Raw genomic sequence first — 56,800 nt, 5'->3', positions numbered from 1 at the left:
ACCGAAAAACCTTCCTGCCATCCTTGGAGACATCGATCATCTGGAAAGGATGTTTACCCACCTCCTGGACAATGCAATAAAGTTCACACCTACCGGAGGGAAGATCACAGTTTCCGCCTCCACCTACGATGATACCGTAGAAATAAAGATTAAAGATACAGGCATAGGTATCCCTGAGGAGCTTTTACCTAACATCTTCAGCAGTTTCTATCAGGTCGATGGATCGACCCGAAGAAAATATGGAGGCACTGGTGTCGGATTGCATATTTGTAAGAAGATCATTGAAGCACACATGGGAGATATCTTTGTGGAAAGTGAGGTCGGAGTTGGCACAACATTCACAGTTATGCTGTCTGTTTGATCCCGTATCTTTTAATCCCATAATACTCTTTTGTTCTGTTCGAACACTATAAATAATCAGACTGGATGAATTGTGATGAGAAAAGAACGATCTGTAAAGATGGTTTTAGCACTCCTATGTATAATCATACTTGCGATCGTGCTAAGCTACGCACTGCTACCCTACATTAATGCTTTTCTGGGAGCTTTCATCCTTTATGTAATATTCAAACCGGTATATTGCCTGCTTACAGAACGATTTAAACTGCGAAAGGATGCATCTGCACTTTCCGTGATGATGATGTCAATAATACTGGTGCTCATACCACTTTACTTCCTGTTCGTTTCTATCGTAGGAGAGCTCGAAATCGTTATCAGCAGCATTGCCACCAACATTAGCTATGTTGACATCACAGAGAACATAAACTACCTGAATGAAATTGCACCTGACCTGAACATCCAGGAAAAAGTGGTCAACATCGCATCCACTGTAGGTTCATATACGAGCAGGTACCTCTTATCAGCACTGCAGAACATCAGCGGGCAGATCATCTCCCTCACCATCATGTTCTTTTTGCTATACTACCTGTTCACATCCACTAACACAGGGTTTGATAACAAGCTCAGGGAATTTGTCCCGTTCAACAACAGGAACACTGAAATACTTATAAGAGAGCTCAAGAACGTCATACAATCCACCCTCATTGCCACACTGTTGATAGCACTCCTTCAGGGAGTTCTCATTGGCCTGACCTTCTATGCGGTAGGAATACAAGGAGCAACACTCTGGGGAGCTGTCACTGCGATCCTGTCTTTTTTGCCTGTGGTCGGTGCCCCCCTTGTATGGATCCCTGCAGCTATCATACAATTTGCATTGAAGAACTATGTTGCAGGTGTTGCAATACTTGTAATGGGCATTATTATCAGCAATATAGATAATGTCCTCAGGCCTTTAATTCAGAAAAAAGTAGGAGCAATGCACCCCTTCGTATCCCTGCTCGGAATATTTGTGGGTATCTACCTCTTCGGGATCATAGGTATTGTAGTAGGACCATTATTGATCTCAACATTCCTTTTGGTATTGAAGATGTTCAATGAGGAATATCTTCAGGAATGATATCTAATAGATGATATCTTTGAAGGATAGCTATATCAATACAAAAACGACATCATGTGCGCATACCGAAAGCACGCTTTATCTTTTTCCCGGTACCCACGATCATCTGTTTCACAACATAGGAAACAGGAGTTCTTCGTCCTCCGGAAGTTACTTTCCCATCACGTATAGCCTGAAGTACGGATTCCAATGTCCTTTCCGAGGCATCTACCTCAGTGTAGGAACAACCAACCATCTTCGCTTCGTGTGAATCACTTCCACCGACCTGCGGGAGACAAAGCTCTTTAGCCACCTTTTTTGCCTTGTTATTGGAACCACCGGTCACACACCTGGAATTCAGGACCTCCACAGCATCAATATCAAGCCCTTCAACGTACCCGATACCATGAGATGTTATCTTGAAAGGATGAGGGATTATCACAACACCTTCAAGCTCCCTTGCACGTTCTATGGTCTTCTCAGGGGTCATTCCTGATTCGATGTCCCCATCGGGAGCAAGCACCAGGATATGTCCTTTAGAAGAGGTGACCTCAATACCAGGGATCACAATCATATCAGAGCCTAACTCCTTTGCTCTTCTGGCACAGGCAAGGCCGCCCTCTCGGGTATCATGATCACATATTGCAACACCGTCAAGACCATTTTTTTTTGCAAATTTAAGAATAGAATCTATTTCAGCATTGCTATCCTTTGAAAAACAGGAGTGGACATGAAGATCAATACGCATATAGAGAATGCTGTGCTTTCCAGTTATAAAGTTTTTGAAGAATGCCCTGCATAATTGGTCAAAAAATAAAAATGGAGGATAAAAAGCGAACGGGGTGAATCAAGTCGATTACATAGGGGATTTGTGGTGTAGTACTTAGGGGATGTATGAAGAAACCCGTTCGCAATTGTACAAACGACCCGAACATATATAAACCTTTCGTATAAATGCGAACGATTATTAAGCTTCTTTTAATATTATTAAGAAGAGATGACGAAAGGTTTCACCTTTTGAATGATCTCGTCCCTCGCTTCGATTTCCATGAGAATGGAATCCCCGTACTCGATAGTGTGCACAATACCTTCATCATAAAGCCATGAGACCGTGGACATCCCCTCCTCGGACATCGGAATGGAGATCTTGGAATGTTCCCATTTTGGCAGGTTTTCATATAGAAGCTGCTTAAGTTCATCAGTACCTTTGTCCGATATTGCAGATATCATAACCGGATGTGGAGCAAGATAGCTAATAACATCTAGTTTCTCCTGCAGATCTTCTTCCGGAAGCAGGTCTGTCTTGTTAAGAGCAGTAACTATCACAGCACCCTCTGTTCTCTTCCAGAAGATATCATGACTGACTACCAGTTTCTGCCTGATGACATCCACAGGATCACTCATATCCACCACAAGAAGGATGATATCAGCCAGGAAGATCTCATCAAGCGTTGACCTGAAAGCATCCACCATCCAGTGCGGGAGATCTTCGATAAATCCCACAGTATCTGTCAGAAGCATTCTTCTTTTATTGATCGTGAGAGAACGTGTTGTAGGAGATAATGTCGTAAAGAGCATGTCCTCGACTATTGTTCCTTCCTTCACAAGTGACTGGAAAAGGGTGCTTTTTCCTGCATTCGTATAACCTGCCAGAGCTACAAGAGAAAACCCCCTCTCATGCCTGAAACTGCGAAGGGACTCACTTCCCTTGCATGAATGCAGAAGTTCGGCCCTGATCCTCACGATCCTTTTCTTAATATCCTGTTCATAAGAATCCTCATAGCCTCCCAGACCCATAAACCCCGGTCGTTCCTCTTTCTTCAGCAGGGAAACGATAGACCTTGCTTTAGGAAGCTCATATTGTAATTTTGCAAGCTCTACCTGCAGTTTTGCACGCCTTGTGGTAGCTCTTGCAGCAAAGATCTCAAGGATAAGCTGGAACCGGTCCATTACCTCACATTTGCAGGTCTCGGAGATATTATAGATCTGTGTCGTTGAAAGCTGGTTGTTGAAGATAACTTTCTCAGCGTCCAGAGCCTCTACAAGTTCTGCGAGTTCATCTGCCTTGCCACGACCTATCTGGTACTTCCTGTCAGGATACCTTGATTGCACCAATGCGCCAACAACCACATAATCAGCGGCATGCGCCAGCTCCTTGAGCTCTGCCAGCTTCCGCTCATTTGAGGCATCATCAGCATTCGGATCATTTCGTTGGACAACAATGGTTTTTTTCATAGTACACCCTTGAATTGGATTATGCAGATACATTATCCGATGTTTATCGATAAAGAGATAGACCAATCGATTAATGAACGATCGATCGATCGATCGATCAAGCAATACCTAATTCCTTCATAAGGAGATTTCTGGAACTTAGGGACACATGGTGTGCAAATTCTATTGCCAGTCTTTCGCTTAGAGATTCCTGATACTTGAACTCCCGTGAGAACATTCTCTTTGAGAGCCATTCCGGCTGATTGTACAGATCGCCGTGCTCCACCACAATGATACCAGGGAATTTGATCTCCGCAACCGTTGTTTCGATAATGCTAACAACATCTGCAATATCTGGTGCTGAAGTTGTCAGGAACGGTTTGATAGCGATCTGGGAAACTGATTCGATATGACTTGCAGAGACATCAACTGCAACAGCAGCACAGACCATGTAGTACTCCTTATTTATCCTGTGACGACCTGAGATGTCAACGGCTATTATTGGAAACATTCTATTACTCGCATAGGCATTGTTCATTAATTCAAGTATCGGTCCCGGTCATTGTTCATACAGAGATTCCAGTTCAGCTATTTGTAAAGTCATTCGTTCAAGTATTCGAGAACATCATTTCATAAGGTTCCGGATATAATCTGCATCCTTGAGTATTTTGAAGCTTACAAAGCCACCTACAATGAGGTTCATATAAAGTGTGAAAACACGCCATGCAATAACAACCATACCGACCATGTAAGCCGGAACGAACACCGAGAACAGGAAAGTTGCACCAAGCTCAGCCACACCACTTGAACCCGGAGTGACCGGGATGACCAAAAGGATCATTAGCAGGACCTGTGCAGCAAATGAGATAATGATAGACGGTGGCTGGTTCAATCCCATGAGGATCACCGGGACCATGGCAAATTCAACCAACCAGAAAAGGATAGTGTAAACACTACCAAATAGCAGTCCTTTACGGCCCTTTGTCACAAAGAAGGCCATGCTATCATGGAAATCCTCAATGATCAGATCGATCTTTTCCAGAACCCTGTCAAGGCGGGGATCATTTCCTTTACCCATAGATCCTGCAATCCGATGAAGTATGAAGTAAAGCGCTTTCTTTGTATGGCGAGGATGCCAGACTGCATAGATCACCATTACAAACACAAGTACCAGAAACAACTCGCCAGCCATTATCACGATGTCCAGTCCGGATGAAGATATGATCCTGCGGAACATGTGAAGGGCAAGCGGGGCTGACATCATGATCAGGATGCCGTCAAGTAATCGCTCTCCAAGAACTACTGCAGTAGCCTTTCCCACAGGTACATTGTCCTGATTGAGCAGATGTACTCTCAAAGGCTCTCCACCAATTGATGATGGAGTGACGGATGCAAGGAAAGTGCTTGAAGTAACGATCTCTATCGATCTGGATAAGCCCACTCTGAAACCAAGTGAATTGCACATTGTCTTTGTCCGCAATCCCCAGACCACGTAGGAACTCAAGTGAAGAAATACGGCAGCCAGAAGGAACTCCGGCCTGATATCATGGATAAGCTCCAGTGTTTGAGGATCTATTGTATAGAACATAACAAGAACAATGGAAATGGCACTTATGAGAAACGAAACTGACAGCCATTTTCTTAACTTGTTCACATAGATCATTCCTATAGCTAACGGGGTTTTTCAGTTGAAACAATATTACTGAATATATCTGTAGTCCCATATAACAGATTTGTTTCGATATATCGACTTGTCAGACTATATACATAATGCATAAATATGATGCATTCTAATTCATCCTAAGTAAAAATGATGAGAGGGGTAAAAATGTAGAAAGATGCATTTATTAGAGGAAAAGGAAAGGGATCATACAACGGACAGCACCCGACATCCAATTTCCTTCCTTATGCATTTGCTGCAACCCTTGTATTTGGTCTGATGCTGCTGCAGCTAGACATTGAACATCTGCTGAAAATTAACCCGGCATTGAATTATGCAAGATTCATGGTCATGATAGAAGGAGGTTCCGTAACTCACCTACAGGATTTTGCCACACCGTGGCTTACATACATTTCAGCCTTTGTCTACCTTATCGGATTCTCCGGCCTCCTGATCGGTACATTCCTTGTATTCGCATATAAAAAGGATGAAAAAAGCCTGCAGGAGTTCTCTATAGCATTTACACTCATCTATCTGGTAGCATACCCGTTCTACATATTGTTCCCTGTGGATGTAACCAGTAAGACGTTACCCAATATGGCACCACTGCTTTACACACTTGATCCGTCCATAGTACATTTCGTACGCATCTGTGACCCGACACTTGACAATTGCTTCCCAAGCCTTCACGCAGCACTTTCCCTTATGGCAATGTTATTCATAATATCCAAGGCAGAACACATAGGGTTTAAGGCAATTGCAGTTACAATTACCATTGCCATCCAGTTCACGATATTGTATCTGGGAATACACTGGATCACAGATATGATCGGAGGTATAATGCTGGCGTTTACAAGTTACTATATTGCAACAAGATACCGCGAGAATATTAGTAGGATTTTCCGAAAGGATGACCTGTAAAGACGAACAGGGAACAAAAAAAGAGAAAGAGAGTAAGAGAAGGATATCACAATGAAAATAATGCTCTTTGTTTGCGGGGAAGGCCTTGGGCATACCAGCCGCTGCATCCCACTTGCACAACAAATGCAGGCAGCAGGCCATGACGTAATGATCGGTGCCTATGGGTATTCCAGGGAACTTATTGAAAAGAAGGGACTGCAAACCATAGAGATCCCGCCGGAGATCCAGCTTGTGGGTGATGCCGGAAGCCTTGATCTTAAGAGATCAGTCGTTGCTACCATCAAAAGTGGTCAATTGCTCGGGATCAGAAAAGTCAGCAGGCAACTGAACGAATTCAACCCCCAGGTAGTAGTATCAGACAGTTATTACACTGCAACCCTTGCTGCGATGTTCAAAAAGATCCCTGTACACCTTATGATAAACCAGTCCAACATGGAGGAATTCTTCTACAATAAAGGATTTTTCATGAAGCTCATTGGAAGAATCACAAAGAGATTTTATAATACTATATTCAGGAAGGTTGACGGGATAATCATACCGGATTATCCCATGCCGGATACCATCTGTCGCCTGAACCTTGATCTTGAGGATGAAACGGAAGAAGCTGTGTTCTACAGCGGACCTCTTGTCGGAAAAAAGTATGAAGAAGTGATCGAAGCTGACCTTAACAGACCACATGTGCTTTCCACAGTTGGTGGTTTCGGATATCGTAAACCCATATTTCAAAAGGTTATAGAAACAGCAAGACTTGATCCTACAATTAGTTATACGCTCCTTTCCGGACCAAGCGTTGATCCCGATGACTTCACTGACCTGCCGGAGAACGTGACCATACTCAGATTCATTGAGGACCAGTTCCCATACATAAAAAGTTCCGACCTTGTCATTGCACCCGGGGGCCACAGTACGATGATGGAAGCACTTTCATTTGGCATCCCGATGCTATCTTTCCCGGACATTGGACACAACGAACAGGAGAACAACGCTACTGCACTGGAAGAAGACGGATGTGGAAGGAGGCTGGACTATTCCTTATCCCCCGAACAACTCCTTGAATACATACATGAGATCACAAATGACGGGAAGCTGCTTGAAAAAAGTAAGGAACTACACGACCTCTCCAACGAACTTGACTGACCATCTGCTATCACAAGGATGATGGAATCCAGACATATGAAGTGATCTTACGCTACAAAAGATATTTCACTTCTGGTACCATAATGAATACCATAATAGTAACAGAGTTTACTCAATACTATTTCCAATGGGTGTATTAAATGATAATTCCTGAACCGATCGAAAATGAAGTGAAGATGCTTGGGGGAACTGAAGGCATTGCACTGAGAATCGCAGATGATGACAAGCTTGCCAGACAAAGTGGCATACATCATGCATTATCATCCTCTATCCGCCTGAAGATACTCAACCTTGTGCTGGTACAGCCCCTATGTGTCTGCCTGATCAAGGAGATCACAAATATACCCGATTCAAAACTTTCCTACCATCTTTCGATCCTTGTGGACAATGGACTTATTCATAGGGAGAAAAGTGGCAACTGGATAATCTATCATCCAACAGAAGAAGGCAGGAAGTACAAAGTGGAACCATGAGCCTTTAGTGCTCCTCTTATTTTTTAGATCAACAAATAGAATAGATCAAAATTTTAACAAGATCAAGGTCAGCAATTGATGTTGTGTGTATGTTCATTTTGAGTATTTACAACTGTAAAGAGAAAACTGAGAACTTCCCGCTACTTGCATGGCTGTATCGATAAAATATAAGTATTTATTCCACTGTATCTTTATATAGACGAGTTCCAGCGTATGTGGCGGGCAATGGGCTCTAAGGGCTTTGAACTGAAGACAAATCTTACGGCCTTTCCATACCAGGAAACATCATAAGGATGCTGCTCATCAAAAGCTATGATCGGGCGCATAGGGCGTATCAGGCAATGGTGGCAAAAGGATATACCGGCAATCCAAAAACATTGACGAGGTTCAACCTCCAGGCAGAGGAATATCTATTAAGCCTAGCTTTGATACTGGTTGCAATCCTATTGTACATTGATCAACGGGTGTTCCTATGAAAGAAGCGATATCTGTCAACAGTTTGAGCTATTCGTATCCGGATGGGACAAAAGCCCTAAAGGATATCGATATCGTCATCCATGAAGGTGAGAAGATCGTGATCGTCGGACCCAATGGTGCCGGAAAGACCACCCTTTTCCTTCACCTCAACGGCACTCTCAAGAGCAAAGATAACACGGTCAGGATCTTTGGAAAGAATCTAGGCGATATGAAAGTCGAAGAGAGGATCAAAGAGGTGGGAATCGTGTTCCAGGACCCTGACGACCAGCTGTTCATGCCCACAATCTTCGATGATGTGGCATTCGGTCCCATCAACATGGGACTGGATGAAGAGGAAGTGGAGAAACGGGTGAAAAAAGCTCTGTCCCGTGTCGGACTTGAGGGATTTGAGGACAGGGTTCCGCACAACCTGAGCTATGGGCAGAAGAAAAGAGCAGCACTAGCGGCCGTATTGTCCATGGAACCACGGATACTGATCCTGGACGAACCAACAGCCAACCTTGATCCAAAGAGCAGGGCAGACCTGATACAGGTGATCAATGACCTGAACAAGGACGGGATCACCACGGTGATCGCCATGCACGATGTGAACGCCCTCCCGACCCTCTCCGACCGCGTCTATGTGCTGAACAGAAAGATCGTCGCTGAGGGAACGCCGCGGGAGATATTCTCCAATTCAGAACTTCTGGAAATGAGTCATCTAGAAGCACCAGACGTGTTCAAGATGTTCAAGGTACTGACATATTTCGGGTACGACTGCGATAGCCTGCCCATGTCGATCGATGAGGCTGTAGAGTTTCTCACCAGGACGATAGAAAGCGGCAGTGGACACATCCACCTCCATATCCACGAGCATACGCATGAGGAGGTCCGGAAGTTCCTGCACAGCCACGATCACCATTAAAACTTTATATCCTGCCCAATAACATATTAGCATGTGGAGGTGTGTAGCATCACGGACCATTCATCAGAATCAATAATCGAAGAGATATTAAAGATCTATTCATCCATCAAGGATCTTGAAGATGAAGAGATACTTCAGGATACTTCGGATCATCTTAAAAACGTTTATCAGAGATTGGATGACCTGATCACACTACCCATTGATTATGAAGCTGCAGAAGCCATCCTCAATGGTCATGGGTTCGATCAGGCACTTGATACCATTATCAGGTTCATATATCTTTATACCATAAGACTTGAGACCGAATATGCAAATTCCATACTCACAAGTAATGAACCATGGGAAATGCTGAAAATTTATTCATTTTATCCGAATTATTGTCAGCTGGTACGAACTGAATATCAAGGAGCCGGACTTAAAGCCAATGATACGGTCGTGTTCCTTGGAAGTGGACCCTTGCCTATGACCCTGATACTCATGTGCCATCAGCACGGATTGAAGGGGATTGGTATCGAACAGGATGAGCAGAGGGCTGAACTTTCAAGAAAGGTGGTGGATAAACTGGGACTTTCCAATGCCATCAAGATAATCCATGGCAACCATTTCCAATTGCCTTTAAGTGAGGGGGCAGACCTTATCATGATAGCTGCTCAGGCCCAACCTAAAAAAGAGATCATCGAGCAGCTGGCAAAGGCACTGCCAGCAGGGACTAAGATATCCTGCAGGATCTATGAAAAGGGACTCAGGAGATTACTGGACAGGAGCATCCTTGTTGGCCTTCCTGCGAAATTAGCCCATGAGTTTAAGGAATGTTGCAGGATCCACCCTCTACCCCCGGTTTACAATACCGTTGTGTTCGCAGTCAGATCATCAGCGGCTGCACCTGAGAGACCGTAACTTCATAAATTATGCAGAGATCATCTACCTTCTTTTTCTCCCATAATAAGGAATATGGAACTGGTATAGATGAACTTTCTTGAAAGTGGTAACTGACTCTTTTGATACTTGTGGACCTCCCTCAGAGGGTCTATGGTCGTGCTCGTGAACCCTGCTCTGTCAAAGAGAGCAGAGACGTTGTGGGGATTTATGTCCTCGTACAGTGGGAGATACCTGCGGATAGGTCCGTAACATCGTTGGAATAGATGACAATAATATCCTTTTTCAACGAGCAGGGTCATAATCTTGGAAAACCCGCGTTTGATACGTATATCCAATCGGGAGTCAAACCAGTTCCCATCGATGGCAAGTATCCTGCCATTTATCTTTAATACCCGTTTCCATTCCTGCACGGTCCTGTCGGGATGTGGGAGTGTCCAGAGAAGGTATTTGCTCACAACGATGTCGAAATGATCATCCTCAAACGGCAGATCCTCTGCATCCCCATGGCAAAAATTGATATCCAGCCCCAGTGACTTTGCATTCTGACCTGCCTTCTCCAGCATGGATCTTGAGATATCTATGGCTGTCACCTCATGCCCCATCTCTGCAAGCAGCAATGCGAGAAACCCAGCCCCTGTCCCGATGTCCAGAATCTTCAATCCTGTCCTATCACCTGTATGGTTGCGGAGGATCGTTCTCCAGAGGGAGCGTTCCTCTTCATCAAACCCATTCACCCCGTTCTTGTACGAACTGCTCCTGTGGTCCCAGTAGTCAGCAATGATCTCCTTTGTATTCATTGAACTTCCTATTGCCCACTAGTTATATTAATATTGCCATTCTTCATACTAAATGTGAATAATTAAGTTATCATTAACATCAAATGAGTAAAACCAGTTTTCCTGCCATTAAGAAAATCATTGCATTCCCACATTTCCCGGTCTTCAAACCATATGATCTTTTAAAAGCTGCTTTGATCTTATTTTCCAATCCCCCTTCCGCACCATTACTGATGTTTGCTGTAATTGATTCAAAAATTCCATGTGAATATTTCTTGATCATCTTTGCTAACATGGCAATTTCTTTGATATTGCAGTTAAACAGCCTGTCAAAATGTGCAATTTTCTGCATTTTTGATTCGAATTTGTATTGGTTCGTTTCGTTATAACTCGGTATAATTAAAAGGTGCACAACGCCAGCACACAATGTTTTTGTCATTTTGAGTGTTTCGGATACTTTACACTGTTGAGTCGCTTGATTCGAATCGAATCGTTTCTCTTGTTTAATGATAGCTAACGTCAGCCTGTGCTGTTTTTGATTGTTTATGTGGCCGGATTTGATTCGAATTTGGTTCGAATCTTACAATCAGATTGAGTTTTAATTGGGCTGGTGTCTGATGGAGTTTTAGCGTTTTTTCAGTCCAATATTTTTGACTTTTTTATGCATTTAACAGTCTAAAAATATGACCCTAGGCAAAACAGGCCAGACACTTTTTTGATAAAATCGACTTTTACTAATTTCATTTTGTTAACGGCGTTAACGTACGCAGATATTCTTAACACGTTTTGCACAATATGATATATTCTTTAACAATGTACTTATAAAATCAGATATAATATTTTAATAGAGGTTCATATTCGGCTGTGGGGGCGGCAAGGTAGCACTGTGCCTTTATTGTACCTGATATTTATTGGCATGTTCTGCCTTATTGATAGTGATTTTCACAGATGTAGATGATCCTGAAGATTATTATAATAAGGTGGTGGAAGCAATGAGAATTAAACTAAGTATACTGATTTGTTTTGGAATAGCTTTAGTATTGATGACTGCAGGCACTGCTGCAGCAGCTACCTACACAGTGAACGACAGTACAGGTCCAATAGCAGATTTTACTTCGATACAGGCTGCAATAAATAATGCATCTGTAACTGATGGGGATACAATTCTTGTGTATCCAGGCACGTACAATGAGAACGTGGACGTGAATAAACAACTAAACATCACGTCAACAGGTGGCGCTGCCGTCACGAATGTCATTGCCACAACATCCGGCGACCATGTCTTCGACGTAACTGCTGATTGGGTGACCATCAGCGGATTCAGTGTAAGTGGTGCTACGGATGCGGGTATGGCGGGCATCTATCTGAATGGTTCCAACAATAGCATGGTGATCAACAACACGTTGTCGAACAATGCACACGGCATCCTTCTGATTGGTTCCAACTACAATAACCTGACCAACAACACAGCGCCAGGTAATGACGCCGGCATCGAGATGAGTGATTCCGACAACAACACCCTGACCAACAACACGCTGTCAGGCAATGTCTATGCCGGTATCTATATGTTTGAGTCCAGCAACAATACCCTGATCGGTAATGAGGCGACGTACAACGTTGGCAATGCCATCTGGCTGAGTTCCTCCGACTACAACGACCTGACCGACAACACGGCATCGTTCAGTACTGGCAATTTTGTCAATGGAATCTTTATGCAAAATTCCAACCACAACACCTTGACCGATAACACGGCATCGAACAACCCCAACGACGGTATCGATGTGGATGTCTCCAGCAACAACAACACCCTGAGCAACAACACGGTGGAGTTCAATGGACGTGGTATCATCCTGACTACTTCAAGTCACAATGAGCTGATCGGTAACACGGTATCGAACAACGGCGATTCCGGTATCATGCTGGATTCCTCCAGCAACAACGCCCTGACTAACAATGACGTGTTGAACAACGGTTACAACACAGGTTGGCCTGATAGGGATGGTATTTATCTGCGTAATTCCGACAACAACATGCTGACCGGCAACATGGTTTCGAACAATGGAGACGAGGGTATCGAGATGGATGATTCCAGCTACAACACGTTGGCCAATAACACGTGTTCGTATAGCAGCAGTGACGGTATCGATATGGAAGACTCCAGCAACAACAATAACCTGATCAACAACACGGTGGAGTACAACAGCGGTGGCGGCATCGAGCTTAGTGAATCCGACTACAACACGCTGACCAACAATATAGTGTCGAACAACTTTGCTGATGACGCTATCCATCTGGATAATTCCGACCACAACACGCTGACCAACAATACGGTGTCGAACAACGTTGAGGACGGCATCGATATAGAGCATTCCATCAATAACAGCGTGGTCGGTAACACGATGTCAGACAATACCGGATCAGGCATCGATCTGGATGATTCAGACTCCAACACGCTGACCGGCAACATGGTGTTAAGCAATGGTTATGTCGGCATTGAGATGGATTACTCCGACTACAATCTCATCTACAACAACTACTTCGACAACACGGATAATACTGAATTTACAAATATAAATTCAGGAAATATCTGGAATATCACAAAGACCGCAGGCACGAATATCGTGGGTGGTAGCTATCTTGGAGGTAACTACTGGTCAGATTATGCTGGTGTTGATGGCGATGGTGATGGTCTCGGTGACACTCAGTTCGATCTTGATGTCGGAAATAACATAGACCATCTACCACTGATCGATACCGTACCTCCTGCAAACATTACTAATCTCACGGTTGCAGGAAATACAAGCAGTTCCATCACCCTTTCATGGGACGCTTCACCTGACATGGATCATGTGGAACTGTGGAGGGATAATGTATACGTTATCGATGTGTTCGGTGTTACCCATGTAGATTCTGGATTGACTTCCGCAACATCCTATAATTACAGTCTGCGTCCGGTTGACGCTGCTGGAAATATAGGCAACTGGTCAAATTTAACGGCATCGACCCAAGTCTACGAAAGTAGACGTGGCGGTTCTTCCGGAGGTGTTGGCAATGCAACAATCATACCGATTCCGGAAGAAGCTGAAGAGCCTGAAGAAAATGTTACTTCCGGTTCAGATGCAATCGGTAATGCAACTATAGTAACTCCTGATGAGATAACTCCTGAAGAGGAAGTTGTTGAAGAAACTGATGGAACGGAAGATGACTCCGGGACAACTCCGGTAATCGGTATACTGCTGCTATTCTTCGCACTTTTGATAGTGTTCTTCATCTTATGGAAGAGAAGGAAGGAGAAGGAAGAAGAAGGATTGAGAAGGAAGGATTGATAACAAATCCTTCTAACTCTTTTTTTTGTTTTATTTCTGATCTTGGGTTACGCTCGTTTTGAAGCGATTGCAATACAATTGCTTATTATGAAAGTATGCATACTTCCTTGTGTGATGCTTAGTACCGGTGGGCTGTAGCTTTCCAACCGATGCAATCCTGCTTAATTTGTGCCCGGCCCCATACAAAATAAGCAGTAGTTTAACTCAAACTAATTTCTGTCATCTAGGCGAGAAATTAACGGCTGGTATAGTCTGGTTTAATTTCTGCCCGAGGCTACACATTTACCACTGAGGTTAAGTACAAAAAAGACAGAGAATTATATACCTAATTCTTGCAAATATCGATATCTGCTTAGGACTTTCTGAAGAAATTGAGTGGGCCTAACCGGATTTGAACCGGTGATCGCCCGGTTATGAGCCGGGCGCTCTAACCTGACTAAGCTATAGGCCCTCAAAAAAGAATAAGTAGAAAACGCCGCCAACAGGGCTCGAACCTGCGACATTCTGGTTAACAGCCAGACACTCTACCAGCTGAGTTATAGCGGCACTTGATTGCGCTTCAACGCACGATTTCTCCTAATGCAGTTATGGAATTTAAACCTTTTGTTCGAAAACGCAAAAAAGCCCGCAACAAGCAGGAAATTTAGCAATTTTGAGCCATGGTACCGCCTCAAAATACCCTTCAAAGACCGCCGTATTCGCCATAGATGTTGATAGATTCCCCACAATTGCGACACTTGTGCTCCGGAGTTATATTATACTCGCCCACATCGAAGAGTCCACGCTTTATCAGCAGTTCACCACAGGAAGGGCAATATGTACTCTCATACTGGTGACCGAATACGTTTCCAATGTAAACGTACTTCAAGCCTTCATCCAATGCAATACCATGAGCCATCTCAAGCGTTTCCACCGGTGTCGGTGGCAGGTGCTTCATTTTATAATGTGGCTGGAAGCGAGTAAAGTGTACAGGAGTATCGGCACCCAGATTTTCATATACCCAGATGGAGAGTTGCCGCAACTCATCCTCGGAATCGTTCAGTGTCGGGATGATGAGATTTATGACCTCCACATGCATTCCGAGTTCCTTTGCCAGTTTTGCAGATTCCAGCACAGGTGCAAGCTTTGCACCGACGGTCTCCTTGTAGAACTCTTCCGTGAATGCCTTGATGTCCACCCTGAAAGCATCAAGATAAGGAGATATGTGCCGCAATGCTTCCGGAGTGATGTAACCATTGGTCACATATACCGTTCCCAGTCCAGCTTCCTTTGCCAGCTTTGCAGAATCATAAGTGTACTCATACCAGATGGTCGGCTCGTTGTAGGTCCAGGCAATGGAGCCAGAACCTGTCGCAATGGCCCTGTCCACTGCTTCCTGAGGAGTTATTTCCACGGATACAGCCTCATCCAGCTTGACTTGGGAAATGGTCCAGTTCTGGCAGTGCTTGCACCTGAAATTACATCCGATGGTACCCAGGGAATAAGCCTTTGAACCCGGTTTAAAGTGGAACAATGGTTTCTTCTCTATCGGATCAACTGCCTCACTGGAAACTGTGTTGTAGATCAGGGAATAAAGCGTACCATCACGGTTCTCCCTTACCCCGCAGATTCCTCTCTTACCCGAAGCTATCTTGCACCTGTGATTGCAAAGGTTGCATCGTACTTTCCCCTCATCCAATTTTTCATAGAACATTGCCTCTTTAAGCATTAGAATTCCCCAGAACAACATTATCATAGATGCTTAAAAACCCTTCTTTGAATAGAATGGAACGAGATGAGATGAAATTGAGTGGAATTAAGAAGAGTGGAATAAAATGTAATAGATTAGACTAGTGTGAATGGAGTTGAATGGAATCGACAGGACTAGAGTAGAATAAGGATTAAAACAAAAAATATAGCAAAAAAGAAGAAACATTCCCCTCCACCATGGAAGGGAAAGGAAAGGAAAAGAAAAGAAAAGATCAATAGTTCCTGGTCACCATGTAGTCTGCTATAGCAAGCAGAAGGTCCTTTGCTTCAGAGTCCTCAAGAATATCGAGCATCTTTTTACCATTTTCAAGGTAAGATGCGGAAAGTTCCTGTGCATACCCAATAGAACCGGATCTTTCAAGTATGGCAACTGCCTCATCTATCTGCTCTGGTGTGACAGCCTCACCTTTTCCGAATATATCAAGCTCAACACCATTGTTGAGAGCATGAATAGCTATCAGTGTCCTCTTGCCTTCTATAAGGTCACTTCCACGGACCTTGCCGAGGATCTCTTCAGGGGTCACCATGTCGATGACATCATCCTGTATCTGGAAACTGATACCTACAAGGCGACCAAACTCATAAAGTGCATCTGCAACCTCATCGGAAGCTCCGCCAAGCAGGGCACCGACCTTTGCTACTGCACCATAGAGCACAGAGGTCTTCTTCTCCACCATCTCAAGATACTCTTCTTCTGAAACAGAATCACGGGTCTCGAAATCAATGTCCATCCACTGCCCTTCACATATTTCAGTACATGTTTTTGAAAGAAGAGCAACACACTTCAATATGCGTTCAGGATCCTTTTCCATAGATGAAAGGATCTCAAAAGCCTTGGAATAGAGAGTATCCCCTGCAAGGATAGCACCTTCACTACCCCACTTTACATGGACAGCAGGCATTCCACGCCTGACATCATCATTGTCCATTATATCGTCATGGACAAGGGTGAAATTGTGAACCAGTTCCACAGCTACTGCTGCCGGAACAACTGACATGGGATCGCCACCCACAGCTTCAGTTGCAAGCATAAGGACTGCAGGACGGAGACGTTTCCCACCTGCATCCGGCAAGTATCTTGATGCTCTGTAAAGCTCTTCAGGATGCGTGATAGGGAGCAGTTCACCTATTCCCTTATCAACATGCACACTTCGTTTTTTAATTTCATCCATAAGATCCATACTAACCACGACCATATTATAATTCAAATAATCATTCTTCAATATATAGTTCTTCACCATTCCTCAACAGGTGTACGGTATCGCCCAGGACGTATCCGGCATCTTCTGCCATCTCAATATAAGCACTGTGCATCTCGATAGTACCATGCGCAGGGATGACGTGTTCCGGATTGATCAACCTCAGAAGCTCCCAGTGATCCTCACGATAGGCATGTCCGGAAACGTGCACATTATCATAGATACGGCCACCCTTCATTCGAAGCTTGGTCTCCAGTGCATAACGGTTTGCCTGGGTCATTGGACTTGGGATCACATTTGCAGAGAAGATTATACGATCTCCAGACTCAACCTCATAAGGAGTATTACCATTTGCAACTCGTGAAAGAATAGCACCAGGTTCACCCTGATGACCGGTTACAATAGGCAGGTATTTTTCCTTACCTTCTTTCATGATCTTCTTGAACGCCTTATCGATATCCTTCCTCTTACCGTAGATCTCTACATTATCAGGGAAATCAATGTATCCCATATTCTTTGCAGTTACTACATACTTGTCCATGGAACGACCCATCAATACAGGAATACGACCCATCTCTTCAGCGAACTGGATGATCGAGTTAATACGGGCTATGTGGGAAGCAAATGTCGTTACGATCATCCCAACATCGGATTCCTCCGTACCAAGAAGTACATCACGAACCATGTCATGAGCGATCCTCTCAGAAGGTGTTTTTCCTGCACGGTTTGCGTTGGTACTCTCTACCATCATACAGATAACGCCTTCCTGTCCGAGTTCCCTGAGCCTGTCAAAGTCCGGCTGCTCACCCAGCGTAGGTGTACGGTCAAGCTTGAAATCACAAGCATAAAGTATAGCACCAGCTGGTGTGTGGACTGCTACAAACACAGCGTCGATTATACTGTGCTGGACACGTATCAGCTCAATAGATACATCATCATTGACCTGGTAGATACCACCTGCTTCAACAGGGATGATCCTGTTCTTTACACCGAACTTGCGCTCAGAGTCTATCTGCTGCTTAACAAGAGCAACGGTGTACGGAGTACCGATGATCGGTGCAGTGTACCTGTGTGCAAGCTTTGAGATAGCACCAATGTGATCAAGGTGCCCATGTGTACAAATGATAGCAGCAACGTTGCCGTTGACCTGCTTCATGATAGTATCATCAGGTATAGCACCCATTTCGATCAGTTCAAGAGAATGCATCTTATCAATTTCCACATCCTCATGGATCTGGACCCTATCCAATCTAAGACCCATATCTACGATAATGATGTCTTCGTCAACCCTTATAGCAGTCATGTTGCGGCCCATTTCATTATATCCGCCAACTGCTATTATTCCAATATCTGTCATATTTTCCTCCAATAAATTTAGGTTACTTTCAATACAAATTATTCCTTTGGTCCCTTGACCAAAAAATGAATGTGAATTGTTGTTGTCGTTTTGATCCTGATCGCTCTTTTACAGATACGACCTTACTTAAAGTTCAATTATGTCAAAACCACGCTGTGTTATGTATTCCTTTGTCCAGCCTGTGACCACGGTATTTGAATCAGTGCGAAGTTCACTGACAGTTCCACATCCGCAAAGGAACATTGCAACTCTCAGTTCATTGAGCATGCCTGACAAACTTTCTACCACCGCATCTTTCCCAATTAGTGCAGGCCCAACAAAAGGAAGCGCTGCACTTGCAGCATATGCTCCCAGAGAGAGGGATTTTGCAATATCAAGGCCTGTCCTGACACCACCTGTAGCTATCACAGGAAGTGAACTTCTGCATTCAAGCACACTGGAAACCGTAGGAATACCAAAATCCCAATATAGGTTTCCCAGATGTTCGGATACTGTATCACCGCTTTCATTTGCCCGATAGACTTCCACGCCGGACCAGCTGGTTCCGCCAACTCCTCCAACGTCTATTGCACTGACACCTGCTCTTTTAAGCATTTGTGCATCTTCTTTGGAGATTCCTGCACCTGTTTCCTTTGCAATGATCGGGACCTTCAATGAGCATACTTCTTCTATAGCTTCAAGCACACCGGTAGCATCCCTGTCACCTTCAGGCTGTATGGCCTCCTGTAGGAAATTAAGATGAACTGCCATTGCGTCCGCATCCAGCATTTCCACAAGCCTTTCAATGGCTTCCATATCGTATTCCCTGAGCTGGGCTGCCCCGATATTTCCATAGATAAATGCATCTGGTGCCACATCGCGGACGACACTGAATGAATCTTCCTGCTCAGGGTCCTCTATGGCAGCCCTCTGGCTACCCACGCCAATACCAACACCCATTTCTTCAGCAGCTTCTGCAAGTGCTGCATTTACCGGCTTGGTATCCGGGTGGCCACCGGTTATGGATGCTATCAAAAAAGGTGCCTTCAGTTCCCGTCCAAGGAATTTGGTGGATAGATCGATCTCGTCCATATTGATCTGAGGCAGTGCTTTGTGTACAAGCATCACATCATCGAATCCTGATGTGACATCCCTTGATTCTACCGGACGCTGCGCACAAAGCTCGAGATGTTCTATCTTTCTCTTGGATGTACTCAAATTTATCAAACCTGTAAATGTATATTATGAATCTTTAATTGCAGTCCCGATATTTTCACCATTCAGAAAACTCGAAACATTCCCTGCAACTGTTGCATTGAATATATATGAAGTTATACTTGATGCTTTTCCAAGCTCCAGCATCTCAAGCACTTTCCCAAGCATGCCACCGGTCACATCCGTACCTGCCGAGCCACCGATATACCTCTTCACATATTCAAAATTTCCCGAAGTGATCACAGGAATAGTGTTGCCTTTATCGTCAAGGACACCATTTGCAGCACTGCCAACACCGATGCGGGAAGCACCAAGTGCCGTTGCAAGATAAGGTATTACCTGATCACCTGATACAATAGATACGCCTTTTTCAGTATCCATTACTACATCACCATGTAATACCGGCACAAGACCCTTTTCAAGCATCAAACGAATACTTCCCAGATACATCTCTGAGATCCTGCCATCCTTTGCAACAGTGCAACCCATTGGATGCACTGCGATCGCATTGACACCTTCTTCATCCAGGATGTCCACGACGATCCGGTTCAATGATTTTACAGCCTTGTGGGTGACAACAGCACCCACTGCATGGAACCTTTCGGTAAGTGCATACCTCTTCGCCTGAGGATGACCAAATGAACCAGCCCCATGCACAATGATAAGTTTTCCTTCAAATCCTGAGATCTCACGCGCAATGCGGACTATCTCCTCTTCCCAGGCAAGACCATCCTCCGAATTCTTGTCGGTGATGACGCTCCCGCCAATTTTCAATATTGTGATATCGTTTGTTGAACTCACAGGGATTCCACCCTTACACCAATATCCGTTGCTTTTGTCACAACAACTTCCCCGCCTGCAATAGCAATGGCAGCAGCTACACCATCTACACATTCATGCGGAGCGATCGCCACCATACAGCCACCGCCTCCGGCACCGGTTATCTTTGCACCATATGCACCACTGTTACGGGCAGCATATGTAAATGAGCTTAATTCAGAACAGCCCACACCAATAGCATCCAGAAGACCCTGATTTATATTCATGAGCTTGCCTATGGAAACATAATCCTTTGCATTCACAAGATCCTCGCCTGTAACTGACATCTTCCCGATGGATGACAGAACAGGACCGATAACGTCAGGGAAGCTCTCGTTAAGTTCTGCAACGTTTGCTACAAGCTCCTTTGTGGAAGAGAAGATATTGGTGTTACCGATAACGATGCCACAGTCAATAAGATCAAGTCCCTTGCGTTGGGGGATCATGACAACACCACCCATGGTGCAGACATATGTATCTGTCTGACTTGCAGCACCCTGTATCCTCTGCTCGACCTCATGTCCCATTCGCGCAATATCATCAAGCTCAAGATCAGTACCAAGCAAAGCATCCAATGCCTTTATTGTTGCTATAGTAACAGCAGCAGACGATCCAAGTCCGGAACCAACGGGTATATCAGACTCGATGCTGATGCTTACACCTTCAAGAGAGGATATATCCTGGAAACGCTCTACAACCGCTGAAACATAAGGGTGGGTTTTAAAGTTAATGACTGTAGTCCCGAGGCTGGAACTAATAGTAATGGAATCTGCAGGGGCAACACTTACACGTGTGCGTATATCCACTGCACAACAGATAGCGGGTTCACCGTAAACTACGGCATGTTCACCGAAAAGATAGACTTTCCCCGGTGCGGAACATGTGATCATCTTCAAAGCCCCTTTGTACAGAATATCATTCCACAATGATGCCAGCATATCCTACAACCATAGGGTCGCCTGAAACCTCTCCGCTTGTGGCGTATTTGACCAATTTGGTGCTCTTTGCACCATATTCCTTTGCAGCACTCAACATTGCTGAGATCGGACCATATCCACAGGCTGTGATGTTCTCCTCAGATCTTCTGCGATAAAGTTCAGGTACATCCATATCCAGAATAGCTTCTATCAGGTAATGGTCTACACGCTCAGCATGCTCTGCCGGAACATAATGTGACATATCACTTGATGCAATGAAAACTACCTTCTTTCCGGACTCTTTGGCTGCACGTGCAACTTCCTGACCTACTTCCACAGCAGTTTCCTCATCCTGCAAACCCATGCATATAGGCAGGATCTTGAAATCATTCCCGAACCTGTGCTGAAGGAAAGGTATCTGTACTTCTATAGAATGCTCGTACCTGTGAGCGATCTCATCCATATCGATAATGGTACCTGCAAGAAGTTTGCCAATATCTTTGTCGGTTTCGATCTCCCCAAGTGGGGTCTTCCATATATCCTGTGACATTGCCACAGGGGACCCATACCCTGTATGGTTCGGTCCAAAAAAGATGTACGTATCAGCTTTAGGCAAGTTTGCATAAACATTTGCTGCAACTGACCCTGAATACACATATCCTGCATGAGGGACCACTGCTCCGATCACATCACGAGGAGTGATCTCAATGCCATTAAAACATCTGGAAACCTCTTTTTTAAGGGTCTTCGGACTTAGCGGATAGAACTGGCCTGCAACGGTTGGTTGTCTCATACTATTGTCACCTCTTACGCCCCCCAATGGAACATCTACTGTATGAGTAATGGTGCAACGAAAAATGAGAACAGGTCGTTTAAAGACCTGTTTCAAAATCGGTTAGCTCGTAGTTGAAAGGAATGCCCCTTTCATTTGCAACTTCCCTTGCAACCAGCCAGTACACAAGAGAAAGTGCTTTCCTACCCTTGTTGTTGGTTGGGATAACAAGATCGACATTGGATGTCATGTTGTTGGTATCACAAAATGCTACTACAGGAATGCCCACGCTGACAGCTTCCTTAATTACCTGTGCATCTCCTGCAGGGTCTGTAACAATAACTGCATCTGGCTCATAGAAGCCTTCCTGTGCAGGGTTTGTGAGAGTACCGGGGATGAACCTTCCAACTCTTGAAACTGCGCCTATTGCCTTGGAGAACATGGTTGCAGGATACTGACCGTACTGACGTGCGGATACAACAAGTATTCTGGATGGGTCATATTTTGAAAGGAAATGTGCAATTGATCTGATCCTCTCATCGGTTGACTGGATGTCAAGCACGTAAAGGCCATCTGTCCTTACACGGTAGACGAACTTCATCATGTTCTGGGTCTTCTGCTGTGTACCAATGTGTACACCTGCTGCCAGATACTCATCGATAGGCACTAATGATGTTGATTCGTTTGCTTCCTGTGCTGCTGCGCTTTCTTCAGCATTAACTTCAATATTTTCTGTAGATTCCATAAATTCACCTCAATTATTCTTAATTTCTCTTCACTGTAACTGGTATAACACCTTTCTCAAATTCCAATGTGGCTATGTGCAGCGAATCAGTGCTATCATCTTCGATCAGTATTGGAGCTTCCATTGCTATCTGAAGTGATCTTGCACCGATGATCCTTGCACGCTCATATCTAGTAAACTTCTCTTTGCTCAACTGATCACCTTATAAAAAGTCCGTCATTAGAAAGAACGATTTGGATATATCGATAAGTGATATTATATATTAACAAATAACCATGAACCAAAAGTAGTTTTATTCATTTGTTAGTTTGGTCTGTTAAATATGAAATAGCATTCGGAATCCCTCCGAATATGGTCATATACAACCTCTGCTGCCTATAGGTCATCCCTGTAAAGGGAATCATGGGACCGCTGAGATTTGAACTCAGGTACCGGCGTGGTTCGCACAGACTTGAAAGAAGAGCCGTGTCCCGAACGCCGAAGGATGGTCCAGGCTACCCTACGGCCCCTTTCACTGATACGGAGCCATTATATCCACAAGGTTGACGTGTGCAAGGAACATACGCCTGCAGCAGTATCTTGTGAAGTTAAGATCATCAAGTACCGCAGCAGGATCTTCTCCATCCTTTACACGCCTGGTATACTCTTCCCAGCTTCCTGCAATTACTTTTCCACATGTGAAACAGCGAACTGGAATCATTGTAACTACCTACCTTACCTGTAAGATTTCTGATATTTAGCGCGAGCGCCAGGTCCACCGAACTTCTTGGTCTCCTTCTGTCTGGAGTCGTTGACCAGAAGGTTCCTGTCGTATGCCATAAAAGCATCCCTTAGGTCGGTGTCGTTGGTCCACTCAACAATACCTCTTGCGATAGCAGTTCTGATCGCATTTGCCTGACCAATGATGCCGCCGCCACTTACCTTAACATCAATGTCAAGGCCGGAAACTGCATCTCCTGCCAGCATAAGAGGTTCGATTATCTTAAGTTTTGCAAACTCGGGTTCATAGATCTCAACAGGTTTCTTGTTGACCCTTGCCTTCCCTGTACCTGCAGAAACTGTTGCACGTGCAATTGCAGTCTTATTTTTACCTGATGAATTGATAACTTTAGTAGACATGAATAAATCTCCCTTAGAACTTAGCACCTAATTTGCGGCTTACATCACCAATGGTCACATACTTGTTAGAACTTAAACGCGTCATGTTTGCTCCATCGACAGTTGTAAGTTCTTCCCCCTCGACCTCTGCAGGAATTCCTACGTAGACCTTAAGGTTAGCCATTGCTTCCTTGCCCCTTGCGCGCTTGTATGGAAGCATTCCCCGGACAGTCCTCTTGAGGATCCTGTCTGGTCTTTTTGGGAAGTAAGGACCGAATTCACGTGTGCCCATGTTCCTGATCTCATCATACTCTTCAAAAGTGGTTACCTTTGAACCGGAGATTACAGCATTCTCGGCATTTACAATTGCGATCTTCTCACCTGCAAGCAGTCTCTTTGCAACGTTACTTGCAAGTCTGCCCATAATTAAACTATTTGCATCGATTACCGTCATTTGAAACACCTCACTTCAGGATCTTGATACCAGAACCTGCTGGATTTTCTTCCAGAACCTGTTCAATGGTCATGCATTTTCCACCTGCACTTGTGATCTTATCAACAGCAGTTGTGCTGAAACCTAATGCTGCAACAGTTACAGCATGTCCCAGTACACCGGCACCCAGTACTTTACCAGGAATCATTACCAGTTCATTCTCTGCTGCATACCTGTTGATCTTGCTCATATTTACCTCAGCATAGTTCCTGTTAGGTTTCTCGAGCCTCTTTGCCATATCTTTCCAGATCGGTGCGTCGTTGTCACGTGCTGAGTCTTTCAGCACTGCGATTAACGATGGAATTCTTGGATTGGTTTTCCGTGAGATTTTAGCTTGTGTTTTTTTTCCCATAATGTCCCTCCGCAAGATTTTCTTACTCACGCATTTCTGCGTTCGAACATCTTTGAAGATGCATCAGTTAATAATTAACTGGAGTTGCACATAATTATATTAATAGTACATAAAGATTATGCGAAATACGAATGTTAGTGTTGATCAGAAATACCTGATACTCTTTGATAGACCTCATCGAAAAGGTCCCCGGCATCACATCCCAGGTCATGAGCCACCAGCAAAGCTGCTACTTCCGCATCAATAAGACCTGCCAGAGAATCCTGTTTAATATTTATGCGTGAAGCAACCTCTTTTTTGCTCATACCGCTATTTGTAATGAGAAGGTCCATTATCTTCTCAATATTGCCTTTTTCCCGAAAGATATCTTCAGATGGTTTGAACCCTGCAGGAATATCCACTGCATCAGCATCCATGTTCAGGACAAGTTCACCATTTTCAAATTTAAGGATGGAAGACATGATGGCCTGATCCCTGACCTTTGATGCCTGTGCCGGAGACATCCATTTAAGGTCAAAGGACAAAGCAAATTCAAAATCCTTTATAGAAAGAGAAGATGTGGCATTCTTTTTGAAAGGTGAAGCCACCACCAGGCTAAGTTCATCCATCATGCACCACGTCGAAGTTCATCTATGATCGTGTCTGCCACCCGGCCACATTCAGTGCGCTCCTGACCATCTATGTGGTTGACCCTCAAGGTAAGTACCTCAGACTCAAGGATAGCACGCACAAGATACACATCACCCCTTATAGGTACCCGATTATACTTCCCATCAAGATAACTATAGGCGAGAGTCATCCTGAAATCAATGATACCTTCAGGTTCGATCGTATCGATCACAGAATCTACGGTCTCGTAGTTAAGAGGAGCAAAATCCATACTGTTCATCGCGACCTCAACACCGATCTCCCTTTTTGCCTGAATACGATGCCCTTTCTTGGTCGTGGATTCTGTCACGAACATTCCGAATTTGCCATCCATTCCTGCCATGACCTTTACAAAAAAAGGCAGGTCGGAATAGTAACGGTGCTTCTGCTCGAACTGGACCTCCCTATGAGGGAATCGGTGGTATACGCGCTTTCTCATCATATGTGATCAATACTCCCATTTGATCCGAAAATAATAACATGGGCGTATTAACCCATGCATTGGTGACATATAAATTAAAGTGTCACAAGTGTTGCATCAAGTATGCCGTCAATTCCACGGATCTCATCAAGGATCCTTTCTGAAACCTCAGCATCCACATTAAGTGCCATTATAGTCTGTCCACCAACCTCCACACGTCCGACCTGCATACCGGAAATATTGATGTTGTTATCACCAAGAACCATACAGCATGGTCCGATAACATTTGGCCGGTTGATGTGGTTAGAAACGATCATGAAACCTTTCGGAACCAGATCTACATGCTGACCGTTGATCGTTATGATCTTTGGTTCACTTCCCACCACAGCACCTGTAACAGACCTGGAATTGGAATCCTGGAAAAGCTCGATACGAATAGTAGAAGCATACTCATCAGATGTCTCAGACTTGCTTTCCACAACTTCAACATCCCTTGACTTTGCAAGAGCCGGTGCATTCACATAGTTCACAGCAGAACCCAATGCAACCTCAAGAACACCCTTAATAGCCGCAACTGTCACAGCCCTTGTGTCCTTTTCAGAGATCTCGCCTTTGTAGGAGATCTCGATCTTGTCATAATTTGTACCCAGGAGCTGTGCTGCTGCACTTCCCAGGGTTTCAGCAAGGCCTATATATGGAGCCAGTACAGCCATGACCTCAGGTTTGACAGCAGGAATATTAATAGTATTACGAGCAGAGCCGCCGTTTAGGACAGAAATTACCTCTTCAGCAACAGAAACTGCAACATTTACCTGAGCTTCCTCAGTAGAAGCACCCAGATGAGGCGTCACGACCACATTGTCAAGACCAATGAAAGGACAGTCAAATGGTGGTTCGCTGGTGAAAACATCAATAGCAGCGCCTGTGATCTTACCTGCTTTAAGTGCATCGGCAAGAGCCTCTTCGTTTATGATACCGCCACGAGCACAATTGATCACCCTTGCAGAGCTCTTCATCAGGTCGAACTGAGCTGCATCAAGGATATTACGTGTCTCTTTTGTAAGCGGTGTGTGAACAGTAATGAAGTCTGCCCTCTTTGCAATATCATCAACAGTCGTAAGCTCGACACCCATAGCCTTTGCACGTTCCTCTGTAATGAAAGGATCATATGCAAGAATATCCATCTCCATACCCTGTGCACGTTTTGCAACCTCAGCACCAATGCGGCCAAGACCAATAACTCCAAGTGTCTTGCCATTGACCTCGACACCCATGAAGTTCTTACGCTCCCATTTCTTTGCTTTAAGAGAAGCGTTTGCCTGAGGAATGTTCCTTGCCATGGACATCATCATAGCAATAGTGTGCTCTGCTGCTGAAAGCATGTTACCTTCAGGTGCATTAACAACAATGATCCCTTTTTCAGTTGCAGCATCAATATCAATATTATCTACACCAACGCCGGCCCTTCCGACGATCTTAAGATTGTCTGCAGCTTCGATGACCCTTCTTGTTACCTGAGTACCGCTGCGGATCACAAGAGCATCGAAATCAACGATCTTCTCTACAAGCTCATCCTCTGAAAGACCTGTTGAAACATCGACGTCAAAATGCTCCTGAAGTTTTGAAACTCCTTCCTCTGATAATGAATCACTTACCAATACTTTCATTTTTTGTATCTCCGGATATGATCAATGATCTGTGATATTAATATGGGCACTAACTACTGTTTATGCCTGTCCAATAATGATAAACTGTGCCCTTCATCTATCATAAAACACATCCTTCTAAATATAGCTAACTATCCTATAGATCAATTAAGCAGGGATCATTGCGATAACATAATCCCTATTCAAAAAGATGAGACTAAATAAAGTTTGAAAGGACCACAAGGCCCTTTATTTGATGTACAGACCACAGCGGCATGAACCGCGCATCTCTACATCACGACTGCGAGCAGCACATGGACAGATGATCTTCTTGTCCTTTTCCGCATCCCCCGACCTCTTCTGACAGAAACAATACAATTCACCAAATTCACGTTTGTTGTTACAAATACCCTTTACAGCAGTGGTGATGATATCATAATCCGGATTCAGTTTATATCCGGTTGCTTCTGCATTTTTCTTTGATTTTTGATAGAATTCTTCCTCAAGTTCGCCTTCAAATTTCATTTTCAATCACTTCCTTATATTCAATTAGCTTTATTCAATGCAAGTTCTGCAAGTCTTATACCAAGATTCCTGCAAGTCTTAAGATCATCTTCATAAGGCCTGTACTTAACCTGCAGGCCGGGTTCCGTGATGTCAAAACCAGATGTCTTTAGCATTTCCTCCACGCCCTTTACCGCACCGCCGCCCCAGCCATATGAGCCAAATGCAACAGCACTTTTATCTTTAGGACGAAGCCCCTTTAGATATGTCAGGAACCCCGATACTGTAAAGAACATAGTACCATGCATAGTAGGAGATCCAAGAGCAATTACAGGAGAGAACATCAACTCCTTTACCATCATGCTCCAGTCATTCTTACGCAAATGGAAAAGCTTAGCTTCAACGCCGCCCTCACGGACGCCCTCGAGAATTTCCTTTGCCATGATCTCAGTACTATTCCACATAGTATCATAAATGACCAGTACTTTTGGAATTACTTCCCTTTTTGCCCACCTCAGATAAGCTTCTACGATACGGGAAGGATCCTCCCTCCAGATCACACCGTGCGATGGTGCGATCATATCAAATTCAAGACCAAGATCTGCGATCTTCTCAGCATACTTTAGGACCTTTGACCCAAATGGCATCAGGATATTAGCATAGTAAATAGCAGCATCCTCAATAGCACCGCCCTCCACTTCATCCTCGAACCTTACGGAGGTAGCAAGATGCTGTCCGAAAGCATCGTTGGAGAATAGTATCTTATCCTCTTTCAGGTAGGTCTGCATACTATCCGGCCAATGCAGCATTGGAGTTTCAATGAACATCAAGGTACGTGAACCGATATCAAGTTCATATCCGGTATCCACAACCTCAAAATCCCAGTTTCTGCAGCCACCAGCCTCATAATGTTCATTCAAACCGGTCTTACCATGCTTTGTGCAGAAAACCTTAGCATCCTTTGCCAGCTCCATGATCGCAGGCAGACCACTTGAATGGTCCATCTCCACATGGTTTGAGATCACATAATCGATCTTAGACGGATTGACGATCCTGCGTATCCTCTCGATCATCTCAGGAGCAAATTCCGCTTTCACAGTATCTATAAGTGTTATCTTTTCGTCGACGATAAGATAAGCGTTATATGTACCACCTTTAGGAGTTGCATAGCCATGGAAGTCGCGCAGGTTCCAGTCAACAACCCCTACCCAGTAAATGCCTTTTGCAATCTCAAGATTTTCATCTTTTTGACCCATGAAATATACCTCAAAGGATCAGGTCTGCATCCTGAAACCTGTAACTGATGCAAGCAATCCGTCGATCAGGTCGTAGTGACCCCTTTCGACTGCAGCAAGATTTTCAAAGAATTCGCGTTGTCCGGAATCAGAAGATACACTTGAAAGCATCAGGTAAAGGTCTTCGGTCTTTCGCTCAAGCCGCATGGCAGCCAGCATCACACCAACCTCACCAAGGTCCTCACCAGTGAACTCTGAAGCGAATGCTTCCTTGAAATCAGGCATATCTGTGTCCTCCTCAATGGAAAGATATTCACCTTCCAGATAACTTTGCAGATATTTAGCATGTTTCTTTTCTTCTTCTGCAAGGTACAGGAACATGTCTTTGGCAGCAGGATCTGTGGCAGATTCTGCAAACTCCAGATAGAAATCCCTGCCCTGGTCCTCAAAAGAGATTCCCAGCTTCACAGCATCTTCAACGGAACCGATATTTCCCACATCAGATAATTCGTTTGATACATCCTGAATAATACCATCTCCTTTTATTGTATATTGCCAAAGAAATAACAGGCATAACTTGATACCTGCGTTTGTTTCCCCATCAGTACAGAAATGAACTTCCCCAAAAAAGAAACGGCTTTCACGACTTAAAAACCTTTCTGAAAGCAGGAAACATAAAGCCACATGTACTTCCAGGAAGCCGTCTTTGTTAGAAACCTTTTTATTTGACTGTAAACATTAGGACATTGCATAACGATTAATATATTTTATATCATCAATATCGTTCACTTTAGTAAGAGGAAGTGTTATGGACAAAATAAAAATCGCAATCGCAGGAATCGGTAACTGCGCAAGTTCACTGATCCAGGGCCTTGAGTACTACAAAGACAAAGCGGAAAAAGATGCGATAGGATTGATGCATTGGGATGTTGGCGGGTACAGACCTTTTGATATTGAAGTAGTAGCAGCATTCGACATTGATGAGAGAAAGGTTGGAGAAGATGTTGCAGATGCTATTTTTGCAGCCCCTAACTGCACAACAGTCTTTTGTCCCGATGTGCCAAAGACCGGCGTAAAGGTCACGATGGGAAACATCAAGGATGGTGTCTCCGAACACATGGTGGACTATGAAGATGACTACAGGTTCGTCCCTTCCACCGAGAAGGAAGCCACAGACGAGGAGATAGTCTCCACATTAAAGGAATCCGGCGCAGAGATCCTTTTGAACTTCCTTCCGGTAGGTTCTGAAATTGCAACTCGTTTCTATGCACAATGTGCACTGGATGCTGGAGTTGCTTTTATCAACAACATGCCAATATTCATCGCCAGTAATCCTGAATGGGCACAAAAGTTCGAAGAAAAGGGACTCCCGATCATAGGGGATGACATAAAAGCTCAGCTTGGAGCTACCATTACACACCGAACCCTTGCAGATCTTTTCAGGAAGAGAGGAGTTAAAGTTGAAAGGACCTACCAGCTTAACACAGGCGGTAACACAGACTTCCTCAACATGCTCAACAGGGACAGGCTTTCTTCCAAGAAGACATCAAAGACAGAAGCTGTGCAGTCAGTGCTTGCCGAGAGACTGGATGATCACAACATCCACGTCGGACCAAGTGACTACGTACCATGGCAGCAGGACAACAAGCTATGCTTCCTCAGAATGGAAGGTAAGCTTTTCGGCGATGTGCCAATGAACCTCGAACTCCGCCTTTCAGTGGAAGATTCACCAAATTCCGCAGGCGTGGTCATCGATGCAATCCGCTGCTGCAAGATAGCATTGGACAGAGGAACAGGTGGAATACTTTACTCCCCAGCATCATATTTCATGAAGCACCCACCAAAACAGTTCCCTGACGATGATGCATATCGCATGACAAACGAATTTATCGAAGGTAAAAGAGAAAATTAAAGCTCCCGATGCCCTCATCCCCTGCCAACCCGAAAACCCTTGTTTATGGGGTAGACTTCAGCGGTTCAAAGACCGCATGTAAGAAAATATGGGTCAGCAGGGGCACGATACATAAAAGAACACTTCATATCAGCAGTTGTTGCCCAATATCCGACCTGATGCCCGAAAGCATCAGGAAGGAAAGGGATAACTGCCTTGCTTTTCTCCAGGACCTTATTTCAACTGAAACAGAGGCTATCTTCGGCCTTGATTTCCCATTCGGACTGCCTGAAGCAATACTCAACGGCCAGGATTGGGAAAGTTCAATACTGAATTTTTCGACCAAATATGAATCTCCTGATGACTTTCGTGCCAAATGCCGTAATAGCACGGGCAACAAGGAGATAAAGCGTACAACTGACCATCAGAAAAAAGCTCCTTTTTGTGTTTACAACCTGAGGCTTTACAGGCAGACATACTATGGCATCAGATACATACTGCAACCATTGCTAAAGAGAAAGGCTGCCCGCATAATACCAATACAGAAACCACTGCAGCATAAGGCTTCCGTAGCAGAGATCTGCCCTGCCTGTACACTCAAGAGAAATGGTATTTATGTACCCTACAAAGGAAAGAACAACAGGGAACTGGAAAACCGCCGCATGATACTATCCGCTATAAAGAAATGGAAAATTGAACTTGAAGAGGAAGTCATGAAAGCGGCTCTTGAGGATACAGAAGGTGATGCCCTTGATAGCATAATTGCAGCATATGCATCCTATCGTGCATTGCAGGAGATGGCAACTGACATGCCCTTAGCAGAAGAATACATTTCAGAAGGAATGATCTACGACTAAGGATAAATTAAAGAGATATCTGATTAAAGAAACATAAGATCAAATCCGATTAACAAAATAATTAGTAAAAAAAAAGAGAGGAGGAGTATTTCCCCCGGCATGAACTCAACAAAATACTTATTCTTTATCCAGACCCACAAGAGCATAGAGGTCTTCGGGTTTCTCAAGCAATGTGATATTCTCCATCTGTGCGAGTTTTTCCGAATTGGACACATCCACCTCACGCATCTTAAGTGTCATCTTCTTTCCGTTTGGTGCAACCGTATCCACAGTTCCTCTTTTCTGGTCAACTGCCAGAATATAAATTGGAGTATCACCCTTGGCAGTCTGGGCAACTACATTTGTTACCAGCGAGTCGGCAATACCATAGACGATCTTGGCAACACTGTTCGCTGTAGCCGGTGCAATGATAAGAGCATCATAATGACCTATCTGAAGAGGACCGGCAATAAATGGTGAGTTCGGACCGGCATCGGTCTTGAAGTTGGGGAAATCCCTCTGGATATTATCCCACATGCGATACCATTTCATTATGGTCTCCCCTTCCTTCGAAAGGAAAACCATGAACTCGATATCGGTACGTTCTTTAATATCATGCATTACTTCATAAGTTTCAGCGATCTGGTCTCCCGAACCTGTAATACCCCATGCTATACGTTTCATATTACAACCTCACGATCAATAGTTCTCAGCCATTACCTCGAAATAGCCCTGTGGATGTGCACATGCAGGACATTCTTCTGGAGGTTGCGGACCTTCATGAATGTATCCGCAATTGCGGCATCTCCATGCAACAGTACCGTCTTTCCTGAAGACCATTTCATGATCTATGTTAGCAGCAAGTTTACGGTAGCGCTCTTCATGACCTTTCTCTGCGATAGCGATGTGCCTGAACACATCTGCGACCTCAGGGAAACCTTCCATATCAGCCACTTCTGCAAACTCCGGATACATTGTTGTGTGTTCGTAGTTCTCGCCTTCAGCAGCAGATTCAAGGTTGGCTCTTGTATCGGAGATGACACCTGCTGGATAGGAAGCTGTTATTTCCACCATACCACCTTCGAGGAACTTGAAGAGTCTTTTTGCATGCTCTTTCTCATTGTCAGCAGTTTCAGCAAAGATGGCAGATATCTGCTGGTATCCTGCCTTTCTTGCAACTGATGCAAAGTAGGTATACCGGTTCCTTGCCTGAGATTCACCTGCAAAAGCCTTCAACAGGTTCTTTTCGGTTTCAGTTCCTTTTAATTCCATATAATCCACCTCATTTTATCATAGTTCGAACAACAGTGTTAATAAATACATCTCATAGTCCCACAAATGCTTCCTTCTTGATCTGTTTTTTAGGCACACCCATGTTAAGTAGCAATTCTTCCGTTGCTTTCATCATCGCCGAAGGACCACATACGTAGATAACACGTTCCATGAGATCAGGGATGTAATCCATGATAATAGTATCACATATACGTCCTGTACAACCCAGCCAGTCGTCTCCCGCACGCGTCAGGGTATGCACAACCTTGAGGTTGGCATTTTTATTTTCCATTTCCCCCAGTTCATCCCTGAATGCAATATCTTCAGCTGTTTTATTACTGCTCAGAATAATGATATCCGTGCCTGACCTTGTGTCACTGCAATACCTGCAGATGCTGACCAGAGGAGTGATACCAATACCACCACTGATAAGAGCGATCTTATCGAACTCACCTTCGAAAGTGAACCTTCCATATGGACCGTTTATGACTACAACATCACCTACATCCATAGAATCAAGCTTATTAGAGAACTCATGTCCTGTGAGCTTCTTGGTAAATTCCAGAAAGCCATTTTCAGTCGGACTGCTTGATATTGTGAAAGGCTTGCGCTGGACCTCACCGTTTACAGGAATACTGACAAAGAAATACTGTCCAGCTTTATACCCGAAGTCGTCAGGCCTTTCGAACCTGAAGCTTTTAACATCGTGAGTCTGTTGTATTATCTCAGTAAGAGGTGCTTCAAATTCCATTTACTTGCCCTCCATAGATGCATTCTTTACCATCTGAGTTGTCTGAATCAGCTTGCGGACGGTCTTTCGCATACTCCTCAAACCTTCCTCATCTGCATCCACACCCTCAGCACCTTTGTCTTGTGACCAGAAAGTGCCTCCAAGATTTGAACCAAAGGAACCGCCGGACACGGGGAGCATCTCATTTATGATATAAAAATTGTGAATGGTCTGCAAAGCCGGCTCCTGCCCACCTATGCGATCACCACCATCAGCCATACCTGCTCCAACTTTGTTCATGAACACTTTCGGATCACGGGCAACCACAGCGCGGCACCGGTCCATCATAACTTTCGTCTGCCCGCTAAGCGTTCCCTGGTAGACGGGAGTGCCGATTATCCAGGCATCTGCCCATTGCATCTTATCATAGAGTTCCAGCATGTCATCCTTATGTATGCAACCCTGTTTGGTCCGGATGCAATGATCACAATGGATACAGAACTTCAGGTCCTTTCCTTTTGCAGAGAAATATTCAGTTTCCACATCATATTTCTCCTCAGCAAATTCCAAAGCCGCCCTGACCATGCGATCTGTTGCCTTCTTTCGAGGGCTCCCGGATATTCCAAGCAGTTTTATTACATTACCAGGTATGTTAATTCCTCCAACGTTATTTTTTGGTCCTGCAGATACAAACCACTGCGATCAGGGACATTACAAGCAAGAGTGCACCAAAACCAGGCGTCGGTTCAGATGGAATATCAGCCTCACCATTGATAGAGCCATAGGCATTAGCCATATCGATCACAGGAACATCGTAAGTACCTTCACCAAATAGTTCGTCTACCATATCCTGCGGTGCAGAACGATATAATAACTTTGCTTCAACAAGTATCGGATCCACCGCATCTTCGGGCATGACGAAAGAATGGGATTCAACTTCAGTTTCTTTCGGAAGGATCCTGTTATCAGAAACAATGGATTCAGCTTCCCACAATTTTGTAGTAATCTGCCCGTCAGGATCAGCAAGGACAGTATGATATATGACCGCATCTTCGATGTTGCCTTCCGCATCGAGCCGTCCTGAACCATACAACTGTTTTCCTTCAGCATCGGTAACAGAAACCTCCAGCCACATCTGCCTAACCTCAGCAATACCTGTTGGAAGCTTATGTCCGGCTCCGGAATTGGTTATTGAGACATCAATGGTGATATCTTCACCCGAACTTGCATCTTCCGGCACAGATACTTCAATTATTGCAGCCTTCTGGAGCCTCTCCTCGGCCTTTTCACCATATAGACCATCGCTAAGGACCTCCAGCATGAAGACATTTCCCCCAACTATTTCATGTATGGAGATATGCTCCCTCTTCGGAGCACTGGATGCAGATCTTCCGGGGTTTGCCTCAAATTGTGTTATTCCAGGAGTCATGTGGCAATCCTGACAGGTAACTTCCTCCTCAGCATACTGGCTGTCTGCCCAGGATGTGTAGGTGTCATCAAGAGGCAGACCATTGAAAGGACTGTTCACATTGTGACACATTCCACAATATTCAGCTTCTGTGTAGAACTCATTGAACTCCGACTCGTGGAAGGCCGAAGGTGCATCATCAAGTGGTCCCCACTTTACATCACCGGGACTTGAAACAAATGCACCGTCACCGATACCTGCACCTTCAGGGACAGTATGACAGAGATCACATTGAACACCTTCTAACGCCACATCACTTGCCATAGAACCATCGATTGGAGGAACTTCACCAGCCAATACACCTATAGGTGTGTGGCAGCGTGAACAGAATTCATCCGTCTGGCCACCGGTCTCTTCACTTGCCATTAGCAATTCTGCCTGATAAAGTGGATCAGTGTAGGCGTAAGCATGCATACTCCCCTGCCATTGACTACGTATTATAGCATGACAGTTGGCACACTTTGACTGGCTTACGAAGTCATCCGAATCAAGTTCACCAACAGAGGTAGGTTCTGCTGCAGTAGCAGTACCTGTGACCAGCAGGACGAACGATGCGAAAAGTAACAGGATAAAACAATAGTGAATAGACCTTATGCGAAATCCCCCTCGATAGATTGTAGCGATATATAATTGAAAGAAATAATTGAAAGAGGGACAATCCTTAAAAAAAGAGGAACGCAGGAAAAAATGCGATCCTTTATGGATTGTACCTTTTGTTCCACTAGAAAAGTGGAAGGATAGGTTATTTTAACAACTTCAGTGCATCGCGGCATGCTGCAATAGCAGGTGCCCCTGATGTGATGGATATCACTTCCATTGTTTCCATTATCTCTTCTTTTGTTGCACCGTGCTTTAATGCGCTCTTCATCTGTGCCACAGTACATGATTCACATTGCTTGGATGCCACAACAGCAAGAGCCATCAAGATCTTTACTTTTGCCGGAAGGGCACCGTCGGATAGTATATTGTGGTCACATCTGCTATATTTCCTGACAAAATGAGGATCTATGGCCTCCAGTGTTTCAAGGATTTGTGGCGTAAAGCCCATCTTTTCCCCGATACTTTCTATTACTTCCCTGCTTTCACTCATGTCTGATCACTCCCTTTAAAATGATAAGTACCCCATAATGAATATCAATCGAATGCATCAACTATTGTATTGCTCAGACAGTAGTTGCACATGATCCTTGGAAGAGCATTGTGCAAGCGTGTGACCTCAGGTGGTTTTCCAACAGAAACAGGAAGTACAAGTTCTTTCGAATGATCCATGCAAAGACCTTTTCCACATACGATACAAACAGCTACAGCTTCAGTGTCTTTGCCTTCTTCCATACAGTCATAACATTTCATCATGATACTCACCTCACTTGTTTTCCACTAGGGTTTTCCACTAAGGCATCATGGCATGGAGTGCACAATATCTTAAGCAGTGGTTGCATGTCCTTTAGTTTACAGGAATCACCCATGCACCTGAGCCTGATGTCAAATTCACCATCCCATTCAGGAATCTTCTCACGCACAAGATGGTCTTTACAAACCCCTCTGCCACATACGATGCAGATACCTACGGCATCTGAGTCTTTTCCGTTCTTTGCACATTCATAGCATTTCATTCGATCACCTGATTCTTTTTCGAAAAAGTGCTTTTCCAATATTACTCAACATCTATACTGCACAGGATATTTTCCCGAAAGGCATCAGCAATACATGTCATGATAATGATTTATGAGCACAATAAAAGGAAATGTTTTGACAGTTGCCTGAAAATACATTCCATCAACACAATTCCCAAATGTATTGAAAGATAACCCCGGAAAGTCCCTGGAATCACATATTATGGATTCGTCCTTACTCTTAAAAATAGGTTAGATCAATATTTATACATATCGGCATTTGCACAAAGGACTGCCAGAAAGCTACAGGCAAAAGAAAAAGCCATATAAAGATAATCTTTCGTAAAAATATAAAACTATTTCTATAATTATTCTACAATTTAGAGATTCGATCGTACAAACAGATATAAGCATAGCACAATAATAACCAGACGTTCGGGATAAACCAATAAGGTTTTAATATATGCATGTAATCCTGAATAGCATTATTAAATTGGAGGATTTAAATGACATTCGGAATAGAATTCGTGCCAAATGATCCAGTGCTTAAGATCGCACACTACGCAAAGCTCGCAGAACAGCAGGGATTTGACAATGTGTGGATCACAGACCACTACAACAACCGTGATGTTTACTCAACACTGGCAGTTCTTGCCATGAACACAAACAGCATCAAGCTCGGTACCGGCGTTACAAACCCCTACACAAGGAATGCAGCAATCACAGCTTCCAGTATCGGTGCAATTAACGAGATATCCGGCGGACGTGCGATCTTAGGTCTCGGCCCTGGTGACAAGGCAACCTTCGACGCAATGGGAATCACCTGGGACAAGCCATTAACAACCACAAGGGAGAATATTTCCGCACTTCGTTCCTTCTTCGCAGGCGAAAAGGTCACAATGGATGGCGATATGGTCAAGTTCGGCGGCGCAAAGATGGCATTCAAGACCGGAAACGTACCTATCTACATGGGTGCACAGGGTCCAAAGATGCTCGAGCTCGCTGGTGAGGTCGCAGACGGTGTACTGATCAACGCATCACATCCAAAGGACTTTGAAGTAGCAGTCAAACAGATCGCATCCGGTGCACAGAAAGCGGGCAGGGATCCAAAGGACGTAGACGTTGCAGCATACGCATGCTTCTCTATTGACAAGGATGCTGCAAAAGCAAGAAGTGCAGCAAAGATCGTTGTAGCTTTCATCGTTGCAGGTTCACCTGACATGGTCCTCGAGCGCCACGGCATTGATGTCGCTGCAAAGACAGACATCGGCGGAGCTATCGCAAAGGGCGACTTCGGAGCACTCATGGGCGACATGGTCACAAATGACATGATGGATTCATTCTCCATTTCCGGTACACCGGATGACTGTAAGGCAAGGATCAACGAATTGCTTGACATCGGTGTGACCCAGATCGTTGCAGGTTCACCTATCGGACCAAACAAAGAAAAAGCAATAAAACTCATCGGAAAGGAGATCATCGGAGGAAACTGATGGTTCATCCAAAAATTATGGACGTCATCGAGTTTGACGTCTGTACTGCTTGTGGGGCATGCGTATCAGCATGTCCTGCCGGTGCAATAACAATGGGCAAGGCTGCGGAGATTCGCGACCCTGACAACCTTGAGCTTTACTCACACGGTGCTGCCCCTAATGTATGTGAGGGATGTCTTACATGCAGCAGGATCTGTCCTGTAGTGGACGGTTACCTTGAGGATGAGTTCGCAAATGTCAGAAGCTTCCTTGCTGCAAAGAGCAACATTGCCGGTCAGGACGGCGGTGTTACCTCAGCTATTGCACGGTCACTCCTTAGACAGGGTGAGATCGACTGTGTTGTCGGTATCACTATGAACGAAAAATGGGAAACAGAGCTTGTAGTCTTTACTGACCCTGAAGATGTAGAGAAGGCAAAAGGTACAAAATACACATACGATTCAGTTCTTTCCACACTAAGAGATCCATTCAGCCAGTACGAAAAGATCGCTGTGGTAGGTGTACCATGCCAGGCACACGGTGCAAGGCTCATCTCAGAAAATGTCAACGACAAGATCGTACTTATCGTAGGTCTGCTCTGTATGGAGAGCTTCCATCATGATGTCATGACCGAGAAAATCATCCCGGAGATCATGGGTGTCAACATCGAAGATGTCAAAAAGATGGACTTCGGAAAGGGTAAGTTCTGGGCATACACCAAAGACGGTGAAGAGCACAACGTACCTATCTCAAAGATCGCTCCACACGCAAGGAACCCATGCCACCACTGCAATGACTACACATCAGTCTTTGCTGACATCTCAGTAGGTTCAGTAGGTACCCCCGATGGCTGGAACTGTGTACTGATACGCACCGATGCCGGTGAGAAGTACTTCAAGATGGTCGAAAGTGAACTTGAGTTCATGGAAGATCCAAAACCAGGAATGGGACTTATCGAGAAACTTGCAAAGATGAAACATGACAACAACTCTGCTCACTATCTCGATGTCTGTGAGAAATTCTCCTTCGATGATGGCGGATTCCGCTGAAATTGTTGTACCATGAATATGAAAAGGGCATTTTACATAGGGCGCTTCCAGCCATTTCATCTTGGTCACTACTCTGTGATAACAAGTATTGCAGAAGAGGTTGATGAACTTATTATAGGGATAGGAAGTGCCCAAAGGACCCACGAAGCGAATAATCCGTTCACCGCAGGTGAGCGAGTTATGATGATAAGACATGCCCTCGAAGACATTGATGTTCACTTCTATGCTTTACCCATTGACGACATACAGCAAAATCCAGTATGGGTATCATACGTAACATCAAGAACTCCTCCTTTTGACACAGCTTATACCAACAATCCTCTTGTTATCGAACTTTTTGAAGAGGCAGAAATCACTGTAAAGCAGCCACCAATGTACCTCAGGGAACAGCATTCCGGCACAGAGATACGAAGACGCATGCTTGCAGATGAGGAATGGAAACATCTTGTCCCTGATGCTGTTGCAGATGTCATCGATGAGATCGATGGCGTAAGGCGTCTAAAACGAGTATCCGGAACCGATGGGTTCGACTATTAAATAAAAAAGAGACAGATGGTGACAGCACCACCATGACAATTTGAACCGTTTTTTAGCATTCAGGATACAATAGAAACTTCTTCTACCCAGAAACCAACACCTTTCTGATAACGTGTTAGCCTTCCAATATATGTGATATCCTGACCTTTTATGAGATTAGATGCTGCTTCATTCTGATCTGGCTTGAAAGTAACAGCGGCATCTGAAAGAGAATCAGGACAATGCTGCACCTGTGCAGTATATGACTTCCCATTGTCAGTAACTGCATATATCGTACCTGTCCACTGGACGAAGTTACCCTTATACTCTTCATCAATAAGAGCAACAATTTCATCCTGTGAAGTTTCTGGATCACAGTAAACCACACCAAAATCATCAAATGATGTGCTGATCACATCAACTCCGAGATCTTCAGCTATTTCGGAAACTTCTTCCGGACTTTCTTTTGAATCAGAACAACCTGAAACCACCAGTACGGCCATCAAAAGTAAAATCATTCCTATCTTTGCGAATTTCATAAAAATACTCCCTTATGAGATGTATAACTAAATGGTTGAAAAGTATATCAAAATTTGTCTTCAAAAAAAGAGTTATATTAATGCATCACATTCGGTTTTGTATAGATTCATGACAGTCAAATATATTAGCTGACATTAACATATATTTTTTGAGGAAGCAAAATCAAAGTTTCGTCAGACAAACTAAAAGAGGAAGCAAAATGATAGCATCAAAAGGAAAAGCTCCGGTATTCTGTGAAAAATACTGTCCTGTTTGCAGAGCTGCAAGAGCAGGAAATAGCATAGGTAAAGCACTGCAAAAAATGGAACTGAAGATCGTTGGAAAAAATGGCTGCATATGGGGGAAAGCCAGAACCGAATATTACGGAGTTACACCCGACAAGCCAATTCCAAAATAAAGCATACCGTTTTTAAAAGATCTCTTCACTCCAGTCAAACGAACCAGGTTTGTATTGGGAATAAACAAGAGTATCATCTCCCGAAAGAATACTGGAGATGATCCGTTCAACATCCTCCGCTACATCATCAGTATCTCTGCCAGTAGTATCCACTTCATAGACTAGCTGACACCATTCAACAGATTCCACAAGGATCACATCCAGACACTCGGCTTCAACATTCTCCTGCACCTTGGGATCAGAATAATTACGAGCTTCCAGACGTTTCTTAAGCTCAGAAGGAGCAGTACGTAACACGATCACGATGTCAGCAATGTAGTGAGACATGTGGCTGTCAAGTATGGTCACAGATTCATCGTCACCCACAAGTTCACATACACGAGAGAGCACTCTGTCCATATCAGCTACAACGGTATCCCGTTCCTCGTCGACCTCACTGTAAAGATGTTCATTTTTGATAAGGTCGTTCATGTGTATAACACGATACCCACGACCCTCAAGTATCCTGCAAACAGAGGTTTTTCCTGTGCCAGGAGTTCCGGTAAGTCCGATGATCATGCATATTCACATGCTGCCAATGGACATTAATCCTTCGTCCCCATACCTGCCATTTTCAGGAAATTTTCAATGAGCTTCAAACCTTCAGGTGTCAGGACTGACTCCGGATGGAACTGGACACCATAGATCGGATATTCCTTATGCTTTATCCCCATGATAAGACCATTCTCATCCTGTGCGGTTATTTCCAGATCTTCTGCCAGCCTTTCAACTGAAAGGGAGTGATACCTGCCTGCATAGAATGAAGTAGGGACCCCATCGAACAGAGATGAAGTGTCATGTATTACCATTGAAGCCTTGCCATGAACCGAACCACCCTTCGAATGACCTACCGATCCGCCAAAAGCAGTGTTTATAGCCTGATGTCCGAAACAAACCCCAAGTATCGGGATTGTATCACCAAATTCATGGATGATCTCAATGCAACTTCCGACATCACGACTGTTTCCAGGGTTTCCCGGACCTGGAGATATGACTATTGCATCAGGAGATATTTTTCGGACCTCATCCACAGATATTGTGTTAGGAACAACCACAGTATCTGATTCGAACATGGAAACATAGTCCACAAGATTCCAGACAAAGGAATCCCTGTTGTTAACGAAAAGTACCTTCATCGTTTCCCTCCCATAGCAGCTATCATAGCAGCCATCTTGCGTTCTGTTTCCTCATATTCATACGTCGAATCGGAATCTGCAACGATACCGGCCCCTGCCTGTACATTCGCAACCCCGTCTTTTATGATCACAGTTCTTATGACAATGGCAGTATCCACATCGCCGTTCCAGGAATAATATCCAACTCCTCCACCGTAGATCCCTCTTGCCGATGGCTCGAACTTATCAATGATCTCCATAGCCCTTATTTTTGGAGCACCTGAGAGAGTTCCTGCCGGGAAGATGGCACGTGTGGCATCGAACTGGTCACACTCGGGTCGAAGTTCTCCGCAAACGGTACTCTCTATGTGCTGCACGTGAGAATATTTCACAACATTCATGAAATCACTGACCTTCACCGAACCGGACTTTGAGACCATGCGTACATCGTTCCTACCAAGGTCCACAAGCATAACATGCTCAGCACGCTCTTTCTTATCGGACATCATCGCAGCAGCAAATTCATCATCCTCAGCTTCATCTTTCCCTCGGGGACATGTGCCTGCAATTGGGTTTGTTATGACCTTGCGCTTATGGACGGTCATAAGAGTCTCCGGGCTTGCACCCACAATGTTCAGGTCGCGGAAACTGAACAGGTACATATACGGACTGGGATTGATATCCCTGAGGGTACGATATAACTCCAGAGGAGTTTGCTCTATTTCCATTGAATAACGTCTGGACAACACAACCTGGAAGATATCCCCATCCAGGATATGCTGCTTGGCTGCTCTGACCGCATCTTCAAAAGCATCCTTTTCCATATTGCAGACCGCTTCTGATGAGCCAGACAACTGAGGAAGTTCCCCCAGCCTGACATCAGCTGCAACACGGAGACATCTGCACATTTTTTCCGCTTCATTCAACGCATTATCGTACAAATTTCCGGGATCACTACCCACACCTGCAAACGGAGTAAGCACCATGTAGGTTTCATCTGTCAGGTGATCAAAAACGAATGTCTTTGTTGTGAGAATGAACTGCATATCAGGTACATCTGACTGGTGTGCCCTTTCAATGTCTAACCAGCAGTCATACACCATATCATAACCATTGTACCCGATGGCACCTCCAAGGAAGGTCTGCCTGTCAAACCTTTTTTCATTCAGAAGAACAGTTCCATCGGCTGTAGGGAACACTGCACGCATTGCATCCACCACATCAGACCCATCCATTATGTCAGCCATCAGGATAGAACCATCATCCACAATGTTCTCACATTCAAAAGCCAGCTTTGAACGTATTGTATCGATCAGTACAGAGCTCAGCTTATACTCAAGAGTAAGCCTGCGTCCACTTATCTTAACCACAACGTCAGGATAAGCACCGACGAACGAAAACCTTGCATGCCTTTTTTCCTTTTCCACTGATTCCAGCATGTAAGAGTAATTTTCATCCTGAAACGTGGTATATAGCTGCAATGGGGAACAATCCGACCTAACTTTAGCCATAAGCTGCACAAGTGCAGGTTTTTCCGAAGTATTCACGAGTTCTGTGAATTCGTCTTTTGTAAGATCGAACGATATCATCTGGCACACCTAACTTCTTTTACAAAACGCCTTATCTTTTCAGCATCCTTCTTCCCATCAGTTTCAATACCCGAAGCTGTATCCACAGCAAAAGGAGAGACCCGCTTTACGCAATCTGCAACATTGTCAGCATTCAAACCACCTGCAAGGATCACAGGTACGTCCACCAGTTTTACGACCTCCATGCTTATGGAAAGATCATGAACCTGGCCTGTACCACCGACCTTACCGGAAACATAAGAATCCAGCAGGATCCCATCGATAATATCTTCAGATGAAAGTGAATTGACCTCATCAACAAGTTCATTCACCAGTATATTATCCCCGGAAGGAACATGAAATGTACGGACTACCTTTACATCTGTATTATCACGAACATACCTCATGTCATCAATATCAAGAGGAGTGTGTATCTGCACCACATCAGGCCCTATGCAATTAATCATGTCAATTGCATCACTGGCAGACTCTGGCATGATAACCAATACAGAATCCACAAAAAAAGGCACATGAGAAACAAGTTCTGCTGCCTTTTTGAGATCGATCTTCCTTGGCGTTTCTACAGGAACATCGGTTATGAAACCAACGGCATCTGCACCTGAGCTTACTGCAATATCTATGTCTTCAACAGACTTCATGCCGCATACTTTGACACGCGTTGAGTGATGCATTTTCCACCTTTTTACCTGATGTGAATTCTATGAACTCCTTAAGTTTGTATAATGCTTTCTTGCTATCAATTGCCTCTTCTGCAATTGGAATAGCTTCCTTTATGGAATTTGCCATTCCTGAAACATAGATCGCTGCTGCTGCATTGACAACAACAATATCCCTTTTAGGACCTTTTTCGCCATTGAAGATATAAAGAATATCACCGGCATTCTCTTCCGGAGTACCACCTACGATATCTGTAGCTTTAGCTCTTGGGATACCCAGGTCCTCAGGACTTATTGTATATGTGGTCACAACACCATCTTTGAGTTCAGCAACATATGTTTCAGAAAGAGTGCTGATCTCATCCATCCCATCACCATGGAACACCAATACATGTTCTTTGCCAAGTTTACAGAGAACTTCTGCCATAAGCTTGCACAGGTTCCTGTCAAAAACACCTATAACCTGTGACTTTGCACCAGTAGGATTTGTCAGCGGACCGAGGATATTGAACATTGTTCTTATCCCAAGCTCTTTTCTGGGACCTACCATCCTTTTCATTGCAGGATGGAACTTCGGGGCTAGCATGAAACCAATGCCAATGTCCTCAATTGACCTTTTTACATATTCCGGCTCAAGGTCGATCTTTATACCAAGCTCCTTAAGCACATCCGCACTTCCTGAAAGGGAGGTGAATGAATAATTACCATGTTTTGCTACCTTTACCCCTGCAGCCGATGCAACAATGGCGGCAGTTGTTGAAATATTAATAGTATTATGACGATCACCACCTGTACCACAGGTATCCACAAGAGTACCCTGCACTTCAGGAGATATCATGTTGGCCACTTTTAGCATCGCCTTTGCAAACCCTGCGATCTCATCCGGGGTTTCACCCTTCATCTTCATGGCCATTACAAATGCACCGATCTGTGTGTCTGTTGCACTCTCAAATATCTGCTCCATGGCTGCTTCTGCCTCGGCCATTGTCAGATCATAACCATCAATTAATTTTTGGAGATAATATTTCATCTTGACACCTTCTTGCATTAATGTATAATTGTGTACAATAATGTATAACAAATGTCTTTGTATATAAACTTTGTTCAATTTACATACAGACAAAACTAAATGAAGAAGACAAATCGCGCATCAGGCCCCACACATATAGCACAGCCGCTGCTGAACCTGACAATATGGACACATCAGCAGAAAACAAAAGGAGAAGAATTATAGCTTAAACCCTGAATCGAAAGAAAAAGAAAAAAGAAAGTAGAAAATACTGATCAGAAACCTTCAGAATCCAATCCAAGCATTTCATAGATACGAGGCATGTCCAGACGCTCGCGCATAACATCAGCAAGTTCGTCATACGGATCCTTCTCCGGAATATCCTCATATTCAAAGGCCAGACCTTTCTTTTCAGCCAGATATCTTATAAGAGCATGCCTGATATTCTGGTTCTCAAATAATCCATGAATATATGTGCCGATCACAAGACCACTTTCATCAGCGCAACCATCATCTCCGAAAACCGGTTTCTTTGATGTTGACATGCCCATATGGATCTCATATCCGTTTACATCCTCACCGTTTATGTTCCCGAAAATAGGGCCACATTCGTTAACGGTTTTCGTTACCTGAACGGTACGTTTCTCATATGCATCGAACACGGTCTCAATGTCCAGCAACCCAAGACCCTCAAAGCGAGCAGTTTCGCCGCCTTCAATTCCTGAATCAACAATTGAATTTCCAAGCATCTGGTAACCACCACAGATACCAAGTATTGGGATCTTACCATTAAAGAACCTTATTTTGTCGCCCATCCCACTTTCCATGAGAGCATGCAGATCACTGGTCGTATTCTTTGTACCAGGAATTATGATAGCATCAGGAGTCCCAAGATCATCGGACAGGTCTACATACCTGACCCTTGCCATACGTTCCAGAGGTTCGAAATCGGTGAAGTTGGAGATCCTGGGAAGGCGTATAACTGCAATATCAACATCATGAATTCCGGGATCATCAGAAGACTTGTCACCAATAGAAACAGAGTCCTCAGAAGGAATGCGCAGCTTGAAATGTGGAAGGACACCAAGAACAGGAATACCCGTGCGCTCTTCGATTTCAGTAAGACCTGACTCGAGTATAGTAGGATCACCTCTGAACTTGTTTATGATAAAACCACGGACATTCTTACGCACATCCTCAGGCAGGAGTTCAATAGTACCATAAAGGCTGGCGAAAACACCGCCTCTTTCGATATCCCCTACCAGAATAATAGGCGCATCGGTCAGCCTTGCAGTTCCGATATTAACAATATCGCGCTCATAGAGGTTGATCTCAGCAGCACCGCCGGCACCTTCCATAACAATGAGATCATACTCATCTGCAAGCCGTTGAAGTGCACCCCTTAGAACCTCATGAGTGTCCTCTATAGAATCATAATATGAGCCTGCACTTTTGTCAGCATAAGGTTCTCCCAGGAGTATTACCTGTGAGACACGATCCCCTTTGGGCTTAAGCAGTACAGGATTCATATCTGCAGTTGGCTCAATACCTGCTGCCATCGCCTGTATTGCCTGAGCGATACCGATCTCTTTCCCGTCCTGTGTGATCCATGAGTTAAGACTCATGTTCTGTGCTTTGAAGGGAGCAACCTTATGGTTAGCTGAAAGTATGCGACAAAGACCAGTCACAATTGCACTCTTGCCAACATGAGATGCAGTACCCAGTATTAACAAATGTTTTTTAGTATTCATTCACAACAACCTTTTATGTGACAAGGTTTATTATGCTATATCTAATTAACTCCAATTTACTTTAGTTAGGTGAAAAATGTCAGATCTATTGCACATAAGCGGAGGGCCAACAAAGCCAGAGGTCATTGCGATATCACTATCAAAAATGGACCTGAAAGATGGGATCACATTCTATGATGTAGGATGTGGAACAGGTGCTGTTTCTATTGAAGCATCAAAGATAGCACGTGGTCTTAAGGTCGTTGCCATCGATGCGAGAGAAAAAGCTATCGATGTTGCAAGACAGAACTTCAGGAACTTCGGCGTTGAGGACGTTACACTAATTAGTGGTGAATCTTCCGAATCTATTGATCAGAACGCTGAGATAGGAACCATTGACTGTGCATTTGTAGGCGGGACAAAGAACATATCCAAGGTACTGGATGTGCTCTATAAGAAAAAGGCAAGAAATATTGTTGTTAACGCGGTAAGGATCGAAACCGTGGTCAGTGTGATGAATAAGATGAAAGAACTGGGAATATTCTCAGAGGTTATCCACGTCACTATTACCAGAGGTTATGAACTTACAGGCGAAACCATGTTCAAACCAGAGAACCCGGTCTATATTGTAGTAGGTAAACTGCAGAATGAATGAAAACTGAACTGACATTATAAGTGACATTTATATTTAATTATGGAGATAGAAAGATGTTGATAGGAGTAGGACTTGGCCCAGGTGACCCGAAACTTCTTACACTAAAAGCTGTGGAAATTCTCAAGAACAGTGATAAAGTGTATGTACCCGGAGATATGGCAGCAAAACTAGTAGAACCATATGTAACACCAGAGATACTGGATTTCCCCATGTTGAGGGATTATGATGTTCTCAACGAGGTATGGAAGAAGAATGCTGACCTCATTGCGGAAGAATCAAGGAACGGAACTGTTGCTTTCGGTCTTATCGGAGATCCTAATTTCTTTTCCACTTTCACACACCTGAAGCGTGTTATGAAAAAGCATTACCCGGACGTTGAAACTGCAACTATTCCCGGTATCAGTTCAATAACATCCTTTGCTTCAAGAGCTGATGCAGAAGTTGACAGCACCTTTGAAGTGAGTGATGGATCTGAGAAAAAGCACAGGATAAGACTCAAGGCAGTCAATCCAAAACAGATCATTGAAGACATGAAAAAGGAAGGTTATAACGAATTCGTCTTTGCAGAGAGACTCTTCTCTGACAGGGAAGTTATTATCAAGAATTCAGAAGAGATCCCTGAGAAAGGAAACTATTTCAGCATCGTGTATGCGAAAAAGGACTAAAGAGGTCATCTTAAATGACAGATAATGTAATTACTTTTGTGGGTGCCGGACCGGGAAACCCAAAACTTATCACACTTCTTGGACGCGAGAAACTGGAAGAAGCAGATCTTGTTGTCTACGCAGGTTCACTTGTAAACCCTGAAGTCGTCAACTACTGCAAGGGAGAGAAGATCGACAGTTATGGTCTGACCCTTGACGAGATCACAAAGAAGATGGCAGATGCCATTAAGGAAGGAAAGAAGGTCGTACGCCTGCACAGTGGTGATCCATCCCTCTACGGTAATGTCGTTGAGCAGATGGAAGAGCTGAAGAAGTACGATATTACAGTAGAACGTGTACCGGGAGTATCTTCTGTTTTCGCAACTGCTGCAGCACTTGGCACGCAACTCACCCTCAATGGAGTTTCCGATACACTCATTATTACACGTCCTGCAGGAAAAACACTGGAAGAAGATGATCTTAAGGGGCTTTCAAGACACAACTCTACAATGGCAGTGTTCCTTGGCACACAGAAAATTGAAGAGATAATGGAAAAGGTCGAGTATTCAGATGATACTCCAGTGGCTGTTGTATTCCACGCATCCTGGCCCGACCAGAAGATCGTTTATGGCACAGTCGCGGACATTGCACAGAAGGTAAAGGATGAAGGTATCATACGTTCCGCAATGATCCTTATCGGCGGTGTAGTAGACCCTGTCGATTACAGGAGGTCACACTTATACGGAGTAGCACAAGAACCGCTGTAATAACATTTGAACGTAATCTCGATGTGGCTAACAAACTCGCAGATCACATCGATGCAGATGTTATTATTTACAAAAAAGGAATCTTTGAGGAAATCTTCAAAGACTACCAGGCATTAGTTGCAATCTTTGCAACAGGGATAGTCGTGCGTGAGATCGCACCTCTGGTAGTTGATAAATGGGAAGACCCTGCAGTTGTTGTAGTGGACTCGAACCTTAACTTTGCGATCTCACTGCTCGGAGGTCATCACGGAGCGAACGAACTTGTCCGTAGGATATCGGAGATGGGAGTTGTTCCGGTCATTACAACTGCTACTGAAGTGCACAACCGCAATTCTGTCGAAGGTATTGCAGCCAAACTTGGCTATGATATTGTCAATAAAGAATCCACAAGGGATGTGAATTGTGCCCTTCTGGATCAGGATGTAGAAGTGCTGGAAATAAAGGGGCCAAAAATAGTCATCGTTGAGAACGATGTATCAGTCCTGAAAAAAGAAAAGGCGGACGAATAATGTACTTTGGAATCGGTGCCCGCAGAGGAGTGTCATCCCAGGAAGTCCTCAATGCTATTGAAGCTGCATTGGAAGAGGTCGGAAGGGATAAAACAGACATTCGAATGCTTGCATCATCCACCCTTAAAGAGAATGAGACTGGCCTTATTGAAGCTTCCCGGGAACTTGGATTTGAGATAAAGTTCCTACCGGATGATGTTCTCAACGGATTTGAAGTGCCTTCGGATTCACAGGCCAGCCGTTTCGGCCTTAAAGGTGTTGCCGAACCGGCAGCATTAGCCTTATCTGATAATAAGAAATTGATACTGAAAAAGAAAGTATATGGAAGGATCACAATTGCAATCGCAGAATGAAAACCAAGATGGGAAATTATTCATCATCGGCATCGGACCCGGCTCTGTTGAGCAGCTTACTGTCCGTGCCAGAGATGTTATACTGAATTCAGATTATATTGTAGGAAACGGCACTTATCTCGATCAGATGGATAGTCTGCTGGACAAGCAGGAGATCGTGCGCAGCGCCATGGGCAAAGAAGTAGACCGTGCCAAAAAGGCAGTGCATCTTGCAAAAGAGAACGTTGTGTCCATGATCAGCGGAGGAGATGCAAATGTTTATGGAATGGCCGGCCTTGTCCTGGAAGTTGCTGAACATGAAGATCTTGATGTCGATATTGAAGTGCTTCCCGGAGTAACTGCCATCACAGCAGGAGCCAGCGTACTCGGAGCACCAATAGTCAATGATTTTGCAGTTATAAGTCTCAGTGACCTGTTAACACCATGGGAAGTTATCGAGAAACGCCTTGATGCTGCAGCAGCAGGCGACTTCGTGATCTCCCTCTACAATCCAAAGAGCAGACAGCGCCACTCCAATTTCTCAAAGGCTATTGAGATCATCAGGAGACACAAGGACGCGTCAGTTCCTGTTGGACTTGTCAAGAATGCACTGCGAGGAGACACTCAGGATTACATAGTGACCACTCTTGGAGAAGTACTTGATCATAATGATTGGGTCGACATGAGCACCATGATATTAATCACTAACAGCGAATCACGTGTTTGGAATAGTAAGACAGGAGAAAGAATAATTACACCTAGGGGGTATCAGAGAAAATATGACTACTGAATCCACCAATCAAAAAGAGAACCTTCCTGAACTGGAAGAACTGGTAGAGATGACAACAGATATCGATCCTGAACTTGTTAAGCTCTGCTCCGACTCAGGCGCCCAGACCGACGAAGCAAAAGCGATATACATGACAAGCCGCAATATTGCGCGTAAACTTGTGGGCGATGAAACGAAAGAAGATCGTATTACACAGCGTTGCGTTATCTCCACAGGAGATCCAACAATCGCAGATATTATGCGCTATGTGAATGATCCTGTTGAAGCAGGTGTCAATGCTATCAAGAACGGTGCTCCAATCTTTGTGGACATCAACATGGTCAAAGCAGGAATAACAAAGAAAGGACACAACTGCGAAGTTATCTGTGTACTCGATGAGGACAAAGATGCAGAAGTTGCTCAAAAATACGGCATCACAAGGACAGCTGCTGGTTTCCTTATGGCAAGGGACAGGCTTGAGGGTTCTATTGTAGCTATTGGAAATGCACCATCTGCAGCACTTGCAGTATGCAGAATGATCGAGCACGGCATTAAGCCAGCGCTTATAGTAGGAACTCCAGTTGGTTTCGTCAACTCTGCCGAATCTAAGGAAGAGGTCAGAAATATGGATGTACCATCTATCACCTGCGTCGGAACACGCGGTGGGACACCAATGGCAGTTGCCTGTGTTAATGAACTTGTTGCCATTGCAAAAGAAAAGGACGAGTGTTAATAGCTTTATACACCGATCTTTTCTTCAATCTTTTTTTATCCTTTACTAACTTAGAAACTGCTTTTATTGAGATCGTATCATTAACAGACATATACGATACATTATAGCCTTACCAGGACATTACTGTAAAGCATCCATAATCCTACAAGGATCAATACTACACCTGCACCTTTTTTTAGATACAGATCATATTTCGCTATACTGCTAAGAACTGAAGAAGAAACATTAGCAGAATATGCGATCACAAGCATTGGAATTCCAAGCCCCATGGAATATATGAAAAGCAAAAAAGCACCATAGGTAATGTCACCTTCAATAGCCACCAGTGTAAGAATGGATGCTAATATCGGACCCACACAAGGAATCCATATGATCCCGAGGGACATACCAAAAAGTAAGCCACCAAGCAGACCCTTTTCTTTCACATCCATTCCGGAAAAACCACCAAATATATTGAAGGTCCCGAGATCGAAAAGTAATGTGACTCCAAAAAGTATGATGATAAGACCTGCAAAGAAGCTAAGATACAAAAGATATTGCTGGAAAAGCGAACCAAATGCAGACGTTATAACGCCCATAATTGTGAAGGATATTGTAAGACCAAGGACTATTGCAAGTGGCCTCAAAGGTCCTTTAGAGATTGAATAAGCAAATATTGCAGGCAAGAGTGGAAGGACACAGGGGGAAAATATACTGATAATCCCTGCTACAAAGGCTGCTACCGGTGTCACCCCTCCAAATTCCACTGCCATCACCTGATGCTTAAATATAAGATGTATTCAAAGGAGTGTTAATCCTCTGAAACAGTCCCCCTATATTCAATAGCATGATCAAGAATTGTCTCGAAAATCTCTTTGTCTATATACCCGAGCACTCTGGCTTTATTACGATCCTGTTCTTTGACACCATCATATCTCATGAACATGTAATTTCCGTCTTCAATGTCAACGATCACAGTTGTATCAGGTATAGAATACACATTGAACTTGCTGGCAAGTTCGGGAGAGAGAGTGATGTCAATATACATAGCTGTTGCCCTGCCTTCGTAATCCTTTGCAAGTTCTTCGATGACCGGGTCCAGTTGCCTGCACGGAGAACACCAGTCTGCACCTGCTTTGAGAAGAACAGGACCTTTTTCAAGTGCATCATCTATTTGCTGTTGCTCAGTAACAAGGATAGCCACCCTTTCCCCTGATTCCATTGATCCAGCATTATCCACAGGAGTTACCTCTGTAACACATCCTGCAATTAAGACTGCAACAGTGATCAATCCGAGAAGGTAGATTTTTGATCTCATGTTATCACCACTCCAATTATGATATAATCCGATTTAAGCAAAGATTATTCAGTAAGTGAATGAAAGTGGTATTATTTCAATTTAAAGGTTATGCACGATTTTGACATAGAATCGCAAAACCTGTTTTGGCAATAATAAATTGAAGAGAATATGAGCAAAACTGATCAAAATTAAACTGAGCTAATTAATAATCAAACATCATTAATAACGGCCCATTTCAACAGGACACCTTCATCCATATTTTCCAAACTCATGAGCTTCAATGGTAAGATATCATTTTCAACAAACCCCACACCATCAACAAGAGTTGGAGCACTGATACCGCCTATCAACAAGTTACCTACAAATGAATACACTTCATCCACAAGACCGTTTGAAAGCATAGCCCAATTAAGAGTTGAACCACCCTCGACCATTAAACGCTCTATGCCCATGGAATTCAATTCTACCATCAGTGCACATAGGTCCACCCGCTCTTCACCTGTTCTTATTACCAATGCTTTCTGCTGAAGCATCTCAACCTTATCTGCAGGAGCTGAACCTGAAACTGCAATGATACGCTTACCCTCACCTTTTATGAAAATATCAGCATCCAGAGGAGTTCTGGCTTTACTATCAATTACAATGCGGATTGGATTTTCATCAGATCCTTTACTCTTACGAGAAGAACGTCGTGCTTCAGACTTAACTGTAAGACTTGGATCATCTGCAAGAATTGTACCGATGCCAACCATGACGGCATCAGAAGTTGCACGAAGATCATCCATTCGATCAAAATCCACATCACCGGAGATACGGACCTGCTTTCTTTCCTTTGTGGAGATCTTGCCATCAGCAGACATTGCCGAATTGATGAAAGTAAATGGTCTACCCATAAGAAACCAACCTATGAAAATAAATAAAATAAACCGACAGAAATCAATAATTCTGTCAGTTTTTTCAGAATCAGTACTTAAGAAGTGCTTTTAACAGGTAGCGATCTCTCAAAAGTCCGATGAATTTCTGGTTTGCATCCACAACAGGCATCTGGTCAATCCTGTACCTCTTCATTTTAAGTGCGCATTCACTTACACCCATGTTGTTTGATGCTGTTATAGGATCTTTGACCATGACTTCCGCCACAGGAACTTCCGGTACCTTGATCCTTGATACACTATAATAGATGCTCATTGTGTCCCTCATGCTTTCCCAGGTCCACTCATCATCATCAGAACCTGCAGACATGTCAGACATCTCAACAGAATCCTCGATAACACTTGAACTTATGACATCCCTGTCCGAGATGATGCCTACAAGATCAAGAGATGAATCGATCACCGGAACTGCCTTTACGTGAGCGAGCTCCATATGTCGGGCAACTACAGGCAGAGGGGTTTGATACCAGACAGGACCAGCACCATGGTTAAGGTATTCACTGATTGGATCAACAATATCCAGATCAACCATGCCACCTACAACATCGGCAACCGAGATGAGACCCACGAGTTTATCATCATCAACTACAGGAAGTCTTCTTATGCCATGTTTAAGCAGAAGACGTGCTGCATTTGTGACATCCTCACTAGGATCTATTGTTACCGGGTCACGTACCATCAACAGTGCCACTTGTTCCTCGGTGGGATTCTTCAGTAAGTTGGATCGGCTTACAATACCGACCACTTTATTGTCTTTGATAACAGGCAGTCCTGAAACCCGCTTGTCTTTCAGAATGGAAAGAACCTCATCCCTTGAACCGGGAAGAGCTACACATGCGACATCCTTTACCATTACGTCTCTAACGAGTGTGTCCTTAGGCATGTTTTTTAAACCTCAATATTGATTTCATTCGTTTTTGTCACTGCGTACAATAAGTACGGGAACTTCTGAGTTGCGAGTGATCTTTTCGGCCACACTTCCAAGCAGGAACCTGTCAATTCCAGTCTTCCCGAGTGTACCCATTACTATCAGATCAATGCCATTGTTCTTTGCAAATTCAATAATCTCGTGGCTGGGATGACCTTCAAGAACAGTAGATTCAGAATCAAGACCAGCATTTGCTGCGAGTTCTTCAACACCTTTTGCTGCATCTTTACCTTCTGTTTCCAGAAGTTCATACATCATTTCCCATCCTGCATCCATTGGAATCGAAGCAAACGCAGCGGTATCCACTACATAAACAACATACAACTTTGCCCCACTCAATTTTGCAAATTCAATACCATAAGATATTGCCTTTTTGTTCTTTTCAGAACCATCGGTTGCTATCAATATTTTCTTGTATAATTCGCTTGTCATATTACCCTCGCCATCATTCGTTTGCATGGATTATGGATAAAATATCATCTGGTCGGCCCCTTCTGACGATTCCGCTTACCGGGTCTTTCACACCAATCAAGTTATTGGAAGTGCCATTCAGGATCATAAGATTAGCTTTGTTGCCTTCCTTAATGGAACCTGTATTATTAAATCCCAGGATAGATGCCCCATTTAGCGTGCACATCTTAAATACTTGTCTATCCTCAAGACCAAAAACCTTGGATAGTATCTCCATTTCAGAGAACATATTAACTGAATTCAACATCACATTGTCAGTACCAACTGCTACAGTAACTCCCGATTCCAACATTTCGGATATAGGAGCCATCCCTACATCGGTTATGAAGTTGGAACGAGGACATACTACTACCGGGATATTGGCATCTGCAACTGCCATCAGATCGGATATTTTTGCCTGTGTCATGTGGATCAGGATATCCGGATCAAGCGAAAGGGCTTTATCGATATCGTTGTCTGATTTTTCTCCTGCATGGATTGCAAACATCTTGCTCTTATTTTTTGATGCCTTCCGGGATCTACGCAGAAGTTCCATATCAACATCATTTGCCCCACTCATTCCAAGCCCATCTGCATGCTGAAGGACCCTGTTGATATCTGACAATACTGACTCCATCGAAGAATCTGTATCTTTCGGCCTTCCAAGAATTATGCTATCAATAATAATACCATCAACAGCCTCCTCTAGTGCGAGGATACCGAGAACCCCGCCCTCCCTGAAATCTGCAAAAGCACAGGTACCGGTTGCTAACATATCCTCCATACTTGACCTCATGAAATTAACCAAATCGGAATAGGACGTTTTTTCGAGCATCCTGTGTTTTAGGCCATCGGGAGGGCGTACCAACGAATCAAGGTCCTTTTTCACCCTGAAGTTCTCACATGTACCAAGTACAGGGTCTTTACAAATGGAATCTCCGATATGCGTGTGTGAATTAACAAAGCATGGAGCAATGATATTCTTGCTTGTTGTGGACTCTTCACCAATTTCAGTTATGAATCCATCCTCCACGCAGATATAACCTTCAATCGATTCCAGTTCATCCCCAAGAATGATCGTACCAGAAAGTGTCTGTTCACAGGACATTACAACTCGTAAATATATCCAGTAAAGTAGATATATCCTGCGGAAGCCAAGCCAGATCAGCGCTTCTGGAGCGCGCGTCCCTTTCGCTTCGCTCAAGGGGACTTTGTATTGGCGCGCAGGTAAGCATTGAGAATAAAGAATTAATTCGAACATATACCATCATGTAAATACTGTAAATATGATCAGAACACAGTTTTCAAAGAATAGCAAGAGCAAAAAGACATTCCAGAAATCAATATTGTAATCATGAATAAAAACATATCAGAACAGCAAAGTGAAAACTATTGAATTAAAATCAGTTAAAGAAAAAGGGTAATAGAGTGAGCACAGCAGCGACGCAGATTTCCCGAGGACTCTCGTACCTCAGTACAGTAAGCAACGTGGGCAGGCTTATCTTCTGTGTTCGGAATGGGAACAGGAG

General features: G+C 44.0%; 68 protein-coding genes, 3 tRNA genes and 1 rRNA gene (1 of these 72 cut by a window edge). 22 read left to right on the top strand and 50 right to left on the bottom strand.

Annotation, left to right across the window (positions count from 1 at the left end; translation table 11 throughout):
* Together E7X56_RS08135 and E7X56_RS08130 are read left to right on the top strand one after the other, a co-directional pair.
* A protein-coding gene (locus E7X56_RS08135) for an ATP-binding protein (protein ID WP_135606295.1) crosses the window boundary here: on the top strand, window positions 1-361 show its final stretch. It extends 1,157 nt beyond the left edge of the window; 361 of the gene's 1,518 nt are visible here — the last part of the coding sequence; its start codon lies beyond the left edge, outside the window; the stop codon is at window positions 359-361.
* A gap of 75 nt (window positions 362-436) precedes the next feature.
* Complete coding sequence (locus E7X56_RS08130; RefSeq protein WP_135606294.1) at window positions 437-1,456, top strand: AI-2E family transporter; 1,020 nt, start codon at window positions 437-439, stop codon at window positions 1,454-1,456.
* 52 nt (window positions 1,457-1,508) lie between these two features.
* Here E7X56_RS08130 and E7X56_RS08125 read toward each other — a convergent pair whose 3' ends face one another.
* From E7X56_RS08125 to E7X56_RS08110, 4 genes are all read right to left on the bottom strand, one after another.
* Complete coding sequence (locus E7X56_RS08125) at window positions 1,509-2,183, bottom strand: PHP domain-containing protein (RefSeq protein ID WP_135606293.1); 675 nt, start codon at window positions 2,181-2,183, stop codon at window positions 1,509-1,511.
* Between the two features lie 239 nt (window positions 2,184-2,422).
* Window positions 2,423-3,670 (bottom strand): GTPase HflX, encoded by a 1,248-nt coding sequence (gene hflX / locus E7X56_RS08120; RefSeq protein WP_135606292.1) that lies wholly within the window; start codon window positions 3,668-3,670, stop codon window positions 2,423-2,425.
* 97 nt (window positions 3,671-3,767) lie between these two features.
* Window positions 3,768-4,160, bottom strand: coding sequence for a DUF2209 domain-containing protein (locus tag E7X56_RS08115; RefSeq protein WP_135606291.1), 393 nt, complete (start codon window positions 4,158-4,160; stop codon window positions 3,768-3,770).
* 114 nt (window positions 4,161-4,274) lie between these two features.
* Window positions 4,275-5,312: a flippase-like domain-containing protein gene (locus E7X56_RS08110; RefSeq protein WP_244603466.1), complete on the bottom strand. Its 1,038-nt coding sequence runs from the start codon at window positions 5,310-5,312 to the stop codon at window positions 4,275-4,277.
* 276 nt (window positions 5,313-5,588) lie between these two features.
* Here E7X56_RS08110 and E7X56_RS08105 point away from each other — a divergent pair, with 276 nt between their 5' ends.
* The 6 genes from E7X56_RS08105 to E7X56_RS08080 all read left to right on the top strand — a co-directional run bounded on the left by E7X56_RS08105 (window position 5,589) and on the right by E7X56_RS08080 (window position 10,118).
* Window positions 5,589-6,230, top strand: coding sequence for a phosphatase PAP2 family protein (locus E7X56_RS08105; RefSeq protein ID WP_135606290.1), 642 nt, complete (start codon window positions 5,589-5,591; stop codon window positions 6,228-6,230).
* Between the two features lie 51 nt (window positions 6,231-6,281).
* Window positions 6,282-7,367: a UDP-N-acetylglucosamine--N-acetylmuramyl-(pentapeptide) pyrophosphoryl-undecaprenol N-acetylglucosamine transferase gene (locus tag E7X56_RS08100; RefSeq protein WP_135606289.1), complete on the top strand. Its 1,086-nt coding sequence runs from the start codon at window positions 6,282-6,284 to the stop codon at window positions 7,365-7,367.
* A 140-nt stretch (window positions 7,368-7,507) separates the two neighbouring features.
* Window positions 7,508-7,840 carry a helix-turn-helix transcriptional regulator gene (locus tag E7X56_RS08095; RefSeq protein WP_135606288.1) on the top strand — a complete coding sequence of 111 codons (333 nt, stop codon included), beginning with the start codon at window positions 7,508-7,510 and terminating at the stop codon, window positions 7,838-7,840.
* 293 nt (window positions 7,841-8,133) lie between these two features.
* Window positions 8,134-8,316 (top strand): CbiQ family ECF transporter T component, encoded by a 183-nt coding sequence (locus E7X56_RS12355; protein WP_135606287.1) that lies wholly within the window; start codon window positions 8,134-8,136, stop codon window positions 8,314-8,316.
* A complete protein-coding gene (locus E7X56_RS08085; protein WP_135606286.1) occupies window positions 8,313-9,221 on the top strand; it encodes an energy-coupling factor ABC transporter ATP-binding protein in 909 nt (302 codons plus the stop codon). The genes E7X56_RS12355 and E7X56_RS08085 overlap by 4 nt, the downstream gene beginning before the upstream one ends.
* 33 nt (window positions 9,222-9,254) lie before the next feature.
* Window positions 9,255-10,118, top strand: a complete 864-nt coding sequence (locus E7X56_RS08080) for a nicotianamine synthase family protein (RefSeq protein WP_244603465.1) — start codon at window positions 9,255-9,257, stop codon at window positions 10,116-10,118.
* A 20-nt stretch (window positions 10,119-10,138) separates the two neighbouring features.
* On the opposite strand, the gene E7X56_RS08075 is transcribed toward E7X56_RS08080, so the two are convergent.
* Window positions 10,139-10,897 (bottom strand): class I SAM-dependent methyltransferase, encoded by a 759-nt coding sequence (locus tag E7X56_RS08075; RefSeq protein ID WP_135606285.1) that lies wholly within the window; start codon window positions 10,895-10,897, stop codon window positions 10,139-10,141.
* A 79-nt stretch (window positions 10,898-10,976) separates the two neighbouring features.
* Complete coding sequence (locus E7X56_RS12215) at window positions 10,977-11,315, bottom strand: transposase (RefSeq protein ID WP_256360055.1); 339 nt, start codon at window positions 11,313-11,315, stop codon at window positions 10,977-10,979.
* Window positions 11,316-11,868: 553 nt separating this feature from the next.
* Here E7X56_RS12215 and E7X56_RS08065 point away from each other — a divergent pair.
* A complete protein-coding gene (locus E7X56_RS08065) occupies window positions 11,869-14,202 on the top strand; it encodes a NosD domain-containing protein (RefSeq protein WP_135606284.1) in 2,334 nt (777 codons plus the stop codon).
* 376 nt (window positions 14,203-14,578) lie between these two features.
* On the opposite strand, the gene E7X56_RS08060 is transcribed toward E7X56_RS08065, so the two are convergent.
* From E7X56_RS08060 to E7X56_RS07955, 22 genes are all read right to left on the bottom strand, one after another.
* Window positions 14,579-14,653, bottom strand: a tRNA-Ile gene (locus E7X56_RS08060).
* Window positions 14,654-14,675: 22 nt separating this feature from the next.
* A tRNA-Asn gene (locus tag E7X56_RS08055) sits at window positions 14,676-14,748 on the bottom strand.
* Between the two features lie 136 nt (window positions 14,749-14,884).
* Complete coding sequence (amrS, locus tag E7X56_RS08050) at window positions 14,885-15,910, bottom strand: AmmeMemoRadiSam system radical SAM enzyme (RefSeq protein ID WP_135606283.1); 1,026 nt, start codon at window positions 15,908-15,910, stop codon at window positions 14,885-14,887.
* Between the two features lie 253 nt (window positions 15,911-16,163).
* On the bottom strand, window positions 16,164-17,132 hold the full coding sequence (locus E7X56_RS08045) for a polyprenyl synthetase family protein (protein ID WP_135606385.1): 969 nt from the start codon (window positions 17,130-17,132) through the stop codon (window positions 16,164-16,166).
* Window positions 17,133-17,163: 31 nt separating this feature from the next.
* The gene (locus E7X56_RS08040; RefSeq protein WP_135606282.1) at window positions 17,164-18,507 is read right to left on the bottom strand and encodes an RNase J family beta-CASP ribonuclease; all 1,344 of its coding nucleotides are present in this window, start codon (window positions 18,505-18,507) and stop codon (window positions 17,164-17,166) included.
* Window positions 18,508-18,633: 126 nt separating this feature from the next.
* A complete protein-coding gene (fni, locus tag E7X56_RS08035) occupies window positions 18,634-19,713 on the bottom strand; it encodes a type 2 isopentenyl-diphosphate Delta-isomerase (RefSeq protein WP_135606281.1) in 1,080 nt (359 codons plus the stop codon).
* A 15-nt stretch (window positions 19,714-19,728) separates the two neighbouring features.
* Window positions 19,729-20,502, bottom strand: coding sequence for an isopentenyl phosphate kinase (locus tag E7X56_RS08030; protein ID WP_135606280.1), 774 nt, complete (start codon window positions 20,500-20,502; stop codon window positions 19,729-19,731).
* Window positions 20,499-21,410, bottom strand: coding sequence for a mevalonate kinase (locus E7X56_RS08025; protein WP_135606279.1), 912 nt, complete (start codon window positions 21,408-21,410; stop codon window positions 20,499-20,501). The genes E7X56_RS08030 and E7X56_RS08025 overlap by 4 nt, the downstream gene beginning before the upstream one ends.
* A 25-nt stretch (window positions 21,411-21,435) precedes the next feature.
* The gene (locus E7X56_RS08020; protein ID WP_135606278.1) at window positions 21,436-22,230 is read right to left on the bottom strand and encodes an MEMO1 family protein; all 795 of its coding nucleotides are present in this window, start codon (window positions 22,228-22,230) and stop codon (window positions 21,436-21,438) included.
* 79 nt (window positions 22,231-22,309) lie between these two features.
* Window positions 22,310-22,954, bottom strand: a complete 645-nt coding sequence (gene rpsB, locus E7X56_RS08015) for a 30S ribosomal protein S2 (RefSeq protein ID WP_135606277.1) — start codon at window positions 22,952-22,954, stop codon at window positions 22,310-22,312.
* Window positions 22,955-22,973: 19 nt separating this feature from the next.
* On the bottom strand, window positions 22,974-23,147 hold the full coding sequence (locus E7X56_RS08010; RefSeq protein WP_091690517.1) for a DNA-directed RNA polymerase subunit K: 174 nt from the start codon (window positions 23,145-23,147) through the stop codon (window positions 22,974-22,976).
* A gap of 210 nt (window positions 23,148-23,357) precedes the next feature.
* Window positions 23,358-23,463 (bottom strand) — tRNA-Pro (locus E7X56_RS08005).
* 2 nt (window positions 23,464-23,465) lie between these two features.
* Window positions 23,466-23,654 (bottom strand): DNA-directed RNA polymerase subunit N, encoded by a 189-nt coding sequence (locus E7X56_RS08000; RefSeq protein ID WP_091690516.1) that lies wholly within the window; start codon window positions 23,652-23,654, stop codon window positions 23,466-23,468.
* A gap of 14 nt (window positions 23,655-23,668) precedes the next feature.
* Entirely contained in the window at window positions 23,669-24,073 is a 405-nt protein-coding gene (locus tag E7X56_RS07995) for a 30S ribosomal protein S9 (protein WP_135606276.1), read from the bottom strand.
* 13 nt (window positions 24,074-24,086) lie between these two features.
* Window positions 24,087-24,506: a 50S ribosomal protein L13 gene (locus E7X56_RS07990; RefSeq protein ID WP_135606275.1), complete on the bottom strand. Its 420-nt coding sequence runs from the start codon at window positions 24,504-24,506 to the stop codon at window positions 24,087-24,089.
* A 10-nt stretch (window positions 24,507-24,516) separates the two neighbouring features.
* Complete coding sequence (locus E7X56_RS07985) at window positions 24,517-24,897, bottom strand: 50S ribosomal protein L18e (RefSeq protein ID WP_135606274.1); 381 nt, start codon at window positions 24,895-24,897, stop codon at window positions 24,517-24,519.
* A 134-nt stretch (window positions 24,898-25,031) separates the two neighbouring features.
* Window positions 25,032-25,508 (bottom strand): DUF2240 family protein, encoded by a 477-nt coding sequence (locus tag E7X56_RS07980; RefSeq protein WP_244603464.1) that lies wholly within the window; start codon window positions 25,506-25,508, stop codon window positions 25,032-25,034.
* On the bottom strand, window positions 25,505-25,984 hold the full coding sequence (locus E7X56_RS07975; protein ID WP_244603463.1) for a hypothetical protein: 480 nt from the start codon (window positions 25,982-25,984) through the stop codon (window positions 25,505-25,507). Before E7X56_RS07975 ends, E7X56_RS07980 begins: the two co-directional genes overlap by 4 nt.
* A gap of 77 nt (window positions 25,985-26,061) precedes the next feature.
* Window positions 26,062-27,633, bottom strand: a complete 1,572-nt coding sequence (serA, locus tag E7X56_RS07970) for a phosphoglycerate dehydrogenase (protein ID WP_135606272.1) — start codon at window positions 27,631-27,633, stop codon at window positions 26,062-26,064.
* Between the two features lie 228 nt (window positions 27,634-27,861).
* Window positions 27,862-28,137 carry a ferredoxin-thioredoxin reductase catalytic domain-containing protein gene (locus E7X56_RS07965; protein WP_135606271.1) on the bottom strand — a complete coding sequence of 92 codons (276 nt, stop codon included), beginning with the start codon at window positions 28,135-28,137 and terminating at the stop codon, window positions 27,862-27,864.
* 20 nt (window positions 28,138-28,157) lie between these two features.
* The gene (locus E7X56_RS07960) at window positions 28,158-29,372 is read right to left on the bottom strand and encodes an FprA family A-type flavoprotein (protein ID WP_135606270.1); all 1,215 of its coding nucleotides are present in this window, start codon (window positions 29,370-29,372) and stop codon (window positions 28,158-28,160) included.
* Window positions 29,373-29,390: 18 nt separating this feature from the next.
* The gene (locus E7X56_RS07955; protein WP_244603462.1) at window positions 29,391-30,035 is read right to left on the bottom strand and encodes a ferritin family protein; all 645 of its coding nucleotides are present in this window, start codon (window positions 30,033-30,035) and stop codon (window positions 29,391-29,393) included.
* Window positions 30,036-30,159: 124 nt separating this feature from the next.
* Here E7X56_RS07955 and E7X56_RS07950 point away from each other — a divergent pair, with 124 nt between their 5' ends.
* On the top strand, window positions 30,160-31,263 hold the full coding sequence (locus E7X56_RS07950; RefSeq protein WP_135606269.1) for an inositol-3-phosphate synthase: 1,104 nt from the start codon (window positions 30,160-30,162) through the stop codon (window positions 31,261-31,263).
* 8 nt (window positions 31,264-31,271) lie between these two features.
* Complete coding sequence (locus E7X56_RS07945; RefSeq protein WP_135606268.1) at window positions 31,272-32,099, top strand: DUF429 domain-containing protein; 828 nt, start codon at window positions 31,272-31,274, stop codon at window positions 32,097-32,099.
* Between the two features lie 117 nt (window positions 32,100-32,216).
* Here E7X56_RS07945 and afpA read toward each other — a convergent pair whose 3' ends face one another.
* The 8 genes from afpA to E7X56_RS07905 all read right to left on the bottom strand — a co-directional run bounded on the left by afpA (window position 32,217) and on the right by E7X56_RS07905 (window position 37,161).
* Window positions 32,217-32,762, bottom strand: coding sequence for an archaeoflavoprotein AfpA (gene afpA, locus E7X56_RS07940; RefSeq protein ID WP_135606267.1), 546 nt, complete (start codon window positions 32,760-32,762; stop codon window positions 32,217-32,219).
* 15 nt (window positions 32,763-32,777) lie between these two features.
* Entirely contained in the window at window positions 32,778-33,350 is a 573-nt protein-coding gene (rbr, locus tag E7X56_RS07935) for a rubrerythrin (protein ID WP_135606266.1), read from the bottom strand.
* A 52-nt stretch (window positions 33,351-33,402) separates the two neighbouring features.
* The gene (locus tag E7X56_RS07930; RefSeq protein ID WP_135606265.1) at window positions 33,403-34,101 is read right to left on the bottom strand and encodes an FAD-binding oxidoreductase; all 699 of its coding nucleotides are present in this window, start codon (window positions 34,099-34,101) and stop codon (window positions 33,403-33,405) included.
* Window positions 34,102-34,716 carry a flavodoxin family protein gene (locus E7X56_RS07925; protein WP_371413363.1) on the bottom strand — a complete coding sequence of 205 codons (615 nt, stop codon included), beginning with the start codon at window positions 34,714-34,716 and terminating at the stop codon, window positions 34,102-34,104.
* A 31-nt stretch (window positions 34,717-34,747) separates the two neighbouring features.
* Window positions 34,748-36,088 carry a cytochrome c family protein gene (locus E7X56_RS07920; RefSeq protein ID WP_256360057.1) on the bottom strand — a complete coding sequence of 447 codons (1,341 nt, stop codon included), beginning with the start codon at window positions 36,086-36,088 and terminating at the stop codon, window positions 34,748-34,750.
* A 202-nt stretch (window positions 36,089-36,290) separates the two neighbouring features.
* Entirely contained in the window at window positions 36,291-36,638 is a 348-nt protein-coding gene (locus E7X56_RS07915) for a carboxymuconolactone decarboxylase family protein (protein WP_091690500.1), read from the bottom strand.
* Window positions 36,639-36,682: 44 nt separating this feature from the next.
* Window positions 36,683-36,901, bottom strand: a complete 219-nt coding sequence (locus E7X56_RS07910; protein ID WP_135606263.1) for a DUF2180 family protein — start codon at window positions 36,899-36,901, stop codon at window positions 36,683-36,685.
* A gap of 5 nt (window positions 36,902-36,906) precedes the next feature.
* Window positions 36,907-37,161 (bottom strand): DUF2180 family protein, encoded by a 255-nt coding sequence (locus tag E7X56_RS07905; protein ID WP_091690498.1) that lies wholly within the window; start codon window positions 37,159-37,161, stop codon window positions 36,907-36,909.
* 506 nt (window positions 37,162-37,667) lie between these two features.
* On the opposite strand from E7X56_RS07905, the gene mer reads away from it, so the two are divergent.
* From mer to E7X56_RS07890, 3 genes are read left to right on the top strand one after another with little or no spacing between them, the layout of a single operon-like run.
* Window positions 37,668-38,654 carry a 5,10-methylenetetrahydromethanopterin reductase gene (gene mer / locus E7X56_RS07900; RefSeq protein WP_135606262.1) on the top strand — a complete coding sequence of 329 codons (987 nt, stop codon included), beginning with the start codon at window positions 37,668-37,670 and terminating at the stop codon, window positions 38,652-38,654.
* Window positions 38,654-39,682: a F420H2 dehydrogenase subunit FpoF gene (gene fpoF / locus E7X56_RS07895; RefSeq protein ID WP_135606261.1), complete on the top strand. Its 1,029-nt coding sequence runs from the start codon at window positions 38,654-38,656 to the stop codon at window positions 39,680-39,682. Before mer ends, fpoF begins: the two co-directional genes overlap by 1 nt.
* Window positions 39,683-39,694: 12 nt before the next feature.
* Window positions 39,695-40,219 carry a nicotinamide-nucleotide adenylyltransferase gene (locus E7X56_RS07890; protein ID WP_135606260.1) on the top strand — a complete coding sequence of 175 codons (525 nt, stop codon included), beginning with the start codon at window positions 39,695-39,697 and terminating at the stop codon, window positions 40,217-40,219.
* A gap of 59 nt (window positions 40,220-40,278) precedes the next feature.
* Here E7X56_RS07890 and E7X56_RS07885 read toward each other — a convergent pair whose 3' ends face one another.
* The gene (locus E7X56_RS07885; protein WP_135606259.1) at window positions 40,279-40,737 is read right to left on the bottom strand and encodes a hypothetical protein; all 459 of its coding nucleotides are present in this window, start codon (window positions 40,735-40,737) and stop codon (window positions 40,279-40,281) included.
* 200 nt (window positions 40,738-40,937) lie between these two features.
* Between E7X56_RS07885 and E7X56_RS07880 the strand changes: the two genes are divergently transcribed.
* Complete coding sequence (locus E7X56_RS07880; RefSeq protein WP_135606258.1) at window positions 40,938-41,135, top strand: hypothetical protein; 198 nt, start codon at window positions 40,938-40,940, stop codon at window positions 41,133-41,135.
* 12 nt (window positions 41,136-41,147) lie between these two features.
* Here the strand turns inward: E7X56_RS07880 and E7X56_RS07875 are convergent, their stop codons facing one another.
* From E7X56_RS07875 to E7X56_RS07850, 6 genes are all read right to left on the bottom strand, one after another.
* On the bottom strand, window positions 41,148-41,693 hold the full coding sequence (locus E7X56_RS07875; protein WP_135606257.1) for an adenylate kinase family protein: 546 nt from the start codon (window positions 41,691-41,693) through the stop codon (window positions 41,148-41,150).
* A gap of 26 nt (window positions 41,694-41,719) precedes the next feature.
* Window positions 41,720-42,310 carry an aminodeoxychorismate/anthranilate synthase component II gene (locus tag E7X56_RS07870; RefSeq protein WP_135606256.1) on the bottom strand — a complete coding sequence of 197 codons (591 nt, stop codon included), beginning with the start codon at window positions 42,308-42,310 and terminating at the stop codon, window positions 41,720-41,722.
* Entirely contained in the window at window positions 42,307-43,878 is a 1,572-nt protein-coding gene (gene trpE / locus E7X56_RS07865; protein ID WP_135606255.1) for an anthranilate synthase component I, read from the bottom strand. Before trpE ends, E7X56_RS07870 begins: the two co-directional genes overlap by 4 nt.
* A complete protein-coding gene (locus tag E7X56_RS07860) occupies window positions 43,875-44,516 on the bottom strand; it encodes a phosphoribosylanthranilate isomerase (RefSeq protein ID WP_244603459.1) in 642 nt (213 codons plus the stop codon). The genes trpE and E7X56_RS07860 overlap by 4 nt, the downstream gene beginning before the upstream one ends.
* Window positions 44,503-45,564, bottom strand: a complete 1,062-nt coding sequence (gene trpD / locus E7X56_RS07855; protein ID WP_135606382.1) for an anthranilate phosphoribosyltransferase — start codon at window positions 45,562-45,564, stop codon at window positions 44,503-44,505. Before trpD ends, E7X56_RS07860 begins: the two co-directional genes overlap by 14 nt.
* A gap of 254 nt (window positions 45,565-45,818) precedes the next feature.
* On the bottom strand, window positions 45,819-47,294 hold the full coding sequence (locus E7X56_RS07850) for a cobyric acid synthase (protein ID WP_135606253.1): 1,476 nt from the start codon (window positions 47,292-47,294) through the stop codon (window positions 45,819-45,821).
* Between the two features lie 76 nt (window positions 47,295-47,370).
* Here E7X56_RS07850 and cbiT point away from each other — a divergent pair, with 76 nt between their 5' ends.
* The 7 genes from cbiT to E7X56_RS07815 are packed head-to-tail and all read left to right on the top strand — an operon-like array spanning window position 47,371 to window position 51,682.
* Window positions 47,371-47,928, top strand: a complete 558-nt coding sequence (cbiT, locus tag E7X56_RS07845; protein WP_135606252.1) for a precorrin-6Y C5,15-methyltransferase (decarboxylating) subunit CbiT — start codon at window positions 47,371-47,373, stop codon at window positions 47,926-47,928.
* Window positions 47,929-47,981: 53 nt separating this feature from the next.
* Complete coding sequence (locus E7X56_RS07840; RefSeq protein WP_135606251.1) at window positions 47,982-48,593, top strand: cobalt-factor II C(20)-methyltransferase; 612 nt, start codon at window positions 47,982-47,984, stop codon at window positions 48,591-48,593.
* Window positions 48,594-48,607: 14 nt separating this feature from the next.
* Window positions 48,608-49,339, top strand: coding sequence for a precorrin-4 C(11)-methyltransferase (gene cobM / locus E7X56_RS07835; protein WP_135606250.1), 732 nt, complete (start codon window positions 48,608-48,610; stop codon window positions 49,337-49,339).
* 23 nt (window positions 49,340-49,362) lie between these two features.
* Complete coding sequence (locus E7X56_RS07830; RefSeq protein ID WP_244603458.1) at window positions 49,363-49,848, top strand: cobalamin biosynthesis protein CbiG; 486 nt, start codon at window positions 49,363-49,365, stop codon at window positions 49,846-49,848.
* The gene (locus tag E7X56_RS07825) at window positions 49,848-50,201 is read left to right on the top strand and encodes a cobalamin biosynthesis protein (protein WP_135606248.1); all 354 of its coding nucleotides are present in this window, start codon (window positions 49,848-49,850) and stop codon (window positions 50,199-50,201) included. The genes E7X56_RS07830 and E7X56_RS07825 overlap by 1 nt, the downstream gene beginning before the upstream one ends.
* Complete coding sequence (gene cobJ, locus E7X56_RS07820; RefSeq protein WP_135606247.1) at window positions 50,170-50,970, top strand: precorrin-3B C(17)-methyltransferase; 801 nt, start codon at window positions 50,170-50,172, stop codon at window positions 50,968-50,970. The genes E7X56_RS07825 and cobJ overlap by 32 nt, the downstream gene beginning before the upstream one ends.
* Window positions 50,960-51,682: a precorrin-8X methylmutase gene (locus E7X56_RS07815; protein ID WP_135606246.1), complete on the top strand. Its 723-nt coding sequence runs from the start codon at window positions 50,960-50,962 to the stop codon at window positions 51,680-51,682. The genes cobJ and E7X56_RS07815 overlap by 11 nt, the downstream gene beginning before the upstream one ends.
* A gap of 101 nt (window positions 51,683-51,783) precedes the next feature.
* On the opposite strand, the gene E7X56_RS07810 is transcribed toward E7X56_RS07815, so the two are convergent.
* From E7X56_RS07810 to rrf, 7 genes are all read right to left on the bottom strand, one after another.
* Window positions 51,784-52,428 (bottom strand): cytochrome c biogenesis CcdA family protein, encoded by a 645-nt coding sequence (locus tag E7X56_RS07810; RefSeq protein ID WP_135606381.1) that lies wholly within the window; start codon window positions 52,426-52,428, stop codon window positions 51,784-51,786.
* 44 nt (window positions 52,429-52,472) lie between these two features.
* Complete coding sequence (locus E7X56_RS07805; protein ID WP_135606245.1) at window positions 52,473-52,979, bottom strand: co-chaperone YbbN; 507 nt, start codon at window positions 52,977-52,979, stop codon at window positions 52,473-52,475.
* Window positions 52,980-53,170: 191 nt separating this feature from the next.
* Window positions 53,171-53,854, bottom strand: a complete 684-nt coding sequence (locus E7X56_RS07800; RefSeq protein ID WP_135606244.1) for a 2,5-diamino-6-(ribosylamino)-4(3H)-pyrimidinone 5'-phosphate reductase — start codon at window positions 53,852-53,854, stop codon at window positions 53,171-53,173.
* Window positions 53,855-53,924: 70 nt separating this feature from the next.
* Complete coding sequence (locus E7X56_RS07795; RefSeq protein WP_135606243.1) at window positions 53,925-54,776, bottom strand: CBS domain-containing protein; 852 nt, start codon at window positions 54,774-54,776, stop codon at window positions 53,925-53,927.
* A gap of 24 nt (window positions 54,777-54,800) precedes the next feature.
* Window positions 54,801-55,253, bottom strand: coding sequence for a universal stress protein (locus E7X56_RS07790; protein WP_135606242.1), 453 nt, complete (start codon window positions 55,251-55,253; stop codon window positions 54,801-54,803).
* Between the two features lie 13 nt (window positions 55,254-55,266).
* A complete protein-coding gene (locus E7X56_RS07785) occupies window positions 55,267-56,379 on the bottom strand; it encodes an amidohydrolase family protein (protein WP_135606380.1) in 1,113 nt (370 codons plus the stop codon).
* Between the two features lie 324 nt (window positions 56,380-56,703).
* Window positions 56,704-56,800 (bottom strand): 5S ribosomal RNA (gene rrf, locus E7X56_RS07780); the annotation flags it as partial.

Source organism: Methanococcoides sp. NM1 (genome assembly GCF_900774285.1).
GTDB lineage: Archaea > Halobacteriota > Methanosarcinia > Methanosarcinales > Methanosarcinaceae > Methanococcoides > Methanococcoides vulcani.
The sequence above is the reverse complement of the archived record's forward strand: the minus strand, read 5'-3'. Positions and strand labels throughout refer to the sequence as shown.

Coding starts and splice junctions, on each gene's coding strand:
- E7X56_RS08130 (WP_135606294.1), top strand. CDS start 437: ATGAGAAAAGAACGATCTGTAAAGATGGTTTTAGCACTCCTATGTATA.
- E7X56_RS08125 (WP_135606293.1), bottom strand. CDS start 2,183: ATGCGTATTGATCTTCATGTCCACTCCTGTTTTTCAAAGGATAGCAAT.
- hflX (WP_135606292.1), bottom strand. CDS start 3,670: ATGAAAAAAACCATTGTTGTCCAACGAAATGATCCGAATGCTGATGAT.
- E7X56_RS08115 (WP_135606291.1), bottom strand. CDS start 4,160: ATGTTTCCAATAATAGCCGTTGACATCTCAGGTCGTCACAGGATAAAT.
- E7X56_RS08110 (WP_244603466.1), bottom strand. CDS start 5,312: ATGATCTATGTGAACAAGTTAAGAAAATGGCTGTCAGTTTCGTTTCTC.
- E7X56_RS08105 (WP_135606290.1), top strand. CDS start 5,589: ATGCTGCTGCAGCTAGACATTGAACATCTGCTGAAAATTAACCCGGCA.
- E7X56_RS08100 (WP_135606289.1), top strand. CDS start 6,282: ATGAAAATAATGCTCTTTGTTTGCGGGGAAGGCCTTGGGCATACCAGC.
- E7X56_RS08095 (WP_135606288.1), top strand. CDS start 7,508: ATGATAATTCCTGAACCGATCGAAAATGAAGTGAAGATGCTTGGGGGA.
- E7X56_RS12355 (WP_135606287.1), top strand. CDS start 8,134: ATGCTGCTCATCAAAAGCTATGATCGGGCGCATAGGGCGTATCAGGCA.
- E7X56_RS08085 (WP_135606286.1), top strand. CDS start 8,313: ATGAAAGAAGCGATATCTGTCAACAGTTTGAGCTATTCGTATCCGGAT.
- E7X56_RS08075 (WP_135606285.1), bottom strand. CDS start 10,897: ATGAATACAAAGGAGATCATTGCTGACTACTGGGACCACAGGAGCAGT.
- E7X56_RS12215 (WP_256360055.1), bottom strand. CDS start 11,315: ATGACAAAAACATTGTGTGCTGGCGTTGTGCACCTTTTAATTATACCG.
- E7X56_RS08065 (WP_135606284.1), top strand. CDS start 11,869: ATGAGAATTAAACTAAGTATACTGATTTGTTTTGGAATAGCTTTAGTA.
- amrS (WP_135606283.1), bottom strand. CDS start 15,910: ATGCTTAAAGAGGCAATGTTCTATGAAAAATTGGATGAGGGGAAAGTA.
- E7X56_RS08045 (WP_135606385.1), bottom strand. CDS start 17,132: ATGGATCTTATGGATGAAATTAAAAAACGAAGTGTGCATGTTGATAAG.
- E7X56_RS08040 (WP_135606282.1), bottom strand. CDS start 18,507: ATGACAGATATTGGAATAATAGCAGTTGGCGGATATAATGAAATGGGC.
- E7X56_RS08025 (WP_135606279.1), bottom strand. CDS start 21,410: ATGATCACATGTTCCGCACCGGGGAAAGTCTATCTTTTCGGTGAACAT.
- E7X56_RS08020 (WP_135606278.1), bottom strand. CDS start 22,230: ATGAGACAACCAACCGTTGCAGGCCAGTTCTATCCGCTAAGTCCGAAG.
- rpsB (WP_135606277.1), bottom strand. CDS start 22,954: ATGGAATCTACAGAAAATATTGAAGTTAATGCTGAAGAAAGCGCAGCA.
- E7X56_RS08000 (WP_091690516.1), bottom strand. CDS start 23,654: ATGATTCCAGTTCGCTGTTTCACATGTGGAAAAGTAATTGCAGGAAGC.
- E7X56_RS07995 (WP_135606276.1), bottom strand. CDS start 24,073: ATGTCTACTAAAGTTATCAATTCATCAGGTAAAAATAAGACTGCAATT.
- E7X56_RS07990 (WP_135606275.1), bottom strand. CDS start 24,506: ATGACGGTAATCGATGCAAATAGTTTAATTATGGGCAGACTTGCAAGT.
- E7X56_RS07985 (WP_135606274.1), bottom strand. CDS start 24,897: ATGGGAAAAAAAACACAAGCTAAAATCTCACGGAAAACCAATCCAAGA.
- E7X56_RS07980 (WP_244603464.1), bottom strand. CDS start 25,508: ATGATGGATGAACTTAGCCTGGTGGTGGCTTCACCTTTCAAAAAGAAT.
- E7X56_RS07975 (WP_244603463.1), bottom strand. CDS start 25,984: ATGAGAAAGCGCGTATACCACCGATTCCCTCATAGGGAGGTCCAGTTC.
- serA (WP_135606272.1), bottom strand. CDS start 27,633: ATGAAAGTATTGGTAAGTGATTCATTATCAGAGGAAGGAGTTTCAAAA.
- E7X56_RS07965 (WP_135606271.1), bottom strand. CDS start 28,137: ATGAAATTTGAAGGCGAACTTGAGGAAGAATTCTATCAAAAATCAAAG.
- E7X56_RS07960 (WP_135606270.1), bottom strand. CDS start 29,372: ATGGGTCAAAAAGATGAAAATCTTGAGATTGCAAAAGGCATTTACTGG.
- E7X56_RS07950 (WP_135606269.1), top strand. CDS start 30,160: ATGGACAAAATAAAAATCGCAATCGCAGGAATCGGTAACTGCGCAAGT.
- E7X56_RS07945 (WP_135606268.1), top strand. CDS start 31,272: ATGCCCTCATCCCCTGCCAACCCGAAAACCCTTGTTTATGGGGTAGAC.
- afpA (WP_135606267.1), bottom strand. CDS start 32,762: ATGAAACGTATAGCATGGGGTATTACAGGTTCGGGAGACCAGATCGCT.
- rbr (WP_135606266.1), bottom strand. CDS start 33,350: ATGGAATTAAAAGGAACTGAAACCGAAAAGAACCTGTTGAAGGCTTTT.
- E7X56_RS07930 (WP_135606265.1), bottom strand. CDS start 34,101: ATGGAATTTGAAGCACCTCTTACTGAGATAATACAACAGACTCACGAT.
- E7X56_RS07915 (WP_091690500.1), bottom strand. CDS start 36,638: ATGAGTGAAAGCAGGGAAGTAATAGAAAGTATCGGGGAAAAGATGGGC.
- E7X56_RS07910 (WP_135606263.1), bottom strand. CDS start 36,901: ATGATGAAATGTTATGACTGTATGGAAGAAGGCAAAGACACTGAAGCT.
- E7X56_RS07905 (WP_091690498.1), bottom strand. CDS start 37,161: ATGAAATGCTATGAATGTGCAAAGAACGGAAAAGACTCAGATGCCGTA.
- mer (WP_135606262.1), top strand. CDS start 37,668: ATGACATTCGGAATAGAATTCGTGCCAAATGATCCAGTGCTTAAGATC.
- fpoF (WP_135606261.1), top strand. CDS start 38,654: ATGGTTCATCCAAAAATTATGGACGTCATCGAGTTTGACGTCTGTACT.
- E7X56_RS07890 (WP_135606260.1), top strand. CDS start 39,695: ATGAATATGAAAAGGGCATTTTACATAGGGCGCTTCCAGCCATTTCAT.
- E7X56_RS07885 (WP_135606259.1), bottom strand. CDS start 40,737: ATGAAATTCGCAAAGATAGGAATGATTTTACTTTTGATGGCCGTACTG.
- E7X56_RS07880 (WP_135606258.1), top strand. CDS start 40,938: ATGATAGCATCAAAAGGAAAAGCTCCGGTATTCTGTGAAAAATACTGT.
- E7X56_RS07875 (WP_135606257.1), bottom strand. CDS start 41,693: ATGATCATCGGACTTACCGGAACTCCTGGCACAGGAAAAACCTCTGTT.
- E7X56_RS07870 (WP_135606256.1), bottom strand. CDS start 42,310: ATGAAGGTACTTTTCGTTAACAACAGGGATTCCTTTGTCTGGAATCTT.
- trpE (WP_135606255.1), bottom strand. CDS start 43,878: ATGATATCGTTCGATCTTACAAAAGACGAATTCACAGAACTCGTGAAT.
- E7X56_RS07860 (WP_244603459.1), bottom strand. CDS start 44,516: ATGAAGTCTGTTGAAGACATAGATATTGCAGTAAGCTCAGGTGCAGAT.
- trpD (WP_135606382.1), bottom strand. CDS start 45,564: ATGAAATATTATCTCCAAAAATTAATTGATGGTTATGATCTGACAATG.
- E7X56_RS07850 (WP_135606253.1), bottom strand. CDS start 47,294: ATGAATACTAAAAAACATTTGTTAATACTGGGTACTGCATCTCATGTT.
- cbiT (WP_135606252.1), top strand. CDS start 47,371: ATGTCAGATCTATTGCACATAAGCGGAGGGCCAACAAAGCCAGAGGTC.
- E7X56_RS07840 (WP_135606251.1), top strand. CDS start 47,982: ATGTTGATAGGAGTAGGACTTGGCCCAGGTGACCCGAAACTTCTTACA.
- cobM (WP_135606250.1), top strand. CDS start 48,608: ATGACAGATAATGTAATTACTTTTGTGGGTGCCGGACCGGGAAACCCA.
- E7X56_RS07825 (WP_135606248.1), top strand. CDS start 49,848: ATGTACTTTGGAATCGGTGCCCGCAGAGGAGTGTCATCCCAGGAAGTC.
- cobJ (WP_135606247.1), top strand. CDS start 50,170: ATGGAAGGATCACAATTGCAATCGCAGAATGAAAACCAAGATGGGAAA.
- E7X56_RS07815 (WP_135606246.1), top strand. CDS start 50,960: ATGACTACTGAATCCACCAATCAAAAAGAGAACCTTCCTGAACTGGAA.
- E7X56_RS07805 (WP_135606245.1), bottom strand. CDS start 52,979: ATGAGATCAAAAATCTACCTTCTCGGATTGATCACTGTTGCAGTCTTA.
- E7X56_RS07800 (WP_135606244.1), bottom strand. CDS start 53,854: ATGGGTAGACCATTTACTTTCATCAATTCGGCAATGTCTGCTGATGGC.
- E7X56_RS07795 (WP_135606243.1), bottom strand. CDS start 54,776: ATGCCTAAGGACACACTCGTTAGAGACGTAATGGTAAAGGATGTCGCA.
- E7X56_RS07790 (WP_135606242.1), bottom strand. CDS start 55,253: ATGACAAGCGAATTATACAAGAAAATATTGATAGCAACCGATGGTTCT.
- E7X56_RS07785 (WP_135606380.1), bottom strand. CDS start 56,379: ATGTCCTGTGAACAGACACTTTCTGGTACGATCATTCTTGGGGATGAA.